Source organism: Alicyclobacillus sendaiensis NBRC 100866 (assembly GCF_001552675.1).
Lineage (GTDB): Bacteria > Bacillota > Bacilli > Alicyclobacillales > Alicyclobacillaceae > Alicyclobacillus > Alicyclobacillus sendaiensis.
Window position 1 is genome coordinate 1 of record NZ_BCRQ01000013.1, and the last position, 48,857, is coordinate 48,857.

Below are 48,857 nucleotides of genomic sequence, written 5' to 3' on the forward strand. Positions count from 1 at the left end.
CGGAGGCTTGAAGCGATTCGGCAGAAGCGCCACAATGGATGGCGATCATCGACGCGACGCGGAGCGCCGCAGCCTCTTTGGGCTCGGCGCTCCCGCGCTGAACGGGGGGTTGTCGGTGGAAGCATCGGGTGCAGAGCGCGCCTTGGATCACCTTGGACGTCCGGTGTCGTGGAGGCGGACGCTTTGGACGATGTGCGCCGTGCAAGCCATCATGATGATGGCCTTTTCCAGCATGAACCCGTTTCTGGCGCTCTTCATTGGCCAGCTCGGCGTCCAGAACCCGCACGCCGTCGATCTCTGGGCCGGCGTCGTGGCGAGCGCCAACTTCTTGATGTCCGCCATCATGTCCCCGGTGTGGGGAGCTGTCGCGGATAAGCGCGGCAAAAAGCTGATGGTGATGCGCACCACGCTCGCCATCGCGCTTGCCACCAGCCTGATGGGATTGTCTCGCAACGTGTACGAGTTGCTTGGCATCCGCATGTTGCAAGGCGCGTTCAGTGGATTTTCGGCTTCGGCCAACGCGCTCGTCGCGAGCACCATTCCAGAGGAGCGGCTCGGCTTCGCCCTCGGATGGCTTTCGACGTTTGCCATGGTCGGAAGTCTCGTCGGACCTCTGTTGGGCGGCGTGCTCGTGGACGCCTTTCATCACAACTATCGCATCGTCTTCTATCTCACGGCGGCCTTCGCCACGACTGCGTTCTTCTTGACTTGGACAATGATTCGAGAACCGAAAGCATCGAGTCACGAACCGAAGGGCGCGACTCGCCGCATGGGGCTCATCGGTCAGTTCAAAGCCGTACGCGACCTCCGCTCCGTTCAGGTGATGTTCTTCGTCCTCTTCGCCGCCCAGTTTTCGGTCATGAGCGTGCAGCCGGTGCTTCCGCTCTACATCCGCCAACTCGTCGGCAGGGACCCGCAGTTGCTCGGCGTGATCGGCACGCTCTCCGGCGCCTGCTTCGCCGTCACGGGGATTGCGGATCTAATCTTTTCTCCGTTCCTCGGCAAGCGAAGCGATCGAATCGGCTACCGCAAGGTGCTGTCGATCTCGCTCGTCGGCGCCGCCCTGTGCTACATTCCGCAGGCGCTCGCGCCTAACGTCTGGGTGTTCATGCTTGGGCGGTTCCTGCTCGGCGCGTTCATCGGCGGTATTCTCCCCACCGCCAATGCGCTCGTCGGCCGCATGACGCCGAAGGAGGTGCGGGGACGCGTATACGGACTGACGGCGAGCTCCACCTTTCTCGGCAGCTTTGCCGGTCCGCTCATCGGAGGCGCCGTGTCCGCCGGGTTTGGCATTCGCGTCATGCTCGCGGCCGTCATCCTGCTCTACCTCGCCAACTTCGCCTGGGTGCGCTGGAAGGTCCCCGAATGGCAAGAGGGCCAGAACGGGCATGCGGCGCATACGGGCGCGTGAAGGCGGGCATCATGGAAAATAAATGCATACGACGGACCGTCGTCGATGGCGGGATGAGGAGGGTGGCAGTGGATCAAGCGAACGGTGAGCCGAAGGCGCTCCGCCTTCCCGAAGATGCAGCTTCCCGCCGCGCGCTGGAGAGATCCTACGAGGCGGAGAGCCCCTTCGAGCTGCGGAACGAGCTCCTGGCACTCGCGGGGCGCCACGAGGAGAAACGGGCTCGCGCCATGCTCGACGCGGGCCGCGGTAACCCCAACTGGATTGCGGCAGCTCCGCGCGACGCGTTTTGGTGCCTCGGTCAATTCGCCTTGGAGGAAGCGCGGCGCGTGTGGCAGGAGGGCGATCTCGCCGGCATGCCACACCCGGACGGGATCGGCCGGCGTTTTGACGACTTCGCGCGTCGCCACGCAGACGCCCCGGGTTGCCAAGTGCTCCTCGAATGCCTGGATGCGGCCGTGCAGCGCGGCCTGGACCGGGATGCCTTCCTGTTTGAATTGGTGGACGGCGTGACGGGCGACAACTATCCCACGCCTGACCGCATTCTTCCTGGGGTGGAACGCGTCCTCGCCCACTACCTGAGCGAGGAGATCTGTGGAGGGCGCGTCCATCCGGGCGAGTGGCAGCTTTTCGCGACAGAGGGCGCGACAGCCGCGATGTGCTACGTGTTCGACTCGCTCGCGGCCAACGAGCTCGTGCCTCCAGGCGCGAAGATTGCCGTGATGGTGCCCATTTTCCCTCCCTACGTTGAGATCCCTGCGCTCGATAGGTATCGGTTTCAGGTGGTGGAAATTCGGGCCACAGGCCGAAATGCGTCGGGTGAACCTACGTGGCAGTATCCGCCGGAGGAACTCCGCAAGCTCGCCGATCCGTCCGTGCGGGCGCTGTTTCTCGTCCATCCGTCCAATCCTCCGTCCGTCGCGCTCTGCCAAACGACGCGCGAGACCTTGGTCGATCTCGTCCGCCGCCACAACCCCGAGCTCTTGATCATCACCGACGACGTGTACGGCACATTCGTCGAAGGCTTCCGGTCGCTCGCCGCCGACCTCCCGGAAAACACGCTGCTCGTGTATTCTCTGTCGAAGCACTTTGGCGTCACGGGGTGGCGACTCGGCGTCGTCGCGATCTGCCGTCAAAACGCCTTTGACAAGCGCCTGCAGCGCTTGCCCGCTGAGGCCCGCGCACGCCTCGGCGCGCGGTATCGGATCCTCTCGCGCGAGCCGGAGAAGCTCCCTTTCATCGACCGGATGGTAGCCGACAGCCGCCAAGTCGCGCTCAACCACACCGCCGGGCTCTCGACCCCCCAGCAGGTGCAGATGGCGCTCTTCGCGTTGTACGCCTTGACGGACCGCGGCAGGCGATACAAGGCACAGGTGCGCGCCATCTGCCACAGGCGCATGGCGCGCCTTTACCACGCCCTCGGCCTTGAGATGCCTCGCCTTCCGCTCTGGGCCGAGTACTACACCGAGATCGATCTGATGGCGCTCGCGCGGGCGCGGCACGGAGATGCGTTTGTCGAGTACCTCCAAGCTGAGTACGAACCCGTGGACATCCTCTTTCGCCTCGCCGAGGCGTCCGGCATTGTGCTGCTAAACGGGGGCGGTTTTCACGCGCCTCCGTGGTCCGTGCGCGTCTCGCTTGCCAATCTGCCGGACGACGCCTATGACACCCTTGGGCGCGAGCTGGTCTCGGCCCTCGACGTGTACGCGGAGGAATGGAGGCTCGCCCGGGGCGAGGCATGACGCTGCTCGGCCTTCGCAGACAGGCGATCCGCCCGTGGGCGTCGAATCCGCGAAAAAATTTTTATGATCAAACTCTTGCGGTTAGGTGCGTCTAACTTGTAGAATACCTCCTAGAAAGTTGACTCCGGAAGTCAAGTATGCGGCGCCGCGGATCTTGGAGGTTGTGGAGATGTCCATCGCCATTCGCAATCTCGGTTGGAAGAGAGCGCTCGTGTGGGCATGTGCCGTGGTCGTCATTGTCGTTCTGATTTGGCAGGGCGTGACGGCCGGCGGCAACCCGGATCCCACGAGCCACAACATCGGGCGCGGAGCGGCCATCGTCGATACAGGCATCCTCGTCTTTCGCGAGGGGCTCGAGACCATTCTGGTACTCTCCGCCATCACGGCGAGCCTGATGCGGACCGGTCAGGGGTACTGGCGCCCCATCTCGGTAGGCGCGGGGCTCGCGTTCGCAGCGACCCTTCTCACATGGTTTGTCGTCGTCGGCATTATTGCGCTGGTGGGTCAGACGGCGCCCGAGCTGTCCATTCAGGCAGCCACCGGCCTCCTGGCCATCATCGTTCTCCTCATCGTGATGAACTGGTTTTTCCATCGAATCTATTGGACCGGGTGGATCAGCTTCCACAACCGCAAAAAGAAGGAGATCATCGATCAAGCGGAGCGAGGCGCCCAGGCCAAATCGCTCGCGTATCGAGGCCTCGTGGTGCTCGGCTTCACCTCGGTGTATCGCGAAGGATTCGAGGTCGTGTTGTTCCTGCAGAACACGCGCATGCAACTGGGCTCGGGTGTGGTGGTGATTGGCGCGGCCATTGGCCTCGCACTGACCCTCATGGTGGCCGTGCTCACGTTCTTTGCTCATCGAAAGCTGCCGTACAAGCGCATGTTGGTGTTGACGGGCGTCATGCTCGGGGTAGTATTGCTCGTGATGGTCGGCGAGCAGGTGCAGGAGATGCAGCAAGCGGGCTGGCTGCCGTCCACGCCTCTGAACCTCGGCTTGCCAGACTGGGCGGGGCTCTGGTTCTCCTTGTTCAACAATTTGCAGAGCATCGTCGCGCAGGCCCTCGCGGCGGTCATCGTCCTTGGCTCCTACTTCGGCGCGCAGTACCTGCGCGTCTGGCGCCCGCGCCGGGAGGCTGCCCGCGAGGACCAGGCCGTCTCCGAATGAGGCCCGTGTGAAGATCTTCATCCATCGCCTTGCAAGCACCCGCGTGGCACGCGCGGGTGCTTTTTGCGCGCTTCCGTTCGCGAACAACGCCCGCTAGGCTCGTTATGTTAGCATGAGGTCAGAGAGAGCTAGGAGGGAGAGGCCATGTCCATTCGCTTTGCGTTTTTTGATATCGACGGCACCCTCATCGATGATCGGCGCGAGCTTTCGCCGCGCGTCGAGGAGGCGCTCGCGGCGCTGAGGCGCCGGGGCATCGAGACGGTGATAGCCACGGGGCGGGCGCCAGACCAGCTTCGGCCAATCGCCAACCGCCTCGGATTCGATTCGTACGTCTGCTGCAACGGCGCTCTCGCTGTGTATCGCGGCGACAAGGTGCGCGCGGTCGCCGTGCCGCGGGACGTGATCGCCTCGTTCGTCCATCTCGCCGACTCGAAAGGCTATCCCGTCGTGGTTGCCGGGGAGAAGGCTTGCTACGCCAACCGCCGCGAGCACCCCGAAATCCGCGAGGCATACCGGTTCTTGGGCTTGCCGACTGAGCCCGTGTTCGATCCGGACGCGTGGAAGCGGGAAGACGTGTATCAACTGTACCTCTTCTGCAAGCCGGGACAGGAAGATCCGTTTCTCGAAACGTATCGCGGCGAGCTTCGCTTCATCCGGCCCCATCGCTTTTACCTCGACGTGTTTCCCGCGGGCGTGTCGAAAGCCACGGGTATCGACGCTATCCTGCGCCACGCAGGCTGCAGCAAGGAGGCGGCCGTGGCGTTTGGCGACAGTGAGAACGATGTCGAGATGCTCGCCTATGTGGGGATGGGCGTCGCCATGGGAAATGCCGCCGAAGCGGCCAAGCGCGCGGCGAAGCGCATCACGGCCCCCGTGGATGAGGGCGGCATCTATGCCGCGCTCGTCGATCTCGGCCTCATCGAAGGGCAGCCCGTGCCGTGATGCGCGCCGTTTCACCGCTCGACGACCACGATGGCCGTGGCGAGCGCGCGCTTGGGCGGCGTGAGGTAATGCCCCTCATACCACAGTCCCACCGATGAACCGCCGTCCAAGTTCATCGCGTCCCACAGGCCGAGCGCCTTGGCGATGGACGCCTCCTGCCACACATTCGCCTGGTGGATCGTCAAAAAGACGAGGTGGCCTGCGCGATCCGTCCCGACGACGGATCGCAGGGTCTCAGCGTCGAGAATCTCGGGATCATTGAGGCCTTCAAGCGACGGCTCGACGTCGATCCGCCCGTTCTGCACGAGCATCGGCCCGGCGCCGATGGCGTTTGGATACGCGGCAAACGGGACCGGCTTGTGGCTCGGCAGGGCCAGCACGGTGTCGGTTAGCGTGGCCGGATCGCCCACGTGAACGCGCGCGGCGATGGGCGTTTGAGCCTCGCTCGCGCCGAGTTCGATGTCGTACCCGTCGGAAGGAATGGGGGTGATGCCTCGGTGAAGGGCCGTCACTTTCCCTCCGACGACCTGCGCCACGAGGGCGCTCGGATCGCGCGTGGCCGGGCCAAAGTACGGCGTCAGCACATCTACCCGCATGGGATTCGCGCTCATCCGGTTCAGGTACCAGGGCCACATGGCGGAGGTGGAACTGGTCGGATCGTCCACGTCGAGGGACAGGGCTTCGGCCGCGCGCAACATCGTGGTCGCACCGTTCGGTCCGAAACCGAGCAGCGTGCCGCGCGCGTTGAAGACAAACGAGCCGTCCAATTCGAGGGCCCCGGCGGGGAAGTTGTCGCCGCCCGCGTCGAAAAAGGTGCCGTTGATGGCGGCAACGGCGTGATTTTGCGCGGCGATCTCGGCGAGCGACGCGGTGGTGCCCAGCCGATGGTTGGCGATGGCGGGCTTCGCCTGTACGCCCGGCGCCCGGAGGTCAATCACCAGCTCCTGCACGGCCTGACCGTCCACCGTCAGCGAACGGGCCGTGATGGGGTTCCGCAAAGCGGCGACCTGGGCGCGCGCGGGAGAGGCCACCGCGACGGTGGCAGGCGGCATGGCATCGATGTGCAGGGGAATCAACTGTTATTCTCCTTTCGCGCGTCCTGGCGGAGGATACTTAACTGCTCAACGTTTGGCGCATCTTGACCGCAAAGGGGCGCCCCGCCAAGCGGCGGCCTTCGACGCGCATCTGCGCGACGACCCGCGGGCCGATACGACGTGTGCGTCGTCGACGCCGGCGAGATCGACTCGTACTGGTTCGAGGCCGGACACTTGCAGATCATGCGCCAGCCGCGGGCTTGACGGCCTCCGCGGCTGGTCACCGCTGCAGGCGCTGGTTCGCCAATTGCAGGAACTCGTCGAGATCGCGCAGGGCGAAATCGATAGCGGTCTGCCAGAAATCAGGTTTCGTCAAGTCGGCTCCCATGTGCTTTTGCGCCAGATCTTCGACGCGCATCCGCCCCGTGTCGCGGAGCAGGTCGACGTAACGGCGGGAGAACGCCTTCCCCTCTGCGGCCGCCATAGCGTGAATGCCGGACGAGAACAGATAGCCAAACGTATACGGGAAGTTGTAGAAGGGCGTGCCGGTGATGTAGAAGTGGAGCTTCGACGCCCAGAAATGCGGGTGATACCGCCGAAGCGATCCGCGGTACGCCTCCATTTGTGCGTCGACCATCAGCTGGTTCAACCGTTCGGCGGGCACGTAACCGCGCTTGCGCTCGTCGTAAAACCGCGTCTCGAACAAAAAGCGGGCGTGGATGTTCATCATCATCGCGACGGCGCGCTGCAGCTTCTCGCTCAGTAGTTCAAGCCGTTCGCCATCGCTCGAGGCGGCGCGAATCGCGGCGTCGGAGACGATGGCCTCCGCGAACGTCGACGCCGTTTCGGCGACGTTCATGGCGTATTGCGTCGCGAGGTAGGGGAGATCGCACAGCACGTGCTGGTGGTACGCATGGCCAATCTCGTGCGCGAGCGTGGCGACATTGCCAGGTGTGCCCGAGAAGGTGACGAAGATCCGCGACACCTGGTGCACCGGAAAGCTCGTGCAGAATCCGCCCGGGCGTTTTCCCGGACGGTCTTCTGCCTCAATCCACCGGCGCTCAAAACAAGCGTCGGCGAACGCGGCCATGTCCGGGCTGAACGCGGCAAACTGCTCTGCGATGAATTGCCGGGCCTCTTCGTACGTGATGGCTCGCTGCTTGGCGCCGGATTGGAGCGGGGCGTCCACGTCGTAGAAGGACAGCTTTTCCACCCCCATCAGCCGGGCCTTCGCGTTCAAGTAGGGGAGGAGTCGCTCTTGGTTGCGCACGACCGCATCCCACATCGCCTCAAGCGTCTCTCGGGACATTCGGTTCATCTCGAGCGGCTCTTCCAACACGGAGTGCCAGCCGCGCGCCTCGTACACCTGAAGCCGAAAGCCGGCCAGGTGGTTCAGCGCCTCGGCGCAGAGGTCGGCCTCATGAGCCCAGCACGATTCCCACACGTCGAACATCCGGTCGCGATCGCGCTGGGCCGCTTGGGTCATCCGATTGGCGAGTTGGCCCATCGAAACGATCTCCCGGCGTCCCTCCGACTCGATTTCCGCGGTCATGCGGCCGACGATGGTGTCGTACAGCTCTCCCCACGCGATGTACCCGTCGGACGAGAGCCGCGCAATCAGCCGCTCCTGTTCCGCCGGCAATCGCCGCCTGGACCGCGCGATGCGCTCCTCAATCGCGAACGCGAGCGGCGCAAGCTCTGGGTCCCCCAGCAGGGCACGGATGCTGTCTTCTCCGGCCTGCTGGAGGCGCTCATCCAAAAGTGCGAGCGCGCTGGTGAGCGTGGCGCGAATCCGGTTGACCCGGGTCTGTAGCGCTTTCGCTTCGGTGTCACGCACGTCCTGCGCCGTGAGGCAGGACACAAACGCGCTCGCTTCGCGCAGGCGCATGCTGAGGTCCTGCATGGTGAGGATCACGGCCTTCAGTCCCATGTCGGGGCTCTGCATGGCGCCCGGCGTGTTCTGAAGCACCGTCGAAAACGAGGTCGCGTTGGCCTCCAAGTCGTCGAGAAAGTTTCGGAACTGAGGAGAATGGCTTCCTCCTGGGTAGAGGGACTCCAGGTCCCACCGCTGTTGTTCGCTCACGCGATCGCCTCCCATGACGGATTATACCGCTCAAGCCACTCTGCGATCTTGCTTCCAAAGGTTCTCCTCTTGTATGCGCGCATCTCCCTTGCGACATGGACGATCGCGCCAGGTTGCACCACAATGAACAAGAGGCGGATCGAACGGGGGGAAGCGTGGAGATGCGGCGCTGCAAGTGGGCGGGATCGAGAGACCTGTACGTGCGCTACCACGATGAAGAGTGGGGCGTGCCCCAGTTTGACGATGGCGTCCTGTTTGAGTTTTTGACGCTCGAGGCCGCGCAGGCGGGCCTGCAGTGGTACCTGATCTTGTCGCGCAGGGAGGCGTACCGGCGGGCGTTCGCGGATTTTCAGCCCGAGGTTGTGGCACGCTACAGTGAAGAGGACGTGGCGCGCCTCTTGGCCCCCGATTCCGGCATCATTCGCAATCGGGCGAAGGTCGAAGCGGCGATTCATAACGCGAAGGTGTTTCTGGAGGTGCAGGCTGCGCACGGATCGTTTGCGCGCTGGCTGTGGGGGTTTGTGGACGGCAGGCCGGAAGTGCACGCCTTTGCGCGCGAAGAGGAGGTCCCCGCAACCTCTCCGCTCGCGGAGCGCGTGAGCCGCGAGATGCGTTCCCTTGGTTTTCGTTTCGTGGGACCCGTGATGGTCTACGCGTATCTCCAGGCCGTCGGCGTGGTTCTGGACCACGTGGTGACATGTTTCCGCTATGAGCCACTCCGCGCTCTGGCAGAATCCCTGGGACATCACGCCCCATGACGCGGCGAGGCTCGGGGCTCCTGTGCCCGGCAGCGTTTGACCAGCGGCCCACAAAAATGGTACTATAAAAATGCAAGTAAGTACCTTGGGGGGTATTCCAATGGCCACGATGACGTTGACGGACGCCAATTTCCAACAGGCGATTCAAGGTAATAAACCCGTGCTGGTGGATTTCTGGGCGGCGTGGTGCGGGCCTTGCCGCATGATGGCGCCGGTGCTCGAGGAGTTTGCCGAGGCGCATGCGGACAAGGTGACCGTCGCCAAGCTGAACGTCGACGAGAACCCGCAGACTACCAGCCAGTTCGGCATCATGAGCATTCCGACGCTCATCCTCTTCAAAGGCGGACGCCCGGTCAAGCAGATCATCGGGTATCAGCCGAAGGAACAGCTTGAGGCTCAGCTCGCGGACGTCCTCCAGTGAGAAAGAGGCGACGCACTTGACACCTGAGGCAGAGCAGGATGTCGGCCTTGAACGGGCCACCTTCGCCGGCGGATGCTTCTGGTGCATGGTGAAGCCCTTTGACACGTGGCCGGGGGTCATCTCGGTGGTCTCCGGCTACACCGGGGGGCACGTCCCGAATCCGACTTACGAACAGGTGTGTTCCGGGACCACGGGCCACGTGGAAGCTGTGCAGATCACCTATGATCCTCGGCAAATCACGTATCAGCAGCTGCTCGATATCTTCTGGCGCCAGATCGATCCGACCGATGCCGGCGGCCAGTTTTACGATCGCGGCCCGTCCTACAAGACGGCCATCTTCTATCACACCGAAGAACAGCGGCGCCTCGCCGAGGCATCAAAAGCCGCCCTGGAGGCGTCAGGCCGCTTTCAGAAACCGATTGTGACGGAAATTCGCCCAGCGGGCCCGTTCTACCCGGCGGAGGAGTACCACCAGGACTTCTATCGCAAGCAGCCGCTTCATTACGAGCGGTACCGGCGCGCATCGGGCCGAGACGCGTTCATCGCCGCGCACTGGGGCCGGGAATGACCGCGGCCTCGGCCTTCTCGCCACCCGGGGAAACCACCGTCAAAAAGGCTCGATTGCCCTGCCAGACCGTGCGCACGGGGACGTGAAAGGTGCGGGAAAGCACGTCGTCCGTGAGCACGGCTTTTTTGTCGCCACAGGCCACCACGCGCCCGTCGTCGAGCGCGAGCACGTGCGTGATGGCGGGGATCATCTCTTCAATGTGGTGCGTGACGTACAGGAGAGCGGGGGCGTCGGGTGACATCGCCATGGCATCCAGAGCGGTCAACAGTTGTTCCCGCGCGCGCACGTCGAGCGCCGTGCACGGTTCGTCGAGGATGAGCAGCGAAGGTTTCGGCATCAGCGCTCGCGCGATGAGCACCCGCTGCTTCTCGCCCTGAGAAAGGGCGTGAAACGGGCTGTCGACGAGGTGCTCGATGCCCAGCTGGCGGGCCAATGCGTGCGCGCGCTCCCATTGTTCAGGACGCGGCTTTTCCCACAGGCCGATGGAGGAGAACGCGCCGCTGACGATCACGTCGAGCGCCTTGTCGCCCTCTGCGTCTTGTTCCACGCGCCGCAGCAGGGCGTAGCTGACCCAGCCAATCTGCCGCCGCACTTCGCGGATGTCCACGCGGCCGTACGCGTGCCCCAGCACGGACACCTGTCCGCGCGTGGGCCACTGGTAACCCGCGATGATCTGCAACAGCGAGGTCTTGCCCGAGCCGTTGAGGCCAATCAGTCCCCAGTGTTCGCCCTCGCGAATCTCGAACGACACATCATCTAGAATTTTCCGTTCATTCCGAATCCACGTCACGTTCGAAACGGAGAGAACCGCCACGTCTTCCGCCTCCTTGCTGTCTCTCTATCCTAACACAAAACCGGCCGCAGACCTAGCTGCGACCGGTCTCTTGGTTCTCTCCGCGCTGCGCATTCACTGGGCCTTCGTGGCTTGAATCTCGAGCTCAATCTTCACTTCGTCGCTCACGAGCACGCCGCCCGTCTCGAGCGCGGCGTTCCAGGTGAGACCGAAGTCCTTGCGGTTGATCTTGGCCTGCGCCGTGAAGCCTGCCACCTCTTGTCCCCACGGGTTCTTGCCCATGCCTTCGTACGTCACGTGGAAGGTGACGGGCTTTGTGACATCGCGGATGGTGAGATCGCCGGTCATGTCGTACGTGTTCGGGCCCGTCTTCACGGTCTTCGTGGCTTTGAACGTCATGTGGGGATACTTTTCCACGTCGAAGAAGTCTGCGCCGCGGAGGTGGTTGTCCCGGTTTTCGTCGCGCGTGTCAATGCTTTCGACGTCGACCGTGAAGTCGATCTCGGCCGTCGTCAGGTCCTCCGGATCCGCGATGACCGTCGCGGAGAACTTCTTGAAGTGACCACGCACCGTCGTGAACATCATGTGTTTGACGCTGAAACCAATCGTGCTGTGACTCGGATCCACATTCCAGGCTACCTTTGCCATGAGTCAACCTCCTGACCGATATCGAGATACGCCCAAGCCGAGCGCGCTTGCCTGCTCTTATTATTCATCAGTGATGAAACAATGATAAGTAGGAACATCAAAGTGCTTTGGTATACTTGAGGTAACTGAGTTACAGCGAAAGGCAGGCGTTCGTGTCGATGTCGTCCAGCCATCGCGAAGATTCGCCCTGTTCGGCTGTCTCCACCCTTCAAGTGCTGAGCGGCAAGTGGAAGTGGCTCATCCTGTATCACCTATTCGAACACCCTTCGCTGCGATTTTCCGAACTCATGCGCCGAATTCCCGGCATTACGCAGCGCGTCCTCACGAAGCAGTTGCGCGAACTGGAGGAAGAGGGCATCGTGGAGCGGACGGTGTATCCTGAGGTTCCCCCTCGGGTGGAGTACGCCATCACACCGTACGGCCAATCGCTGCGTCCCATCCTCGACCTCATGCATGCGTGGGGCCTCGAGCACTTGCGCCGCAAGGCCGAACGAGCTCACCAAGAGTCCTAGTCGCAGGGCGACGGGCCGCGGCGCCTACGGTCTACCGGCATGTGATGGCGACTGCTCATGCTTTTTGGCACACGACGAACGGCGGAGGTGGTGAGCGTTGCGCGCAGTCGTCCGAGGGCTCATCGAGGGCCAATGGAAAGACGTGATCGTCGAGGAAGGCTTCATCGCGGATGTCTGTGAAGCGGGCGTGGGCGTCATTACCGGCGCGAGGCTGGTGGACACGGCGGGGCTCTTGCTGCCGGGTTTCGTCGACGTGCACGTGCACGGGGGAGGTGGGGCGGATGTCATGGATGCCTCCATGGAGGCGTTTGAACAGATTGCGGTGACGCACGCCCGCCACGGCACGACGGCGCTCGTGTTGACGACGGTCGCCGCGTCTCGCGAGGCCACCTTGGCCGCCCTGGCCGCCTGGCGAACGCCAGGACCATGGCGAGGTGCGGACGTCTTGGGGTTTCACCTCGAGGGCCCGTTCATCCATCCCGCGAAGCGCGGGGCTCATCCCGCCGAACATCTGCGTGCGCCGTCGCCCGAGGAACTGCGGGCTTACGCCGAGGCTGGTCCGGTTCGCATGGTCACGTTGGCGCCGGAGCTTCCAGGCGCCGACGAGGTCATCCGGACCGCTCGCGAGTTCCGCATCGTCGTGTCGCTCGGCCATTCGGCGTCCACGTACGACGAGGCGATGCGGGCGTTCGATCTCGGCGCGCAAAGCGCCACCCACGTATTCAACGCCATGGACGGACTGCACCACCGGCGCCCCGGACTGGCCGCCGCGGCCCTTGACCGCGCGGACGCGATGGTGGAAATCATTCTCGACGGCGTCCACGTCCATCCCGCCATCGCGCGGCTCGCGGTGCGCGCCAAAGGGCGTCACGGGGTCATGCTCGTGACGGATGCCGTGTCCGTGGTGGACATGCCGGAGGGCCGGTACTGGTTTGCGGGTGACGAGATGGTGTACCGAGCCGGCGAGGTGAGGCGTCCAGACGGCACCCTCGCGGGCAGCGCGCTGACCATGGAACGCGCGGTGCAGGTGGGCCTCGCGCACGGCGTGTTTCTGCTCGACGACGTGCCCGACGTGGCGGCGGCAAATGCCGCGCGCCTCCTGGGCGAGCGGCGCGGGCGCATCGCGCGGGGGTATCGAGCGGACCTCGTGGCCCTCTCTGCGGATGGCGCCGTGACCCACACCCTGGTCGGCGGCCGGCTGGTGCATTGCACGTGACCGCCCTCGACGGTGCACCTCTGCCCGCCATTCGGCGGCGCCCTCGCCAAGACGCGGCCTCGGTGGTACAATGTGTATCATGTTTATCGGTTTACTTACATTATGGCGATCCGACCGAGATCGCGTGGGTTGGGAGGAGTTAGCGTGTCAGTGACGGAACGCGAACGCGGGGCGGTGCTGGAGCATCTGGTGCCGGCGCCTGAGGCGGCAGATGCGCGGCGGGCTTGGTCTGAGCTCAAGGCCGTTTCGCTTGACGAGATCGCCGTGTCCGATTTGTATCAACTCGGGATTGGCGCCTTCTCGCCGCTCGATGGGTTTGTGTCGGAGGACGATTATCACGCCGTCGTCGAGACCATGCGCCTCACGACGGGACACATCTGGTCCATTCCGGTGACGTTGCCCGTCTCGGAGGACGTGGCGCGCACGCTGCGGCTCGATGAGACGGTCGCGCTCGTCCGGCCGGACGGGGTGGTCTGCGGGCGCATGACCATCCGCCACATGTATCGGCCCAATCTGGACCACGAAGCGGAACAAGTGTACCGAACCAAGGACGTGGAGCATCCCGGCGTGCGGAGGCTGTACGAGCGCGGAGGCGTGTACCTGGGCGGTCCCGTCGAGGTCCTGCCGGACGAGCGTGAGGATGAGTTCACGCCGTACGCGTACACGCCCCGGCAGACGCGCGCCGCATTCCAGGAGCGCGGGTGGAGGACGGTGGTCGGGTTTCAGACTCGAAATCCGGTGCACCGCGCGCACGAGTATATTCAGAAGGTCGCGCTCGAGATGGTGGATGGGCTGTTTTTGAACCCGCTCGTGGGGCCCACCAAGGCGGACGACGTGCCGGCCGACGTACGCCTGCGCGCGTATCAGGTCATCCTTGAGCACTACTACCCGCGGGATCGCGTGTTTTTCGGTGTATACAAGGCCGCCATGCGGTATGCTGGCCCCCGCGAGGCGGTCATGCACGCGCTGGTCCGGCGGAATTTCGGCTGCACGCACTTCATCGTCGGGCGCGATCACGCCGGCGTGGGCAATTACTATGGCCCCTTCGACGCGCAGCGCATCTTTGACGCCTTCGATGTGGCGGAGCTCGGCATCACGCCGCTGTTTTTCGACAACGCGTTCTACTGCCGCAAATGTCAGGGCATGGCGACGGCGAAGACGTGCCCGCACGGCGACGACGATCACGTCATGCTGTCCGGCACTAAGGTGCGCCAGATGCTGCGCGAGGGCATCGCGCCGCCGCCGGAGTTCAGCCGGCCGGAGGTCGTCCAAGTTCTGATGGAGTATTACGCGAAACAGCCTTAAACTAGACGGTAGGCCCGTGAGGGCCGAGTCAAGCGAGCTTGGAGGCTTGTCGTGATGACGGATCGACCGCTCCTCAGTCTGGACGAACATTTGTGCTTCGCCGTGTACGCGTGCGCCCGTGAAACGATGCGGCTCTATCGCTCGTTTTTAGAGCCGCATGGACTCACGTTTCCCCAATACATGGTGCTGGTCGCGCTGTACGAGCTCGGCGCGTGCACGGTCAAGGCGCTTGGGGAGCGGCTTTATTTGGATTCTGGCACGCTGACTCCCTTGTTGAAGCGAATGCAGGAGAGCGGGCTTGTCGACAGGCGGCGGGACGCCGACGACGAGCGCAAGATGTGCGTATCGCTCACGGAGAAGGGGCGGGCGCTGCGCGAAGAGCTGCGCGCCGTCCCCGACTGTGTCAAGGATCAGATAGACGGCTTTCGGGACGAGGAGATTGTGGACCTGCGTGCGCGCGTGCGCACCCTGCTCGAGCGCATTCACCGGGCCAACGAACAGCTGGCGGGCGAATGAGACAGGCGGCGCACGGGCCTCGGGCAACCGATGCGGGCCGTGCGCGCCTCCGCCGAGTGGGCCATCGCCGGTTGGCCGTCGCACCCGTAAAGGCGAAGGAGGGACGCTTCTCCCGTTCGGGCCACAGCCGGCTGGATGATCCATGGCCGGTGCACCACACGGGTCTCGAACACGGCGCCCAGGGCGCGCGCGTAGAGCACATCGCGGTTGAGAAGCCAGGCCTCCACGGAATGAGGCGCGGGCTCGTACCACGGCATGTGCCCTCCGGCTCGCTGAAAGCCGAGGGACAGGGCCGGTCCGCCGCCGGCTTGGCTCACCACGCCGATGGCTAGGCGCTCCCCGTTTTCCATTGCGGCGATGTCCGCCAGCTCGAACGGCAGCGCGTAGGCGAGTTTGCCGAGCCGCGCGGGCCACACCCGGTCGGTTTCCAGGCGAAGAAACCACACCCCCGGCTTCTCACCCCTGCGGACGTACGTGCGGAGGTTCATCTGCCAGAACCGGCGCATGCCGGGGATGGGCGGCAAACCCCGCAACCGGAATGGGTCCACCGAAAACACCACCACGCTGACGTAGGCGCAGCCGTCGAACAGATCCAACTCCAAACCGGGCGGGATGTGGCGCATCACGGCGCCAGGATCGGCGCGCCAGTGCGCCATGGCTAGATTCCGCCACGTCTGCTCCACACACCATGTCTCTCGCATCGTCGCTTCTCCCTCCTTCGGTATCGTGCGCGCCGTCTCGCGGGACATCACCAGCAAGTTTTGTTAACATGGAAGGCGAAGAGAGGTGTGCCGATTGACGCCCTCGTACAAAGGTCGATTTGCGCCCAGTCCCACCGGCGATTTGCACGTGGGCAACGCCTGGGTGGCCGTGCTCGCCTGGCTCGACGCGCGCCGAAACGGCGGCGCGTTCGTTCTGCGCGTCGAAGACCTGGACGAGGCGAGATGCCGCGACGCGTACCGCCAGGCGATGATCGACGACCTCCGCTGGCTTGGCATCGATTGGGACGAAGGCCCAGACGTGGGCGGGCCCGCCGCGCCCTACGAGCAACGCCTTCGGCGCGAGAGCTACGAGCGGGCGCTCGAACATCTGCGCAGCGCGCGCGAACTGTACCCGTGTTTCTGCCCGCGATCGCGGCTTTTGTCCATCGCGTCGGCGCCACAGGGGCTGTTCGGGGATGAGCCGCGCTACGACCGCCGTTGCCTTCGACTCTCGGACGCAAGGCGCTCGGAGCTCGCCGCGAGCAAGCCACCATCGCTGCGCCTTCACGTTCGGGACGATGCGCTCATCACGGTGGACGATCGCTTGCTCGGCCGCACGACGGCTCGGCCGGCGGAAGGCGGCGACTTCGTCGTCCGGAGGGCGGACGGCGTGATCGCGTACCACCTGGCCGTCGTCGTCGACGATCACGCCATGGGCGTCACCGACGTGATCCGCGGATCCGATTTGTTTCCGTCCGCGTTTCGCCAGGTCTATCTCGCCGAGCGCCTGGGCTATGCCCCGCCGCGCTACGCGCACGTGCCGCTCGTGGTGGATGGCGACGGACGCAGGCTCGCGAAGCGGCACGGGGACCTGTCTCTCCGCGCGCTGCGCGACGCGGGCGTGCGGCCGCAGCGGCTCGTGGGGTTGCTTCTCTGGCTCGCCGGGCAAGCGGATCGCCCCGAGGACATTTCGCTCCGCGAGGCGGTGGGCGCGTTCGATCTCGCCCGAGTGCCCCGCCATCCCATCGTGTGGCGGACCGCGTATACGGCGTGGCTTCGGGGGAATGGCGACTTGTAGGAGAGGAAACGCTGTGCAGAGAACACGACGCGGGAGGATGAAACCGTGAGCAAAGCGATTGAAGTGGGGAAGACCCATCTCTTCATCGACGGCGACTGGGAGGAGGCGGCGCGACACGTCGAGTTGCGCAGCCCGTACAGCGGGGAGCCGCTGGCCATGATCGGCTACGCGTCGCCGGAACAGGCGGCCCGCGCCATCGAGGTGGCCGCGAGGGCGCAAAAGTCGTTTCGGAAGGTGCCCGCCTGGCAGCGGGCGCAGATCCTGAGCAAGGCGGCGGATATCATCGCGGATCGCAGAGCGGAACTCGCGGAGACCATCGCGCGCGAGGCGGCCAAGCCCATCCGGGCCGCGCGCCAGGAGATTGACCGGACCATCGAGACGTACCGCTTTTCGGCTGAGGCGGCCAAGTCCATCCGGGGTGAGACGGTGCCCATGGACGCGGCGCCGCGCGGGGAACACCACGTGGCGTTCACGCTCTGGGAGCCGTTGGGCGTCGTGACGGCCATCACGCCGTTCAACTTTCCAATGAACCTGGTGGCGCACAAGGTCGGTCCGGCTATCGCCGCGGGCAACGCCATCGTTTTGAAGCCCGCCGAGCAGACCCCGCTTTCGGCGCTGGTCCTCGGGCACATCTTCCAGGACGCAGGGCTCCCGCCTGGGGTATTGAACATCATCCCGGGCGACGGCAAGGAGCTGAGCGAGGTGCTGACGACGCACCCGGACGTCGCGTTTGTGACCTTCACAGGCAGCCCGACCGTGGGCAAGATCATTCGCCAGCAGGCGGGGCTGCGGCGCGTGACGCTGGAGCTCGGCTCGAATTCGCCACTCGTGGTGGATGAAGGCTTCACCGCGCACGAGCTCGACAAGCTGGCGGCCGAGATCGTCCAGGGCGGATTCTCCTATAACGGACAGGTGTGCATTTCCATCCAGCGCGTGTACATCCACGACGCGGTGTACGACGAGTTGGTGAAGCGGATTGTGGCGGGCGCGAAGGCGCTCAAGGTGGGCGATCCGCTCGACGAGGCGACAGACGTGTCGGCGCTCATCAACGAGCAGGCGGGTGCCCGCCTCAAGGCCTGGCTCGAAGAGGCCGTGGATCGCGGTGCCGAGGTGCTCGTCGGGGGCAAGATCGAGGGCAACCGCATGGAGCCGACGGTGGTGACGGGCGTGCCGCTCGATGCGAAGCTGTGCACGGAGGAAGCGTTTGGCCCCATCCTGCTGGTGGAGCGGGTGTCGAGCTTCGAGAAGGGGCTCGAACTCGCGAATCGAAGCAAGTTTGGGCTGAACGCGGGGGTCTTCACCAAGCGGATGGATCACGCCATGCTCGCCATCGAGACCGTGCAGGCGGGCGCGGTTCTCATCAACCAGGTGCCGACGTACCGGGTGGATCACATGCCGTATGGCGGGGTGAAGGAGAGCGGCGTCGGGCGTGAAGGCGTGCTGTATGCGATGTACGACATGATGGAGCGGAAGCTCGCCGCCATTCGGACGAACTTCTGAGCCGGCCGGCACGGCGGGCCCACGGGAACCTCCATCTCGTGGGCCCGGCGCACGGTCCCAGGCGCGTCAGTAGGCGCCGCGGATATGGGGAAGCACCTCATCTTCGTAAAAGCGGCGCAGCCGTGCGCGCTCCTCAGGGGAGAACGGCCGGACGTCAAGCGCGGCGAGGTTGTCTTGCACTTGCTGTCGGTTTTTAAAGCCGGGGATGGCGCAGGTCACCTCGTCGTGATCCAGGATAAAGCGGAGCGCCGCTCGCGTCATATTGCCACGGCCTTCGCCAATCCAGCGCAATCGCTCGGCCAGCTCGACACCCTTGGCAAAGCCGAGGCCTGCGAACGTTTCCCCGACGTTGAACTGCTCGCCGTTCTCGTTGAACGAACGGTGGTCGTCGGGATCGAAGCGGTGATCGGGCTTGAACTTGCCGGTCAACAGGCCGCTCGCGAGCGGCAGTCGGGCCAGGATGCCGACGCCCTGCGCCTTGGCCCGCGGCAACAGCTCTTCCGCCGGCTTCTGTCGGAAAATGTTGAAAATGACCTGCAGGGCGCGGACGCCCGGGACCTGAAGGCACAGAAGCCCCTCCTCGACCGTCTCCACGCTCACGCCGTAATACCGGATTTTCCCTTCGGCCTGCAGCTTGTCCAAAACCTCGAACACCGCGCCGTCGCGGAGGATCGCCGTCGGCGGACAATGGATCTGGTACAAGTCGACGACATCGCGCCGCAGCCTGCGCAGGCTGCCTTCGAGAAAGCGGCGAACAGAGGGCTCGCTGTAGGTGGCCGGATCGTGAATGTTCCCTGCGCGGCAGAATTTGGTGGCGATATAGATCTCGTGCTCGCGCCCCTTCGTGGCCTTTGCCAGAAGCTCTTCGCTTCGGCCGTCGCCATACACATCCGCTGTATCAAAGAAGTTCACGCCTGCGTCGATCGCGGCGGCCAGCCCGTCGAGGGCATCTCGCTCGTCCACGCGGCCCCATGCGCCTCCGATGGCCCACGTGCCAAAGCTCAGTTCGCTCACCTGCAGTTCGCCAAGTGGCCGGTACTTCACGTGCTCGCCTCCCCACGAATGCGCTTTCGGCAGGGGCCTCATCCGCCGGCGCGAGCGCCCGGCCTCAACGAGCCGGGCGTGCGCGCAGATAGAAGATGGGTTGTCCCAGCTGTCGGAATCTCATCTCGTATTCGGTCTGCACGTATTTGCCCGAGAGCGTGCCGTCGGGATCGCCCGGCGGAAGGCCTCGTTCGACCTCGGCGATTTCCCACCCGCTCGCCTGGAACGACGCGAGCGACCACTCGAAGAACTCGGGGTTGTCCGTTTTTTGCTCCAGCCAGGCTTCCGGCCGCATCCACTTGGCATACCACGACAGCTTGTCGGGCGCCGTCAAGCGGCGCTTGTGATGCCGCTTTTTGGGCCAAGGATCGGAGAAATTCAGGTACAGCCATGCGACTCTGGGTTCAGTCCACAGGGGGCCAAACCGCTCGACGTCTCCGACGAAAAACGAGAGGTTGTCGAGCCCGTCGAGGGCAGCCCCATAGGCCGCCTTTGCGGCGACGGCCAAGACCCGGTCTACGCCGACGAAGCGCGTGTTGGGGTGCAAACGCGCCATTTGCCGCATGAATGCGCCGCGCCCAGAGCCCAGTTCGAGTGCGACGGGCTCGGTCAAGGACTGATACCAAGCGGCGGGATCGCCCTGATAGCCGTCGAACAGATGTGCGCGACCGACTTCCAACCACTTCTCGAGGCGGTGCCCCGTGCGAAAACGCATCTTGTCTCCCTCGCTTCTCGCTCGATGGTACAAAAGACCTGCCGTCCATTGCAAGCGAGGTGACGCGCTCTCTGGCAACGGGTACAATGAGGGCGAAAGGGGGGCTATCGCATGCGCGAAGCGCTCTTGATTGTCGACATGTCCAATGATTTCGTCCACGACGAGGGCGCCTTAACGGTCGGCAAGCCCGGCCAGGCCATCGTTCCCTACATCCTCGCCCTTGCGGATCGGATGCTCGGAACGGGCGTCGTGGCGATTTGCATGGACGAGCACGATCCGGACGACCGCCACTTTCTCGACTGGCCGCCGCACAACGTGCGGGGCACGTGGGGGCAAAAGCTGTACGGCGATCTCGCCGCGTGGTACGAGCGGCACAAGGGGCACCCGGACGTGTGGTATCTCCCGAAGCGAGCTACAACGCGTTTTACAACACGGGACTTGGGGAACGCCTGCGCGAGCGCAACGTGGAGCGGGTCCACGTGTGCGGCGTGTGCACGGACATCTGCGACTTTCTCACCGTCGCGGGGGCGTACGACGAGGGGTTTCGCGCTGTGGTGCACCGCCAGGGATGCGCCACCTTCACGGATCTCGGGGACATCTTCCTGGAACACATGCGCCGGCTGTTTCACGCCGAGATCGCCTGAGCCTAGCCGAGGGGCTGCCACGTGTCGCCCCCGTCCGACGATGCGTACAGGCTTGCGGCCAGGCGAGCGTCGAGCGCGACAAGGAAAAACGCGCTGGGGGAAGGCGCCGACACGCTCACGGACGCGGCATCGGCGAGGCTCGCGGGCAGGCCCTGAGCGGGCTGTGTGTACCAGGTCTGGCCGCCATCGGGGCTCACCATCCACGTCTGTTGACCGGACTTGTCTTCCAGTGCGGCGAGATCGCCTGCGGGCGAGGCGCACATCGCTTCCAGATGGGTGACGCCAATCTCGGCCACGTCCCAACTGGACCCGTAGGACGAATTCATCACCAAGAGCTCGGACGCGGAGCCCACCTGCACCTCGATGGCGAGTTGGAGCGCCTCTCCGGGCCCGGCGAGCGCGAGTTCGATCGAAGGGGGCGCCACGATGCCGCTCGGCAGACTGATGCTCGTGGGCTGCCAATGGAGGCCGCCGTCGTTGGTCTCCACGACCAGCACCGTCTTTTCCAAGTCGTCCACGACAGCCAAGAGGCCGGTCTTGCCGTTTGGAGCAAACGCCATGGCGGTGCGGACCCCGTTGTGCGGAAGGCCACCCGTGGACGTAGCCACGAGCTGCCAAGAACCCCCGCCGTTCTCCGTTCGATACAAGTACTTGGCTGCCACGCCGTTGTACCCGTCGCTTTCGAAGAGCATGAAGCCCAGCCTTCCGGCCATCCATTGGCCGGCCGCAAACTGAACCGTCCCTGCCGGCAGAGGCAAGGTGGTCTCCCGCCAGTGCCGACCCGCGTCCTTTGTCGTCCAAATGTGCGCCTGATCATGGCTCACGCTCACAAGCGACCACATTGCGGACGAGTCGATCACGGCCGTGACCTCGTGCGCGCCGCCCGGCCCGTACGCGGACATGTCGTCCGTGGGAAGCGCCGGGAGGGGCACCGGTTTCCACGTGTGTCCGCCGTCGATGGTCTCGTACATCGCGAAGTGGTTGCCGCGATAGCCCCACAGCATTCCCGTGTGAGCGGTCAGCATGCGCATGTGCGCATCCGCGACGCGCAGGCTCGACGCCAACGTCGCGACCTCGGCGGTGGCGCGCGAAGCGAGGCGGACGTCCGCCGAGACGGACGCTTGGCCGGCTGACGCGGCGCGCGGTGCGGCGGACGTGTGCGCGTGAGAGGGCGTGTCGGCGCCGCATCCCGACAGGGTCACCACGACAGCCGCCATTCCGAAGCCGAAAAGCGTGGACGGACGCATGCCGATCCTCCTCTGGCGAGAGCGCCTTGCGGCCGAGCATCTCGACCGATTGTGATCTATCATGAACAATAGGCGCTTTGCAGCCGGAACTCAAGCGAAGCCATCGAACCCACTGTACGGAGAGGGAGCAAGGCCATGTCGGCACTCGGACCGTGGTTGACGGCGTTTGGCGCCATGTTTTTCCTTCTGCACGCCATCGGACAGCCTGACGTGCTTGCGCCACCCCAGGGCGCTGCGGACGTCCATGTGGCCAGCGCGGCTCGCGCGGCGCAGGCTCCCGACGAGACGCACGTGCTCGTGGCGCTCGGCGACTCCATCACGTTCGGGTACCATCTCGGCAATCATCACGAGCCGTCGCCGCTCGCGTTTCCGTATCTTTTAGCGAAGAAGGAAGGTTGGCGCGCCGTCGATCTCGGCGTGCCCGGTTGGACGTCAGGGGATCTCCTGCGGGCGCTTCGGACAAATGCCGCGATGCGCGCCGATGTGGCTGCCGCACAGGTCATCACGGTGGACATTGGCAGCAACGACCTGTTGCTGCCCGCGCTCGCCATGCTGCCAAAGGGGGCGGACTGGGCGCGGGTCACGCCGACGTCGTCGCAGGCGGCCACGTTGGCGTCCAAGTTGGCCCAAGGCATCCAGGACATCCGGAGCAACCTGGCCTCCATTCTCAGGTTGCTGCATCAGGACAATCCGCGGGCGACCGTCGTCGTCTACGACCTGTACAACCCGTTTCCCGCGTCAGACAAGTGGCTTCATCAGACGGCGGAGTCCGCGATTGTCGCGGCGAACGTCGCCATCGCCGCCGACGCCGTCGCCGTGGGCGATCCCGTCGCGGACGCGTACGACACCCTGACGGATCCTTCCGCCGATATTCTGCCGCACGACGTGCATCCGACCGCACTCGGGCAACGCCTTCTGGCCGAGGCCGGGGAGCAGGCGCTCGCCCTGGCGCCCATGTTTCAAGCCGCGGCCACGCCGCAGGGACAAAACGCCATCTTGCAGTGGCTCGGCGACGGGCTCGCGGACGGCGCCTGGTGACATCGCTCAGCGAGGAGGCCGCGCTCACCGCCCGGCGTGAGCCGCCCTGTTTGTGAAATCCTGGGCCATCGAACGGCCGAGCTGGCGAGATGAGTGAGATAGATAGGAGACACGTGGAGGGGGGAGATTCTGTGAAGTCGGAAGTGGAGATGACCGCACACACCCTGGCCGAGGCGCCCACCTCGTTCGGCGCCCGCTTTCGCCTGGCCGCGCTTCTCGGCAGCTTGACCGCCATTGCGCCGCTCTCCATCGACATGTATCTGCCGGCATTGCCCTCGATGGCGAGAGACTTGCACGCCGCCACGTCGGTCGCCCAGCTGAGTCTTACGGCGTGCCTGATGGGCTTGGCCGTCGGCCAGCTGTTCGCCGGTCCGCTGAGCGACGCGCTCGGCCGCAAGCGACCGCTCCTCGTGGGGCTCGGCCTGTATCTGTTAGCGTCCTTCGCCTGCGGCCTCATGCCGGACGCGTGGGGGCTCGTCGTCGTGCGGGTGATCCAGGGGCTGTGTGGCTCCGCGGCCATCGTCATCGCTCGAGCCATCGCCCGGGACCTGTTTAGCGGCGTGGAACTGACGCGGTTCTTTTCGCTTCTGATGTTGGTCAACGGTGTGGCGCCGATTCTCGCACCGGTCATCGGCGGCCAGTTGCTTCGCTTCACCAATTGGCGCGGCGTGTTTGTCATCTTGGGATGTGTCGGCGTCGCGCTGTGGCTGTGGTCGCTTGTGGCGCTGCGGGAGACGCTCGAAGTGAAGCGGCGCAACCGGGCCGGGCTCGGCGGCGCCTTGCGCGCGTTTGGCGCGTTATTTCGCGATCCCGTCTTTGTCACTTACGCGTTTTCCCAAGGGCTGGTGTCGGCTGCGATGTTCGCCTATATCTCGGGATCTCCTTTTGTGCTGCAGGACATCTACGGTCTCTCACCGCAGGCGTTCAGCGCGTGCTTTGCGGCTAATGGCATGGGAATCGTGATAGCCTCTCAGGTCTCGGGGCATTTGGCCCGGCGCATCGAGGGGCGGAAGATCTTCCGCTTCGGCGTGAGCCTCGCGGCTCTCGGGGGGCTCGGGCTGTTTGCGAGCGTCCTTTTCGGGTTTGGACTCGCGGGCATTCTGCCTTCGCTGTTTGTGCTCGTGTCGTGCGTGGGCGTCGTCAGCACGCTGGGCTCGTCGCTCGCCATGCAGCGCCATGCGAAACAGGCCGGGAGCGCGGCAGGGCTCATCGGCGTGTCGCAGCTGTTGCTCGGCGCGGCCGCCACGCCGCTCGTGGGCCTTGGCGGATCGCATGACAGCCTGCCGATGGGCGCGGTGATTGCGGTGGCGGACGTGGCGGCCCTCTTGTGGTACGCGCTCGGGTCGCGAGTCATCGCGCGCGCACAGAGGGAGGTGGTTTCATGAGCGAGACCGGGACGCCGCCTCGCCCGGCGCTTGATCCATACGAGGAGGAAAAGGAACACCTACAGCGCGTGCTCGACCTCATTCGAGGGGCGCTCGAGTCGGGGCCAAGGATGCCCGTGCGCGACGAGGACGACGAGGATGCGGACGAGGCGCTGACCGCCGATGTCGTCGCCGATGTCGCCGTTGCCGAGATGGCGGAGGAGCGGCGCCATCAGCTCCGGAGGGCGCTCCGCGATCCGTATTTCGGGCGCATTGACTTTCAGCCCGAGGGGGAGGCCCTGCAGAAGCTGTACATCGGCAAGCAGGGCATCGATCATCCGTCGACGGGCGAGCGCGTCGTCCTCGATTGGCGCGCTCCCGCCGCGAGCGTGTTTTACTCCTTCACCGGTCAGGGCGACGAGGCCCGTTATGAAGCTCCGGGCGGCGAGGTGCGTGGCACCGTGTCGCTCAAGCGAAACATCGTGGTGCGCGAGGGCGATCTCGTCCGCGTCGTCGACAGCTACGTGAAAGGGCAGACGCAGGCCGGCAACGTCGACGAGTTCTTGCTCTACCGCCTCGCGGATTCCAAGGATAGCCGTTTGCACGACATCGTGGCCACGATTCAGGCCGAACAGAACGAGGTCATCCGCGCGGACAAAAACGTGCCCATCCTCATTCAGGGTGTCGCGGGAAGCGGCAAGACGACCGTCGCGCTGCATCGGCTCGCCTACTTGTTGTACCAGCACCCGGAAAAGCTCCGGGCGGATAAGATGGTCATCTTTGCGCCCTCGGCGATGTTTGTGGATTACATTTCCGAGGTGCTCCCCGAGCTCGGCGTCGGGGATGTGCAGCAGACGACGTTTGCGGCCTTTGCGCTGCGCGTGTTGGACCATGTGGTGCTCCTGCCGGATCCGGCAAAGCGGCTGCGCGAGCGGTTCGCGCTTCGTCCGTCGCAGGAGTACGAGTCGATGCGCCGGGAGATCGAGCTGAAGGGGCGCGTGGAGACGCTGGAAGCGCTCCAGGCCTTCTTGCAAGACATGGAAAAGAAGATGGTGCCGCAGGGAGACGTGCCGTCTCCTGTGGGACCGCCCATTTCCGCCGAGACCATCGCCCGCTGGTTCCACATCGAATACGCGCGCTATCCCGTGCGCCAGCGGCGAGACCGCGTGGTGGCGCGCGCCAAGCGGCAGTGGGAGATGCAGGCGAAGGACGCGGGCAAGGTGGAGAAGTCCATCAAGCGAGAGATTGCGGCTGCCGCCCGCGAATTTGAGCGGGCTTGGCCGGATCTCGAGCCCCTGCCCATCTACGAGTCCTTTTTGCGACACCATCCAGGTCTCTCGCTTCGTTCCATCCAGCGCCCTGCCAAATACGGGGCGCGACCGCTCGTGGAGCCAGAAGATCTGCCGCTGCTTCTCGCCATCCACCAGTGGCTTCACGGTGTGGACGCGCGAGATGTCTTCCATCACGTCGTGATCGACGAGGCGCAGGATTTCTCGCCGGCGCACATCCGGGTGCTGCAGGCGTACTGCCCCAGCCTATCCTTCACGATTCTGGGGGATCTTTCGCAGAGCATTCACAGCGAGGCGGGGTTTCGCGACTGGGACGAGGTGCGAGCGCTGTTTCCGGGAGGAAGCCGGTACGTGGAGATGTCGGTGTCGTATCGGTCGACATACGAGATTGTGTCGTTTGCGAACCGGATCCTGGAACCCTTCAAGCCGAAGGTCTTGGCGCGACCTGTGTTCCGCAGCGGCGATCCCGTCGTGGTCGAGCCCGTCTCCTGGGAGGGCCGGTTCGATGCGCTCCTGGAGCGGCTTTCCGCCGAGAGCCGAGGAGCGACGACCGTCGCGGTGTTGACGCGGACGGAAGAAGATGCACACGTGTATCATCAGATGTGCCTGGAGTCAGGGCTCGACGCCCACCTTCTCACGGCGAGCCAGACGCACTACGAAGGCGGCATCAGCATCGTGCCGGTTTATCTGGCCAAAGGGCTCGAGTTCGACAGCGTCATCCTCGTGGACGTGGACGAATCCCATTACCGCGTCGATCCGCGGGATGCCAAGCTGTTATACGTCGGATGCACGCGGGCGTTGCATCGCTTGCGGCTGTTGTACTGCGATCGCCCGTCGCCGCTCATCCAATGGGCTGTCTCCAATTGAATTCTTGTGTTTTGGCGCCGAAACAGGGTGGTTTCGGCGCCTTTCTTTCGCAAACAAGTGCCAAGAAAGACAAGAACGGTGGATTTTACGACTCCCCTGCGCACGAGGATCCTTTTATAATGTTTTGATAGAAACCGTTTTCATTGCTCGTGGGGCGCGAGGGGAGGGCTAACGTGAGCGTGCGCATGCCGAAAAAGACCAATGTTTCATCCTCGCTGCACGCCATCCGGGAAGTTCGCGCCAGTTGGCCGTCTGTCAGTTGGGACGTGTTGCAGCAACATCCCGTGGAACTGGATTTTCGCGAAGTGAAAAGGGCGCTCGACGGCGTGCGCGATCGCCAGGCGTGGCTGGTGGTCGTCGTCCGCAGTTCGCGCGTCGTCCCGATGTATCCGTTTCTGGCTCAGGTTCAGTCGGCAGGGTTCGAATGCGTGCACCTGCTGTCGTGCGATGCGGCCACCTACGTCATGACGCTCGCCGCTCACCACCCGGAGCGGGCAATGGAGGGTTTCGAGTCCGCACTCGCGAGATTGGCCGCGGACCGGACGCTCGTCGGCGTCAGCGCCGCGTGCGACGAGCGGGAGGTCGCGCGTTGGTGGCAGGCGCTGATGGAGGCCACCGCTGCGTCGCACTGGAACGTGTTCGAATCGTCCGCCTACTCGCAGGGCAGGCGCGAGCTGGCGCCGCTTTACGACGAGGACAGAACTCGTTTTATCACGCGGGCCGTGACGCAGCTTGGCGATCGCGGCTATGAAGGCATCGCGTCCGTGGTGGAGGACTTGTTTGCGCAGTTGGCGGAACGGCCGACGAAGCTGGAAGACGTGGCGGAACTCTGCGCGCAGTTCATCATGGCGGCCGTCGGCCAGCGCCAGGCGGACGGGCGGGATCGGATGCTCCAGGTTCCTATCTCCACGCGCCAGTGGCTCCGCTTCGTGGCGGAAGAATGCCCAAAGTGGTGGGACTGGCGCGACAAGCTGAAGCACGCGCTCATGGTGGTGCTCGGGCGTGAAGAGGCGGCGCGCACGGCGCACAGCGCGCAGATCGGCCAGGTCATCGAGATCATCGAGCGCAACTACGATTCGGACCTCGACGTGGCGACGCTCGCGAGCCAGGTGTTCCTGAGTCCGAGTTACCTCTCCAAGCGTTTCAAAAGCGAGACCGGCATGACCATCCGGGAGTTCATCGTGCAGACGCGCCTCAACAAGGCGAAGGATCTGCTGTTGCGCGATTTCCACCTCAAGGCGTATGAGGTGGGTGCGCACGTCGGCTACCCGGATCCCACGTATTTCAACAAGCTGTTCAAGCGGCAGGTGGGGCTGACGCCGAAGGCGTTTCGCGATCGCGCCATGCGGCAAGCTCGAGGGTTCGACAAGGGGGATTCGCGGTCGTCCTGAGGCAAGGCTCATTGAACGGCCGTCCGACGGGGCCATACCGGGCCTCGACGGGCGGCCGTTCGTCGTCTCGTCAGGTTCGGCGGGGCAGGCGGAGGCTCATCGCGAGGACCAATGCTCCGAGGCACGCAAGCACCACGGCGAGGACGTGCAGGGCAGAGGTGGTGAGGTGCGCGCCGAACAAAAGGCCCAGGACGACCGTCGACAGGATGGTCCCCATGTAGCGCGCCATCTGAAAGAGGCCCGATGCGGTGCTGATGACCTCGCGGGGACTCGCTGCAAACAGAGCGGTCTGGAGCCCGACGTTGTTGAAGCCGTTCGACAGCCCGAGGACGGACAACACCACGCACAACCACCAAATGGGCGACGACGTGTGTAAGGTCAGCATGAGCAGGCTGCCGGCTGTCATGAAGAGCGCGGCGAGGATGAGCGGCGGCCGAGAGCCGCTTGCCGCCACCCACCGCCCGGTGATGGGCGCCGTGATGAGGCTGAAGCCCGCCACGGCGAGCATGATGAGCCCCGTCTCCTGCGAATCGAAGCCGCGCACCTCCTGCAGGTAGGTCGGCATGCCAAAGAAGATGGAGTAGAAGATGATGTTCACCGTGGTGAATTGGATGAGCACCCACGTCAGCGACTTGTAGCGCTTGAAAAAGCGCAAGCTCAAGAACGGGCTCGGCGCCACGTGCTCCCGCCACCCGAACGCCGCGAACGCCACGGCGCCTGTGGCGGCCGCCCAAAAGGCAGCTCGCCCGGTCAGCGATAGCAGAAACACGAGCGACGTGACAATGGCGAGGATGAACAGAGCGATGCCGGGCAAATCGATCTCCCGCAACACCTCGCGAACGCGCTGGCGTTCCTCCCGGCGCGGGTTCGGGAGGATGAACACGGCGAGCCCAAAACTCGCGACGACGAACGGAAAGTTGACCAGGAAGATTCCTTGCCAATCCAGATAATTCATGATGAACCCGCCGATGGAAGGTCCAAAGGCGGCGGCTCCCGACGAGAACACTGACAAAAACGCGAGAGCCTGAGCCTGCCTGTCCGTGATGACGTTGCGCACAATCCCCATGCCCGCGGGGTAGATGGCCCCGCTTCCCAACGATTGGATGAGCCGGAAGACGACCAGCCACGTGAAGGATGGTGCGAAAGGAGCCAACGCGCAGGACAGCGTCACAAGCGCCAATCCGATGAGAAACAGGGGCTTTCGCCCGACGAGATCGGCCACCTTGCCCATGATGGGCTGCGCGACGGCGCTCGCGAGGTAGTACGACGAGATGAGCCATGATGCCGTGGTAAAATGGACGTGAAACACGTGTTCGAATTTGGCCATGGCGACGGAGATCATCGACGAGTTGAGCGGGTTCAAAAGGACGCCGAGCGCGATGGTGATCAAGAACAGGGCCCGGCGCCCGCCGCGCGGTTCCCTTCCGGACACGGTCGTGGTGGTAGACATGCGCGTTCCTCCTTGCATACTCGGGTTGAATTATACGCTTCTCGAAAGATGTCTTCCAAATTGTTGGGGGTGTTGGGATGCGCGCGGTAAGGGTTGTGGATGAAGCGCAGTTGCGCGCTTGTCTGTCGATTCGGCGGAAGGTCTTCATCGAGGAGCAGCGGGTTCCGGAAGCTTTGGAAATCGACGAGTTCGACCAGCTGGGTCGCGCGGTTCACGTCTTGCTCTACGACGATGCCGGTGCGCCGGTGGCCACGGCGCGGTTTCGCCCGTACCACCCGGGAGACCGCGACACCGCCAAGGTGCAGCGCGTCGCCGTCCTCGGGCACCTGCGCGGCCAGGGGCTGGGCCGGCGCGTCATGCAGGCTGTGGAGGAACTGGTGCGCGAAGCGGGGTTTCGGGAGATTGTGCTTGACGCACAGCTGCACGCCGAGCAGTTCTACGAAAAGCTGGGATACCGGCGCGCTTCGGACGACGTGTTTGAAGACGCCGGCATCCCTCACGTTCGGATGCGAAAGTCCCTCATGTGAGGCGCGCGATGACGTCCTTCTGAGCCGGGAATCGGGGCGTCACCTCGTCGCGCGATACGAGCTCGAAGTCCTCAAAGTCAAACCCCGGCGTCACCATGCAGCCCACGAGCGCAAACGCGGCGCCGTCTCCCGGCGCGAGCTCAGCCCCAAAGATGGTGCCGGCGGGAACCAAGACTTGGGGTTCTCTGCCGGGCACGTCGGGCAGGCCCAGTTCTCGTGCCTCGTAGCGCCCGTCTGGATGGAACAGGTGCACGACGACCGGCCGGCCGTGGTGAAAGTACCACAGCTCGTCGGAGCGCAAGCGATGCAGCCGAGACACGTCGCCTTCCGGCAGCAGGAAGTAGATGCTCGTCGCCGTGCGGCGCACGCCGCCATACGCCTCCACGGTGGCCGGATCGCGTAGATAGCGCGGGGAGTGGTAAATTTCGCGGTAGTACCCGCCTTCGGGGTGCGGGGTGAGTTGCAGGCGTTCGATCCATCTGCGCGCGTCGGCGTTCATGGGAGACCTCCTTCACTCCACCGCGCCCGGCGCGGGGCCGTTCGGCCATTTGAATCGGCCCCGATGTTTTGGCACGATAGAGGACGTTGATTCACGACGATTATCGCACAGGCGCAAAACTCGGGAGAAGGTCAGGTGCTTTGCTTTGAAACCTATCGATGTACAGGCGGTACAGGCTGCGTTGAACCGCTTCGTCGGGGACGATGTGTATCTGCATCTGGAGACGACCAACGGCGCGTACGCCGCGCACCGCTTTGGCCAACCGATGGCGGTGTGCGCCTACATTCGAAACGGGCGCGTTCGCTTTGAGCGAGCGGCCATCGCGGGGAATCGGCCGTACCGCGTCGGCCTCAAGATGGAGCAGGGCTGGATTTACGCGGAGGGCCTCACCGATTACGAGGTGGACGAGAAGGGCCGGTTGCTCCTGGCTGGCCACGATGACGAGGGGCGTCTCGCGGTTGCGCTGCAGCTCTCACGCACCCCCTGGCCCATGAGCGCACTTGAGGAGGAGGCGTGATCGATGGCACAAGTGGAAAAGACTCGTCACCTGTTGCTCGTGTATCCTCATCCAGACGACGAGTCGTTCGGCAAGGCTGGGACCGTGATCCTGTTCACCCGCGCGGGCACGCCTGCCACCCTCATCTGTGGCACGCTCGGCGAGTTGGGGCGAAACATGGGCAACCCTCCCATCGCCAACCGGGAGACCCTGCCGAAGATCCGGCGGAAGGAGCTCGAACAGGCGTGCGAGATCCTCGGCATAAGCGATCTGCGGCTCCTCGGCTTGCGCGATAAAACCGTGGAATTTGAGGATCCCGAGCGGGTGGCGGATCGCATCGAAGCGGTCATTCGCGAGGTGAAACCGTCCATTCTGATGACGTACTATCCGGGACTCGGCGTGCACCCCGATCACGACGCCATGTCGAATGCCGCCGTGATCGCCGTGAAGCGGCTGCCGAAGGAAGAGCGGCCGGTCATCTGGGGCTCGGCGGTGGTTCACGAGCCCGAGAAGATCCTCGGCGAACCCGACTTTGTCATCGACGTGTCGAGCGTTCTCGAGGAGAAGCTCGCGGCGATGAAGGCTCACCGCTCGCAGTTCTCGGGCATCTTCGCCCGGGTGGAGGAGGCGCTCGCCGCGGGCGGCCAGGCTCGCGAGGAGGCCCTTCGCCTTTTGGGGACTGAGCGGTACTGGGTGTATCGGATCGACGATTGAGGGGGAGGCCGCATGATCCGCGTCCTGTTTGTGTGTCTCGGCAACATCTGCCGATCGCCGATGGCAGAGGCCGTCTTTCGCGACATGGTGCGCAAAGCCGGCCTCGAGGGTGAGATTGAAGTCGACTCCGCTGGCATCGGCGACTGGCACGCGGGCGATCCGCCTCATCACGGGACGCGCCGCGTGCTGGACCGATACGGCATCGACTACGCGGGCATCGTCAGCCGGCAGATTCGCCCAGAGGACCTCGAGCGGTTCGACTACATCGTGGCGATGGACGAGTCCAACATGCGCGCGCTGGAGCGGCTGGGCGCGAAGCGGTCTGATCACGTCTTCCGGCTGCTCGATCTCGTCCCGGATGAGCCGGACGAGGTGCCGGATCCGTATTACGACGGCCGCTTCGAGGAGGTGTACCGCCTGGTGCGCTTGGGCTGCGAGGCGCTGCTCCGCCGCATCCAGGCCGATCTCGCCACGGCATAAGGCATATCGCGATAGCTTTCTGACCGCGCGGGCCCCGGGACACCGGGGCCCGCCTTTCAGTTGGCACCTGCGCGTGCGCGTCGGCATACACATGGGCGAACGGCTGAATCAGGTGGAGGATGCGATATGACGACCATGCATCGAAACCAGTTGCGGCGCGTGCGCACGGTGTTTCTCCCGGGCGCATTTCCGGATGGTCCGCTCGCCGGGCGCACGCTTGCCGCCGTTCGCGTGCCGCGCGGCGGCATGTATCAGGTCTGGATCGGATGTGGCGACGACGTGGCGGCATGGGCTCGGCGCGCTCGCGGGCGGCTCGGCGGCACCGTAGCCATCGGCGCGTGGGTGGATGAGGGCACCTTTGAGTTGACCGTCGAGCGGTGGCGCCCGCTCCCGGCCCCTGCGGCAAAGGAGGGCGGCAAGCGGATGTTGGGGCTTGCGCGTCCACTCCTGTTTGCCATGGCCGCCGCGGACCGCTACTTCATGGAGGCGCACCGCGGCGCGGCCGATGCCGAGATTGTGGTGCGCGGCCCGAGCGGCGAGCACTGGTCCGCGGGCACGTGGCGCGACTATCTCCCGCAACGAACGCACCGATTGCGTTAAAAAAGATGACGAGATCGCAGAAAAACCTTTAATTTTGTTAGGTAATCTTACAAAATGCGTTGACCCACCTCCTGCGATGCGCTACGCTACAGACAACAGGGCACGCCCTGGTCCGCATTCTCTGGCGGAGGGTCGATCTCGATGGAACCGCCATTCGAAACGGTCATCTTCACGCAGGCCGATGAAGCTCGCAACGAGCTGATGATGCGGGAGCTCAAGGAAGCGGTGGAACGGAGCCAAATCCGCGTCGTCGACATTCGGCGGTATCGGGATCAGTTGATCGTCACCTTTCGCCGGCTCTCGTCCTGAGACGGGCGGGAGCCGCCCGGCTCACGCGCCGGTCGCTTCAGGCTGTCCACGCCACTCCTTCTCTTCTCGGGCGGGTCGTCGATCCGCCCCCCTTTTTTTGGCCCGAACCATCTCGCCGCTCGGTCGAGTGGTTTTGAGCGTGCGGCGCAGTATAATGAAGGCGGAAGGGAGCGAGAGCCGTGGAAGAGATTCGAACGGTCGAAAGGTATCGGGAAGCGGTGCAATCCGGCCGCGTGGTGGTCGAATTCTATGCGACGTGGTGTCCGGACTGCCGTCGCATTGAGCCATATCTAGGGGAATGGGAAGAAAAGTACCGTGATCAATTTTCGATGGTTCGCGTGAACCGGGACGAGGTTCCGGATCTGGCGGAAGAGCTCCAGATCCTCGGGATCCCGACCTTCCTCGTCTACGAACAGGGCCGTGAAGTCAAGCGGCTCTTCAGCCGCGACACGAAGTCCAAGGAGCAGGTGGAGCAGTTCTTGGACCAGGCGTACGCCTGATTTGTGCGATGACGGCCGCGGGCGGCAGTTGCCACTGCGGCCGTTCGCGCCAGGAGAGGGGCAGAGAGCGGTATGACGTCGTTGCACCACTTTTTTCATCCCAAGGTGGTTGCCGTCGTGGGCGCGTCGAGGAACAAGGATCGACTCGGCCACGTCCTGTTTCGACACATCTTGAACAGCGATTTTCGCGGGACGGTCTATCCCGTCAATCCGTCCGCGCAATCGGTGGCCGCAGTCCGCGCCTATCCCAGCCTGCGCGACGTCCCGGAACCCGTCGATCTCGCCGTGCTGGTCGTGCCCGCCTCGCAGGTCCTGTCCGTCATCGACGACGTGATCGCCGCGGGCATCAAGCACGTGATGATCTTGTCGTCGGGTTTTTCTGACATGGATAAGCCAGGGGAGGAGCTGGAGCGCGAGATCTCCGAAAAGCTCCGCGCGGCGGGGTGCCGTCTCATCGGCCCCAATAGCCTCGGCCTCATCCAGATGGACAGCGAGACGCGGCTCAACGCGAGCTTTGCGCCGAAGGTGCCGGAGTACGGGCACGTGGCCATCGCGTCCCACTCCGGGGCGCTCGGCATCACCATCCTGGACTACGCGGCCTATATCGGCCTGGGCGTCGCGAGCTTTGTCAGCCTGGGCAATCGTGCGGACGTCTCCGGCAATGATCTTCTCCAGTACTGGGGCGACGATCCTGCCATCGAGATGATCCTTCTCTACCTCGAGTCGTTCGGGAATCCGAGGAACTTTTCTCGGCTCGCCCGGCGCATCACCCGCCAGAAGCCCATCCTGGCCGTCAAGAGCGCCCGAACGCCCGTGGGGCACGACGTGGCGAACGCGCGGACGGTGTCCGTGGCAGCCGAGGACGCGACGGTGGAGGCGATGTTTCAGCAGGCCGGCGTCATCCGTGTCGATACGCTCCAGGAACTGTTTGACGTCGCCGTTCTGCTCAAGGCGGGGCCGACACGCGGTGGGCGCCGCGTGGCGGTGGTGACGAACACCGCCGGGGGCGCCGTGATGACCGTCGACCGCATTGTCAGGGAAGGTTTAGAATTTGTGGGGCCTGTCATCAACGTCGGTTTTGAGACGCTCGCGGAGAGCTATCGCGAGGTGTTGCCGCAGGTGCTGCGCGACCCAAGCGTGGACTCGGTCATCGTGCTGTTCACGCCCGTGGGTCCGTCGAACGAGGAGGCCGTGCGCGTCGCCATCTCGGCCGCGCTGTGCGAAGTGGCGAACGATCCGCCCGTCCCCGGAGGTCGCCACCCGTACGAAAAGCCCGTGGTGGCCAACTTTCTGACCACGGGCGACTATCGCGTGCGCATGCTCGAGGTGGACTCAGAGCGGCAGATCCCCATTTATCCGTTTCCGGAGCAGGCCGTGCGCGCCCTCGCGAAGGTTGTGGCCTACCACGAGTACCGCGAGAAGGATCCGGGCGTGATTCCCTTTGTCGACGGGATCGACACGGATCTTGCCAGGACCCGCATGTACCAGGAGATTTCCGCGACGTCGTATCGCGGTGAGGAGAACGTCCAGGGCCTCGTGATGCTGGATTGGCCCGCCGTGCGCGAGGTGCTCGCCGCCATCGGGCTCGATACAGCGGATGCGCCGAACGCCCAGGCCGAGGAGCAGGCGAGCTTCAACATCGTGGTGGAGACGGATCCGCTCTTTGGCCCGCTTCTGCGCCTGTACCTTTCCTCGGAGGAACGGGGCGCCGCGGCGCTCCGGCGCTCGGCCAAGACGCTGCCGACGGTGCGCCTCCTGCCGCTGACGGACGCGGACGCCAGAGAACTTTGGAGCGACGCGCTCCTCAACAGCGCTTCGTCGCGGATGAAGCCGCATGAGGACGTCGTGATCGACGCGATGATCCGAATGTCGCAGTGGGTGGAAGACGTGTCAGAGATTGTGGAGGCGGATCTGTACTTCGTCATCGAGGGCCATCGCGCCGTGTGCGTGGCGGGCCGAGTGGAAGTCGCGCGGCGCAACGGGTAACATAACATGAAAGAGGGGAGGACTTTCCATGGAACACAGGAGGCTCATCATCCTGGGAACAGGGCCTGCTGGATACACGGCGGCCATTTACGCGGCGCGAGCCAACTTGGAGCCGCTCGTGTTTGAGGGCGATCAGGCGGGCGGCCAGTTGACGATGACGACGGAAGTGGAAAACTTCCCGGGCTTTCCGGACGGCGTCATGGGTCCGGAGTTGATGGAAGCGATGAAGAAGCAAGCAGAAAAGTTTGGCGCGGTGTTTCGGTCGGGGATGGCGACGGGGGTGGACCTGTCGCAGCGCCCGTTCAAGGTCGTGATCGACAAAGAACACGAATACACGGCGGACGCGCTGATTGTGGCCACGGGCGCTTCGGCCAAGCTGCTCGGGATTGAGGGCGAGAGCGAGATGATTGGCCGGGGCGTGTCGACGTGTGCGACGTGCGACGGGTTCTTCTTCAGGAACAAGCGCGTCATCGTGGTCGGCGGTGGTGACTCCGCGATGGAGGAGGCGACGTTCCTCACGAAATTCGCGTCCGAGGTGACGATTGTCCACCGCCGAGACGAGTTCCGCGCCTCGAAAATCATGCAGGAGCGCGCCAAGGCAAACCCCAAAATCCGGTTTGTGATGAACGTCCGGCCGAAGCGCGTGCTGTCCGACGGCAACAAGGTGACCGGGCTCGAGGTGGTGGACAATCGGACGGGAGAGACGAAGGTGCTCGAGGCCGATGGCGTGTTTGTCGCTATCGGGCACAAGCCGAACACGGACTTCCTGCGCGGTCAGCTCGAATTGGACGACATCGGGTACATCGTGACCAAGGGGAACACGTCGGAGACCAACGTGGAAGGCGTCTTCGCCTGCGGCGACGTGATGGATTCCCGCTATCGGCAGGCCATCACGGCGGCGGGGTCCGGCTGCAAAGCGGCCATGGACGCGGAGAAGTTCCTGGAAGGTCAGGCCGCGCACGACTGGTCGGTGTCGCTCAACGCCTGACGGCTGGACAGGATTTCTGCTTTCGGCACCGTCTGCATGTCGAGGGCGACGTCGGCGCATACTTCAGGCGAAACACCCACTTCAACGAAGGAGTGACGCCTAGATGCAGCCGATGCAGCCGATGCAGCCGATGCAGCCGATGCAGCCGATGCAGCCGATGTACGGTGCCCAGGGACAGGGCCAGGGGATGGGCTACAACGCGCAGGTGTATCAGCAGATGCGCCAGTTTGCGACGCCCGTCGAAACGGTTCATCAGCACATCCAGCAGGACGCGCGCTACGCACAGCCGTCGTACGGCTACGCGCCGGTGGGAACCATGGGCATGGGCCACAGCATGCTGAGCCAGTTTGGGTCCCCTCCGCAGATGGTCCGTCAACATATTCAACAGGACCTACAGGCGTACGACGCGCACCCGATGGGACAAGCCATGGCGGGGATGCACGAAAATGCCGGATACGCCTCGGGCTATGGCTCGTACGGCGGGCCCCAACAGGCGCATCTCATCTCTATGCAGGGGCGCCAGGCGTATCAGCAAGCGGCGGGCCACGGCGGCTACGGCATGTCGCCCATGGGGCCCTCTGGGATGATGGCCGGACAGGGCCAGGCGCAACCGTATTCGCATGCCATGCCGATGCAGCCAGGGCAACAACCGTACGGGTATGGCGCTCCGGGCCATGCCTCGCAAGGCGCGTTTGCACAATACGGGACAGATCCTCGGGTCGTGCGGCAGCATATCCAGCAGGACCTAGGTTATTACGGTGCGATGCAGTGACACGAAGGGCCAGCCGCTCGCCGAGCGGCTGGCCCTGATGCCTTCTCGCGCTGCCGTGGCTTCGGATTGCCCGGCGCGCTCCTCAGTTTTCGACGGCTCCGCGAATGGTATCCACCAGCTGATCCTCATCGACGGCCTCTCGAAGTGCGTTCACAAAGTCGTCGTGCATGAGTTTCCGCGCAAGCTTGGACAGCAATCGGAGGTGATCGTCGTGCGCACCTTCGGGAACCAGAATCAGGAACACCGTGTCGACGGGCTGGCCGTCTAGGCTGTTCCAGTCCACGGGTTTCGCCAATCGTGCGAACAACAGCGCGGGCGCCTGCACCGCGGCGCTCTTGCCGTGCGGAATGGCAATGCCTTTGCCGAATCCAGTTGTGCCTTCCTGCTCCCGTTGCTCCACGGCCTGTACGGCGCGTTCCACATCGGCCACGTGACCCGAGCGGTGAGCCTGTTCCACCATTCGCCGAATGACGTCGGCTCGCGTCGCCACCGATTCGTCCAGAAAGCACACGTGTTCACGCGTCAGCATCGTCATCTTCTTGGACCTTCCCTTCCTCTCGTTTTCCCACCGTTGCGCGACACGCTGGGCGCGGCGGTCTGCCGCAACCAAGCGTTTTCACGCACCATCGACGCTCCGTTGACAATCCCCATGCTACACCATAGAATGATCACAATCAATCATATTTGAGCATAATAAAGCGCTCGTATGTGAACGATGCCTCCGGCCTTCTTCTCGGCAACGGCGAGCCCTGCGGTTGGGCGAGCGTCGCACAGGAGGTGATGCCTGTGTTTGCGGATGAGCGCAAGGCCCGCATCGCTCAGCACGTGCTCGCGCATCAACGCGCGACCGTGAGTGAACTTGCGCAGATGTTTCAAGCCTCCGAATCCACAATTCGGCGAGATCTGCAAGAACTCGAGGAGCAGGGCGTGTTGCGCCGAACGCACGGCGGGGCCGTAGCCAAAGAGATCGCCGCGTTTGAGCCCACGTGGAGCGAGAAGCGCATTCAGAATCAAGAGGCGAAGATGCGCATCGCGGCGCTCGCGCTCGAGCTCGTGCGGCCCGGACAGGTGGTGCTCCTCGACGCGGGGACGACGACCTACGAGCTGGCTCGGCAATGGCGGCACGAGGGCGTGACCGTCGTCACCAACAGCTTGGATATCGCTTCCGAATTGCGTTCGCGCCGTGAACTGGAGCTCGTCCTGTTAGGTGGCCAGTTTCGCGCCAAGACGGGAGCTTTCGTGGGCCCGTTTGCGGAGCGCATGTTGGACGAACTGCACGTCGATATCGCGTTTCTGGGCGCCAACGGCGTCGACTTGCGCGGCTTCACGACGCCTAATCCCCAGGAGGCGGCTGTGAAGCGGGCGATGGTCCGCTGCGCCGATCGCGCCGTGCTCGTGGCGGATCGCACGAAGCTCGATCAGATCGCCTTTGTTCGGGTGGCGACCTGGGACGAGATCGACACGTGGATCTCGGACGGGCCTCTGCCTGACGGCGAGTGGCGCCGCTGGCAAGCGGAAGCCGAGGTGGAGTTCATCTGTGAGCGCGAGGACGGAGGGGTGAGGGAATGACAGCGCAGCCGGACGAGCCAGAAAACCTCCGCCTGCCTGACATCGTGACGGTGACCGTGAATCCAGCGATTGACGTCTACGTGCGCACTGACGCCCTCCAGCCGGGCGAACTGCACCGCGTGGATGAACAGGTGCTGGTGCCGGGTGGGAAGGGCGTGAACGTCTCGCGCGCGCTCGAGGCCATGGGACGGCCGAGCCGCTCGTTTGGCTTTGCAGGCGGTTCGCGCGGGCGATGGCTGGCTTCCTCCCTACCCGCATGGGCGGAATGGGTCTCAATCCCGGGCGAGACGCGGATGAACCTGAAGGTGATGGAGGACAGCGGGCGACTCACGGAGTTCAACGGGCCTTCGCCCGCGATCGATCTCGACAGTTGGATGACCTTGAGTGACCGGGTGCTGGGCGCCTTGCGGCCGGGATCGTGGCTCGTCATTGCCGGGAATCTGCCGGACGGATGTCCGGTCGATGGGTACCGCGCGTGGACCGAGGCGGCCGTGCAGAAGGGGGCGCGCGTCGTCCTCGATTCGAGCGGCAATGCGCTGCGCTTCGCGCTCGAAGCGCGTCCGCACGTCGTCAAGCCCAATCGCCAGGAACTGTCGGAGTGGGCCGGGTGCCCCTTGGCCGACACGGTCGAGGTGATTGGGGCGGCAAGGCGCATGGCGCGATACGCAGCGTGCGTCGTGGTCTCGCTCGGTGCGGAGGGCGCCGTCGCGGTCACCGAGGAAGGCGTTTGGCGCGTTCGCGTACCGCGCGTCAAGGTAGTGTCCCCTGTCGGCGCTGGGGATAGCCTGGTGGCTGGCATGGTGCACGCGCTCTCGAGCGGAGTCTCCGTGCCCGATGCGCTCGCGTTCGCGTCCGCGGTGGCCACGTGCAAGGTGACACTGCCGCCGGGTGCGTTTCCTTCGCTGGCGCAGATTGCGGCGATGAAGTCACAAATCGAAATGGACACATGGAGGGATGTGCTGTGGCCAAGTTCGTAGCGGTGACCGCGTGTCCGACGGGAATCGCGCACACGTTCATGGCGCAGGAGGCGCTGTTGCAAGCCGGGAAGAAGTTGGGTCACGAAGTGCGCGTCGAGACCCAGGGGGCGCTCGGCGCGGAGGACGCTTTGACGGAGGCCGAGATCCGCGAGGCGGACGCCGTGATTGTGGCGGCCGACAAACAGGTCGATCTCGACCGCTTTCGAGGAAAGCGCTTGTTGCAGACCTCTGTGAGCGCCGCTATCAAGGAGCCGGAGAAGTTGCTGGAGGACGCGCTTGCGGCGCCGACCTTTGAGCCTCAGGGATCGCCCGGAGCGCTCGACGAGATCCAGGCCGCGAAGCAGGCGCGCAACCAGGGGACGCCCGCGGTGTACCGTCACCTCATGAACGGCGTGTCGCACATGCTGCCGCTCGTCATCGCGGGGGGCATCTTCATCGCGCTCTCCACGGCCATTGACATCAACGGACAGTCGTCCTTGGCTCAGGCGTTCGACAACATCGGCGGCGGATCGGCCTTCAAGCTGTTTGTGCCCATTCTCGCGGCTTTCATCGCGCAGTCCATCGCGGATCGCGCCGCGTTCGCCGCAGGTCTCGTGGGCGGTTGGATCGGCACGCAGGGGACGATGTATCACGCGGGGCCGAACGCGAGCGCCGGCTATCTGGGAGGCATCATTGCAGGCTTCGTCGCGGGCTATGTCACGCTGGCGTTGAAAAAGTGGATTCGCGTGCCGCGATCGCTCGAGGGCATCAAGACCGTTCTCATCCTTCCGGTTCTATCCGTGGGCATCGTGGGGCTTTTGATGATCTACGTGTTGGGCCATCCGGTGGCCGCGCTGATGGGCGCTCTGTCGAACGGCCTGATGCACATCGGCGCGAGCGCGTCGCTTGGGCTCGGCGCCCTGCTCGGCTTGATGATGGCCTTCGACATGGGCGGTCCGTTCAACAAGGTGGCCTACTTCTTCGCAGTTGGCCTGTTGGCCACCAAGACGCCGGAAGCCGAGATGATCATGGCCGCGGTGATGGGCGCGGGCATGGTCCCGCCGCTGGCGATGGCGATTTCTGCCTTTGTCGCGCCGCGCAAGTACTCGGCGGAGGAGCGGGACGCTGCGAAAGCTGCGGTGATTCTGGGCGCCTGCTTCATCACCGAGGGGGCGATTCCGTTCGCGACGCGAGATCCGCTGCGCGTGATCCCGTCCATCATGGTGGGCTCGGCGGTGACGGGCGCGCTCACCATGTTGTTCCGCGTGACGAATCCGGCCCCGCACGGAGGCATCTTCGTGTTCCCGCTCATCGGGCACTGGTATCTGTTCGTCGTCGCCATCCTCGTTGGAGCAGGCGTGGGCGCGGCCATGGTGACGGCGCTGAAGCGGGAGGCAGAGCCCCAGGCCGCCTGAGGCCGGGGCAAGGCGCTCTTTGTCGCGACAGGACCCACATCGCCCGCGGTGTGGGCCGCATCGAAGCTAGGGACTGGGCGTGGGGAAACGTCACCCACGCCCATCGCCTTTTTTCGAAGCGGTCGAAACTTCTTCACCCAGGCCCTCGACCCCCTCGGCCGAGGATGTCATGGACGCAGGAAAGGTCGATTGCTCAATGTCTGCGTCGAGGGTGATGTTCCTGTGCGAGGGACGCCGTGCGCGGATCTCGTGGCGGGATGGTCAAGACAAGCGTATGCGCGCTGTGGCAAAATAGCCGTGAGACACGAAGAGATGGGGGACGGCCTGATGGATGTCATGAGGGGAACGGTGGCCGAGTGCGCGACGGCCATTCGCCAGGGCGATGTGTCCTCGTTCGACGTCGTGGCGCGGCATCTGGAGCAGATCGCCGCGCACAATGTCGACGGGCTGGGGATTCGCGCCGTGATCGAGGTGAACCCGGAGGCGCTGCTCGAGGCCGAGGCGCGAGACCGGGAGCGGCAAAGCGGATTGTTGCGCGGTCCGCTGCACGGCGTGCCCGTGCTCGTGAAGGATAACCTCGATACGGCGGACGCGATGCAGACGACGGCTGGGTCCCTCGCGCTCGAGGGGCACCGCGCCCGGGAGGACGCCGAGGTGGTGCGCCGGCTGCGCGCGGCGGGTGCCGTGATCGTCGGCAAGGCGAACCTCACCGAGTGGGCGAATTTTCTGAGCGATCACATGCCCAACGGGTATTCCTCGCGCGGCGGCCAGACGTTGAATCCGTACGGACCTGGCCAATTCGACGTCGGCGGATCGAGCTCAGGCTCCGGCGCGGGGGTCGCGGCGGGCTTTGCGCCGGCGGCCATCGGCACGGAGACGAGCGGTTCGATTCTCAGCCCAGCGAGCGCTAACAGCCTCGTGGGCCTGAAGCCGACGCTCGGCATGGTGAGCCGGCGGGGCATCATCCCCATCGCGATGAGCCAGGACACGGCGGGGCCGATGGCGCGGACGGTAGGAGATGCGGCGCTTTTGATGTCGGTCATCGCAGGCCCGGATCCGCGGGACGTGGCGACGCAGGGCGTGCGCTGGCCGGCGCGCGAGGACTGGCTCGCCCTTCGCCGCGGCGCGCTGCAAGGCGCGCGCATCGGCGTGCCACAGGCGTATCTGGAAGGCATTCCGGACGACGAGCGGCGCGTGTTCGATCGCGCCCTGTCCGAGCTGCGCGAGCTCGGCGCGGACGTGATCGCGTGCGATCTGCCCAAGCGCGAATTCGACTTCGACGTGCTCGTGGCCGAGTTTCCGGCCGCGCTGAACGCGTATCTCGCGACCGTCGAGCCGTGGCTCCCCGTTCACTCGCTCAGCGACGTGATGGCGTGGAACGCCCAGCATGCCGATCGCGCCCTGCGCTACGGGCAGGCGGTGTTCGAGCGGGCGCAGGCCCAGAGCCATCATCACCTGGCCGACGGCGCGTACATTCGCGCGCGCCTTCGCGATTTGCGCGAATCGCGGCAGGAGGGCATCGATGCCGTGCTCGCGGCGCACCGCTTGGACGCGCTGGCGTTTGTCAACTACTACGGCTGCGCCATCGCCGCGAAGGCGGGCTATCCGTCCATCACCGTGCCCGCTGGGTACACCGAGGAGGGCAAGCCGGTCGGGCTGACGCTCACGGGCACCGCGTACAGCGACGTCCGGCTGTGCCAGTTGGCATACGATTACGAGCAGGCGACGAACCACCGTCGCCCGCCCGCGATGTGAGGAGGAAGCACGATGGGGTTTGCGATTTGGGGCGGCGTGTTCGCGTTTCTCGCCGTCGCGTTCGGCGCGTTTGGCGCGCACGTGCTCGGGGACAAGCTGTCCAGCGAGATGATGTCCGTCTATCACACGGGTGATCAGTACCAGATGTATCACGCGCTGGCGCTCATCGCGGTCGGCATTCTGCTTCGGCTTCATCCAGATTCTCGCCTTCTGCCCGCGGCCGGGTGGCTGTTCGTGGCGGGCATCGTGCTGTTCTCCGGCAGCCTGTACGCCCTAAGCATCTCCGGCGTCAAGGCGCTCGGCGCCATCACGCCCATCGGCGGGCTGTGCTTTTTGGCGGGGTGGATCTGTTTCATCCTCGCTTTGGCGCGCTGAACGCCAGAGATACGCGCCGACGCCGGCCAGGCACACGGCTCCGCCGACGGCTTCGAGCGGCGAGATAGGCTGATGCAAAAGCGCCATGGCAAGGAGGGATCCGACCACGGGTTCGCCCACGACCGTCATGGCGATGGCGGTCGGCGGCACGCGGTGCAATAGCGCGTTGAAGATGCCATGGCCCAGGATGGTGGACACGACGGCGAGCGCCGCGAACAAGAGCCAGTTGCGGACGCTGTAGCCCCCGAATGGCGCGCCGAGGCACGCGTTGGCGAGCGCGAGCACGGCGCCGCCGACGACGAAAGCCGAGGCGTTGTACGTGCAAGCGGGGATCTCCTTGCGCACCCGCGCGCCGACGAGCACGTAGCCCGAGACGGCGAGGGTGCCGAGGAGGGACATCGCATCGCCCAAGGCGCCTGTGCGCGAGAGCCCTGTGCTTGCCGCCGCGGCGAGGGCGGCGCCCGCGATGGCCACCGCCATGCTGGCGAGATCGAACGGGCGCGCTGGTGCGCCTTGCCACAGCCACTCGCCGGCCCAGACAAAGACGGGTTCGAGCGCCAGGATAATGAGCGACGACGCGACGCTCGTCAGCTTCAGCGACTCAATCCAAAACAGAAAGTGAAGGCCGAGCAGCACGCCGCTCGCCGCAAGCCATCCCGACATCCGCCGCAGGGCGTTCGCCGGCGGCCGTTCGCGCCACACGGCGGGCGCGAGCAGGACGGATGCCATCCACAGCCGGTACATGCCGATCACGCCCGCCGGCGCCGTGGACCACGCGATGAAAATGGCCGAGAACGAGATGGCGACGAGGCCGACGGCGAGGAGCAGCACGGTGCCGGCTCTCACGGCGCCGATTTGCGGCGGTTGCGTTCCAGAAACGCCACGGTCCGCCGGTAGGCCTCAATCTCGTTCTCCAGCTTCATGAAGCCGTGGCCTTCGTCCTCAAACACGATGTACTCCACGTCTCTCCCTCGCTCGCGCAGCGCCTGCACAATCTGGTCCGATTCCGCCTTGACGACGCGCGGATCGTTCGCCCCCTGGATGACGAGCATGGGCTTCGTCATGCCGTCCAGATACGTGATGGGCGAGTCCTTCACCAGCCGTTCAAGATCCGCCGGATCGTCCGGATCACCCAGCCACTGTTTCATGATGGGTTTCCAGAAGTCCGGCACCGATTGCGCGAAGGTGACGAGGTTGCTCGGCCCGAAGATGTCGACGCAGGCGCGGAAGTAGTCCGCATGCCGCCCGTGCAAGAGGAGGGTCATGTAGCCGCCGTAGCTGCCCCCGACCAAGAACAGCTTGTCGCGGTCCGCGAGGCCCTGCGCGAGGAGCCATTCGATGCTCGCCACCATGTCCTTGCGCGGCCCTTCGCCCCAGTCGCGCTCCACCAGCTTCATGAATGTGCTTCCGTACCCCGTGCTGCCGCGGAAATTCGGTGCGAACACCTGGTACCCGAAGCGCAACCAGTACTGGAACAGCTTCCGGAAGCCTTTGCGCTCGGCGGCCTGAGGCCCGCCGTGCGGCCAGACGATGGTGTAGCCGTTCGCCACCTCGGGCTTCGGGCGGAACAAGAGCGCTTCGATGCTCAGGCCGTCGAACGACGGAAAGCGGACCACCTCGGCCTCGACCAGGTCGTCCGGCGCATAGCCCATGGGGCGCACCCTGGTGAGCGGGCGCCAACTGCCGTCCAAATCCAGCATCCACACGTTCGCGGGCTCGTTGTCGCTTGCGCCAAGCAGGTAGAGCCGCCCGCTCGGTCCAACCTCGATTTGCCCGATGACGTCGCAAGGCGCGCCGAGCTTCTCGGCAGCGCCCGTCCGCAGGTGGACTCGGTACAATTCGTCGATCACGCCGCGCATCACGGTGGCGTAAGCGGTCTCGCTCGCCTCGTGCACGGCCACGTGCGTCACGCTGCCCTGTTCGGGCGCAAAGATGCGCTGAAACGAGCCGGTCTGCGGATCGAATGAAGCGAGGTACCGTTCGTCCGCCTGATAGTCCGTGGCGAAGACGACGAGATCGCCCGCAAACTCGATGGCATCGACGACATGCGGCGTTCCGGGGTCCGGGGTGAGGCTCATGCGCTCGCCGCCGCGGTGGAGGTGCGCGATTTGGTAGGTGTTGGCGAAGGCCGTCGCGGTCACAAACGAGGTCTCGTCGTCGCTCACGGCCACCAGCACGGTGGGACCTCCTTCCCCTTCGTAGAGCATCTTCTCTTCGCCGGATTCGAGGTCGAACACGTAGCCGCACAGGTACGTCGGATGGTCCTTGTCCGACGAATAGTAGATGCGGTTTCCGTCCTCGGACGTGGCGCAGAACATGAAGCGGCGCCCGTCGTGGGTGCGAAGCGGCTGCTTTTCACCGCCGCGAGGCGGGACGAGGTAGAGCTGGGCGTTCTCGTCGCCGTCGCGATCGAACGCGACCAGCACGTAGCGGCCCTGGGGGTCGAAGTGCATCGCATGCGGCACCTGGCCCTCGTTCGTGAGCCGGTAGGGGAAGGGGCAGTCGAGATCGATACCCCAGACGTCGTAGCGGCCGGAGAAGTTGGTGGCCACGGCGATCCGGCTCTCGTCCTTGGCGACCGCCAGACCGAGGATGGTGGGCGTGTGGAAGAGGTGTTCGGGATTCGGGTGTGGGAGTTGAACCACGCGTTTCACGCTCCTTCGTAGAGGTAACCTGAGGACCGTTCGTTCGAGGGCCTCTGTTCGACTTTCTGAACGCCTGACATGGATATTGGGCACCCGCGATGAAAATTCCTGCCCTGCCGCAGGGCGATACAAGCGGCGCAGCGGATGGGCCGAGCGCGGCGTCGGTGCGCCTTGGCTCGGTGGTTGTCCTCCTGTGCTATAGTCGAGGGAGAAGCGGAAGACGGGTCGGTGAAGAGACATTGGCGGATCGATGGGCACTTGAGGGCTCCACAGGTTGGAATCCCCATCCGCAGGTGGATTTGTACTTGCAACAGGGGTGCATGCGCTGCCGGTTTGGCGGCACGCCGGACTGCAAGGTCCACCGGTGGGAGGAGGTCTTGAAAGGGCTGCGGGCCATCTTGCTCGCGTCTGGGCTCAAGGAGGAAGTGAAGTGGCGGCAGCCTTGTTACACCTATGAAGGCCGAAATGTGGTCATCCTGAGCGCCTTCAAGGACTACTGCGCGCTCAACTTCCTCAAGGGCGGGATGATCGAGGATCGCCACGGCTTGTTGGAGAAGCCGGGGGAGCACACGCAGGTGGGCCGCCAGATGCGGTTTCGGAGCGCGGATGAGGTCCGAGCGCGCGAGGCGGCCATTCGCGAGTATCTCGAGCAGGCGGTCGAGATCGAGCGCGGGGGCAAAGCGGCGCCACCCCGCGAGGCGCCGGATTTGCCGCTGCCGGACGAGCTCTTGCGCAAGTTCGAGGAGATGCCGGAGTTGCGGCAGGCGTTCGAGTCGCTGACACCTGGCAGGCGGCGGGCGTACCTGATGCACTTTTCGGCGCCCAAGCAGTCGAAAACGCGAGCGGCGCGCGTCGAGAAGTGCATTCCGATGATCCTCGTGGGCAAGGGGCTGCACGACCGCTGAAGGGCCGCGGGCTTGCGCCGCGTCGAGGGGCCTGTGGCAGCTTTGGATCCGGCACTGGGGGTGAGGACGTGCACCACGCGTCGAGCTGGCGCAAAGCGCTGCGAGATCTCACGTCACCCTCTGGGTGGCAGGACGTTCTCCCGGAGTACGTGTTCTATCGCGGGGTGGAATACGCAGACGAGGGGCGCGTGGTCTCCTGGGCGCTGAAAGACGGCGTCATTTGCGGCGTCGTGCGCGGCGCGGCCGACTATCGCGTCCTTCTTAACGTGGACGATGTGGAGAGGAGCCGCTGTTCGTGCCCGTACGGCCGGCCGTGCAAACACGTGGTCGCGGTCGCGGTGCACGTCGCGCGCGAGACGCGACTCGACGGCATCCGACAGGGCCAGCCGCTCGATCTCGACGCGCTCCTCGGCGCCGTCGGCGACGGCGAATGGCCGGCCTATGTCGCCGACGTCATGGCGTCGCGCCCCGACGTGTCGCTTCTCGTTCGCGCCACGCGCTTTGTGCACACGGCGCCCGCCCGATGGGCGGATGGCGTTTCCCTCTCGAAGCTTGAGGAGGAGGCGCGGGCGCTGCTTCTCGCTGCCGACCAGGTCGCGCAAGGCGACACCCTCATCTCCGCTTCGCGCGATGAGCCGCATTCCGTCACGGTCACGTACACCGATGCGGGCTGGGAGAGCGCAAGGCGGCTCGTGCAGGGCTTCGCGGACGCGCTCGCGCGCCATGCGCCCGCGCCGCTCGCGCCCTACGCGGTCTACGAGTACCGTCGGCTCGTCGCGCGCCTCGGCGACGACGTCAGGGCGATGCCGAGCTTCGCCACAGGGCGCTCTTTCGCTCCCTGGGTGTCCCGCTCGCGGCTGCGGTCGAGCGGCTCGGCCGTCTCGGCGGGGAGGCGCTGGCCTCGTGGCGCGCGTGGTCCCTGGCCAAGCTCTCCGAAGCGGCGTGCGCCGAAGAGGCGCTCGTCGCGCTCTCCGCACTGCAGGGCGGATGGTTGGACGCGCACCATCTGCAGGCCGCCTGCGAGCGAATCGTCGCATTCGACGACTTCCCGCGCCCGCCAGGCCTGGACGGCTGCGTGCCCCACGTGCCCTGGATTCCACGGCCGCTCGCCGCGCTCATCGAGGAGAACTGGCGCGAGATGATCGACTTTGCGCTCCAGGTGGGCGATCTCGCTGCGGCGGACGAGATCGCCCGCATGCGCCCGGTGGCCGACCGCGAAACGGACATGCGGCTCGCGCAGGCCGCGATGAACGCGCTCCAGTGGGCGATTGCGGAGTCGAGTTTGAAGCGGATGGCAACCAGGCTGTCGTCGGCGGACGTATGGGCGATGCTCGCGCACGTGATGGACCGTCAGGGTAAGTCGGATGGCGCCACGTCCTGTTTGCGCGAGGCGTTCCTGTGCGATCCGACGGGCGACAGGCGGGATGCCTGGCTCGCGCGCCTGCCGCGCGGTGCGCGGCGCGACGCGGTGGTCCAGTGCGCGCATCTGCTCCTGAACCACCGGCAGATTGCCGCTGCCTGCGACTTGCTGCTTCACGAGGGATGTGTGCACGACGCGTGGCGCGCGCTTGAGGCGGGGCTTCAAGGCGCGGAGATGTGGTCGCCGGGGCCCGGGTTGGAAGGTGTGATGGCCAGGCTGGCCGCCGAAGACGCCGACAGGCTCGTCCAGCTTGTCGCGCGGGTCGCCCTGGAAGCCATCAGCCTTCGAGGCCGGGACGCGTATCGACGGGCGTGCCGGTGGCTTGCGGCGCTGCAGAACGGCCTGACGGCCGCCGGTCGCGGGGCTGCCTGGGACGAGGTGCGAGCGGTCGTGGCCCTCGAGAGCCGCAGACTTCCCGCGCTTCGCGACGAGTTGAGCGCAGCGGGCCTCTTGCCGTGAGAAGCTGTGCCAGGCGCTTCGCTTGCAACACGTGCCGCGCGTCGCGCG

General features: G+C 64.9%; 49 protein-coding genes. 36 read left to right on the top strand and 13 right to left on the bottom strand.

Going from position 1 to position 48,857, the window contains the following annotated elements; translation table 11 throughout:
* The 4 genes from AS26_RS04085 to AS26_RS04100 form a co-directional block, all read left to right on the top strand.
* Window positions 1–1,411: MFS transporter (locus AS26_RS04085; protein WP_306303047.1), on the top strand; the 1,411-nt coding region annotated here is incomplete at its 5' end.
* A 68-nt stretch (window positions 1,412–1,479) separates the two neighbouring features.
* Complete coding sequence (locus AS26_RS04090) at window positions 1,480–3,150, top strand: bifunctional aspartate transaminase/aspartate 4-decarboxylase (protein ID WP_245629602.1); 1,671 nt, start codon at window positions 1,480–1,482, stop codon at window positions 3,148–3,150.
* A 169-nt stretch (window positions 3,151–3,319) separates the two neighbouring features.
* Window positions 3,320–4,315, top strand: a complete 996-nt coding sequence (locus tag AS26_RS04095; protein ID WP_062306397.1) for an FTR1 family iron permease — start codon at window positions 3,320–3,322, stop codon at window positions 4,313–4,315.
* Between the two features lie 144 nt (window positions 4,316–4,459).
* A complete protein-coding gene (locus AS26_RS04100; protein ID WP_062306340.1) occupies window positions 4,460–5,257 on the top strand; it encodes a Cof-type HAD-IIB family hydrolase in 798 nt (265 codons plus the stop codon).
* Window positions 5,258–5,268: 11 nt separating this feature from the next.
* On the opposite strand, the gene AS26_RS04105 is transcribed toward AS26_RS04100, so the two are convergent.
* The gene (locus AS26_RS04105) at window positions 5,269–6,333 is read right to left on the bottom strand and encodes a phosphodiester glycosidase family protein (RefSeq protein ID WP_062306341.1); all 1,065 of its coding nucleotides are present in this window, start codon (window positions 6,331–6,333) and stop codon (window positions 5,269–5,271) included.
* 238 nt (window positions 6,334–6,571) lie between these two features.
* Window positions 6,572–8,389 (bottom strand): M3 family oligoendopeptidase, encoded by a 1,818-nt coding sequence (locus AS26_RS04110; RefSeq protein ID WP_062306343.1) that lies wholly within the window; start codon window positions 8,387–8,389, stop codon window positions 6,572–6,574.
* A gap of 146 nt (window positions 8,390–8,535) precedes the next feature.
* Here AS26_RS04110 and AS26_RS04115 point away from each other — a divergent pair, with 146 nt between their 5' ends.
* The 3 genes from AS26_RS04115 to msrA all read left to right on the top strand — a co-directional run bounded on the left by AS26_RS04115 (window position 8,536) and on the right by msrA (window position 10,121).
* Window positions 8,536–9,132 carry a DNA-3-methyladenine glycosylase I gene (locus tag AS26_RS04115; protein ID WP_062306399.1) on the top strand — a complete coding sequence of 199 codons (597 nt, stop codon included), beginning with the start codon at window positions 8,536–8,538 and terminating at the stop codon, window positions 9,130–9,132.
* Window positions 9,133–9,232: 100 nt separating this feature from the next.
* A complete protein-coding gene (gene trxA, locus AS26_RS04120; protein WP_062306344.1) occupies window positions 9,233–9,553 on the top strand; it encodes a thioredoxin in 321 nt (106 codons plus the stop codon).
* A gap of 16 nt (window positions 9,554–9,569) precedes the next feature.
* Complete coding sequence (gene msrA / locus AS26_RS04125; RefSeq protein ID WP_062306345.1) at window positions 9,570–10,121, top strand: peptide-methionine (S)-S-oxide reductase MsrA; 552 nt, start codon at window positions 9,570–9,572, stop codon at window positions 10,119–10,121.
* Here msrA and AS26_RS04130 read toward each other — a convergent pair.
* Window positions 10,093–10,935: an ABC transporter ATP-binding protein gene (locus AS26_RS04130; protein WP_062306346.1), complete on the bottom strand. Its 843-nt coding sequence runs from the start codon at window positions 10,933–10,935 to the stop codon at window positions 10,093–10,095. The two genes, msrA and AS26_RS04130, sit on opposite strands and share 29 nt — an antisense overlap.
* Before the next feature lie 93 nt (window positions 10,936–11,028).
* Entirely contained in the window at window positions 11,029–11,562 is a 534-nt protein-coding gene (locus AS26_RS04135) for a YceI family protein (protein WP_062306348.1), read from the bottom strand.
* 158 nt (window positions 11,563–11,720) lie between these two features.
* On the opposite strand from AS26_RS04135, the gene AS26_RS04140 reads away from it, so the two are divergent.
* The 4 genes from AS26_RS04140 to AS26_RS04155 all read left to right on the top strand — a co-directional run bounded on the left by AS26_RS04140 (window position 11,721) and on the right by AS26_RS04155 (window position 15,111).
* Window positions 11,721–12,074, top strand: coding sequence for a winged helix-turn-helix transcriptional regulator (locus tag AS26_RS04140; RefSeq protein WP_062306349.1), 354 nt, complete (start codon window positions 11,721–11,723; stop codon window positions 12,072–12,074).
* Window positions 12,075–12,171: 97 nt separating this feature from the next.
* Window positions 12,172–13,290 carry an N-acetylglucosamine-6-phosphate deacetylase gene (gene nagA, locus AS26_RS04145; protein ID WP_062306350.1) on the top strand — a complete coding sequence of 373 codons (1,119 nt, stop codon included), beginning with the start codon at window positions 12,172–12,174 and terminating at the stop codon, window positions 13,288–13,290.
* Between the two features lie 144 nt (window positions 13,291–13,434).
* On the top strand, window positions 13,435–14,595 hold the full coding sequence (gene sat, locus AS26_RS04150; protein WP_062306353.1) for a sulfate adenylyltransferase: 1,161 nt from the start codon (window positions 13,435–13,437) through the stop codon (window positions 14,593–14,595).
* A gap of 54 nt (window positions 14,596–14,649) precedes the next feature.
* A complete protein-coding gene (locus AS26_RS04155) occupies window positions 14,650–15,111 on the top strand; it encodes a MarR family winged helix-turn-helix transcriptional regulator (RefSeq protein ID WP_062306356.1) in 462 nt (153 codons plus the stop codon).
* Here the strand turns inward: AS26_RS04155 and AS26_RS04160 are convergent.
* Window positions 15,078–15,812, bottom strand: coding sequence for a YqjF family protein (locus AS26_RS04160; protein ID WP_062306358.1), 735 nt, complete (start codon window positions 15,810–15,812; stop codon window positions 15,078–15,080). The genes AS26_RS04155 and AS26_RS04160 overlap by 34 nt on opposite strands.
* A gap of 94 nt (window positions 15,813–15,906) precedes the next feature.
* On the opposite strand from AS26_RS04160, the gene gluQRS reads away from it, so the two are divergent.
* A complete protein-coding gene (gluQRS, locus tag AS26_RS04165) occupies window positions 15,907–16,890 on the top strand; it encodes a tRNA glutamyl-Q(34) synthetase GluQRS (RefSeq protein WP_062306359.1) in 984 nt (327 codons plus the stop codon).
* Between the two features lie 45 nt (window positions 16,891–16,935).
* The gene (locus tag AS26_RS04170; protein WP_062306360.1) at window positions 16,936–18,390 is read left to right on the top strand and encodes an aldehyde dehydrogenase family protein; all 1,455 of its coding nucleotides are present in this window, start codon (window positions 16,936–16,938) and stop codon (window positions 18,388–18,390) included.
* Window positions 18,391–18,456: 66 nt separating this feature from the next.
* Here the strand turns inward: AS26_RS04170 and AS26_RS04175 are convergent, their stop codons facing one another.
* Together AS26_RS04175 and trmB are read right to left on the bottom strand one after the other, a co-directional pair.
* A complete protein-coding gene (locus tag AS26_RS04175) occupies window positions 18,457–19,434 on the bottom strand; it encodes an aldo/keto reductase (RefSeq protein ID WP_062306361.1) in 978 nt (325 codons plus the stop codon).
* Window positions 19,435–19,498: 64 nt separating this feature from the next.
* A complete protein-coding gene (gene trmB / locus AS26_RS04180; protein WP_062306363.1) occupies window positions 19,499–20,149 on the bottom strand; it encodes a tRNA (guanosine(46)-N7)-methyltransferase TrmB in 651 nt (216 codons plus the stop codon).
* Between the two features lie 392 nt (window positions 20,150–20,541).
* On the opposite strand from trmB, the gene AS26_RS15015 reads away from it, so the two are divergent.
* Window positions 20,542–20,793 carry a cysteine hydrolase family protein gene (locus AS26_RS15015; protein WP_505592643.1) on the top strand — a complete coding sequence of 84 codons (252 nt, stop codon included), beginning with the start codon at window positions 20,542–20,544 and terminating at the stop codon, window positions 20,791–20,793.
* Between the two features lie 2 nt (window positions 20,794–20,795).
* Here the strand turns inward: AS26_RS15015 and AS26_RS04190 are convergent, their stop codons facing one another.
* Complete coding sequence (locus AS26_RS04190) at window positions 20,796–22,040, bottom strand: WD40/YVTN/BNR-like repeat-containing protein (protein WP_062306364.1); 1,245 nt, start codon at window positions 22,038–22,040, stop codon at window positions 20,796–20,798.
* A 135-nt stretch (window positions 22,041–22,175) separates the two neighbouring features.
* Here AS26_RS04190 and AS26_RS04195 point away from each other — a divergent pair, with 135 nt between their 5' ends.
* The 4 genes from AS26_RS04195 (at window position 22,176) to AS26_RS04210 (ending at window position 27,989) form a co-directional block, all read left to right on the top strand.
* Window positions 22,176–23,078, top strand: coding sequence for an SGNH/GDSL hydrolase family protein (locus AS26_RS04195; protein WP_062306365.1), 903 nt, complete (start codon window positions 22,176–22,178; stop codon window positions 23,076–23,078).
* Window positions 23,079–23,209: 131 nt separating this feature from the next.
* Window positions 23,210–24,463, top strand: a complete 1,254-nt coding sequence (locus AS26_RS04200; RefSeq protein ID WP_157068439.1) for a multidrug effflux MFS transporter — start codon at window positions 23,210–23,212, stop codon at window positions 24,461–24,463.
* Window positions 24,460–26,598, top strand: coding sequence for a HelD family protein (locus AS26_RS04205; RefSeq protein WP_062306368.1), 2,139 nt, complete (start codon window positions 24,460–24,462; stop codon window positions 26,596–26,598). Before AS26_RS04200 ends, AS26_RS04205 begins: the two co-directional genes overlap by 4 nt.
* A 173-nt stretch (window positions 26,599–26,771) precedes the next feature.
* The gene (locus AS26_RS04210; protein ID WP_062306370.1) at window positions 26,772–27,989 is read left to right on the top strand and encodes a helix-turn-helix transcriptional regulator; all 1,218 of its coding nucleotides are present in this window, start codon (window positions 26,772–26,774) and stop codon (window positions 27,987–27,989) included.
* A gap of 70 nt (window positions 27,990–28,059) precedes the next feature.
* Here AS26_RS04210 and AS26_RS04215 read toward each other — a convergent pair whose 3' ends face one another.
* A complete protein-coding gene (locus AS26_RS04215; RefSeq protein WP_062306371.1) occupies window positions 28,060–29,439 on the bottom strand; it encodes an MFS transporter in 1,380 nt (459 codons plus the stop codon).
* Window positions 29,440–29,516: 77 nt separating this feature from the next.
* Here AS26_RS04215 and AS26_RS04220 point away from each other — a divergent pair, with 77 nt between their 5' ends.
* Window positions 29,517–29,966, top strand: coding sequence for a GNAT family N-acetyltransferase (locus AS26_RS04220; RefSeq protein WP_062306373.1), 450 nt, complete (start codon window positions 29,517–29,519; stop codon window positions 29,964–29,966).
* On the opposite strand, the gene AS26_RS04225 is transcribed toward AS26_RS04220, so the two are convergent.
* Window positions 29,959–30,465, bottom strand: a complete 507-nt coding sequence (locus AS26_RS04225; RefSeq protein WP_062306374.1) for a cupin domain-containing protein — start codon at window positions 30,463–30,465, stop codon at window positions 29,959–29,961. The genes AS26_RS04220 and AS26_RS04225 overlap by 8 nt on opposite strands.
* Window positions 30,466–30,610: 145 nt before the next feature.
* Between AS26_RS04225 and AS26_RS04230 the strand changes: the two genes are divergently transcribed.
* The 9 genes from AS26_RS04230 to AS26_RS04265 all read left to right on the top strand — a co-directional run bounded on the left by AS26_RS04230 (window position 30,611) and on the right by AS26_RS04265 (window position 37,310).
* Window positions 30,611–30,982 carry a YojF family protein gene (locus tag AS26_RS04230; RefSeq protein ID WP_062306376.1) on the top strand — a complete coding sequence of 124 codons (372 nt, stop codon included), beginning with the start codon at window positions 30,611–30,613 and terminating at the stop codon, window positions 30,980–30,982.
* Window positions 30,983–30,985: 3 nt separating this feature from the next.
* Window positions 30,986–31,675, top strand: coding sequence for a bacillithiol biosynthesis deacetylase BshB2 (gene bshB2, locus AS26_RS04235; RefSeq protein ID WP_062306377.1), 690 nt, complete (start codon window positions 30,986–30,988; stop codon window positions 31,673–31,675).
* 12 nt (window positions 31,676–31,687) lie between these two features.
* Window positions 31,688–32,155, top strand: a complete 468-nt coding sequence (locus tag AS26_RS04240) for a low molecular weight protein-tyrosine-phosphatase (protein WP_062306379.1) — start codon at window positions 31,688–31,690, stop codon at window positions 32,153–32,155.
* A 126-nt stretch (window positions 32,156–32,281) separates the two neighbouring features.
* On the top strand, window positions 32,282–32,755 hold the full coding sequence (locus AS26_RS04245; protein WP_062306380.1) for a hypothetical protein: 474 nt from the start codon (window positions 32,282–32,284) through the stop codon (window positions 32,753–32,755).
* Between the two features lie 141 nt (window positions 32,756–32,896).
* Entirely contained in the window at window positions 32,897–33,064 is a 168-nt protein-coding gene (locus AS26_RS14395; protein ID WP_014463746.1) for a hypothetical protein, read from the top strand.
* A gap of 179 nt (window positions 33,065–33,243) precedes the next feature.
* Window positions 33,244–33,564, top strand: coding sequence for a thioredoxin family protein (locus AS26_RS04250; RefSeq protein ID WP_062306382.1), 321 nt, complete (start codon window positions 33,244–33,246; stop codon window positions 33,562–33,564).
* Window positions 33,565–33,636: 72 nt separating this feature from the next.
* Window positions 33,637–35,550 carry an acetate--CoA ligase family protein gene (locus tag AS26_RS04255; RefSeq protein ID WP_062306383.1) on the top strand — a complete coding sequence of 638 codons (1,914 nt, stop codon included), beginning with the start codon at window positions 33,637–33,639 and terminating at the stop codon, window positions 35,548–35,550.
* Window positions 35,551–35,578: 28 nt separating this feature from the next.
* A complete protein-coding gene (gene trxB, locus AS26_RS04260; protein ID WP_062306385.1) occupies window positions 35,579–36,538 on the top strand; it encodes a thioredoxin-disulfide reductase in 960 nt (319 codons plus the stop codon).
* Between the two features lie 103 nt (window positions 36,539–36,641).
* Window positions 36,642–37,310 carry a hypothetical protein gene (locus AS26_RS04265; RefSeq protein ID WP_245629603.1) on the top strand — a complete coding sequence of 223 codons (669 nt, stop codon included), beginning with the start codon at window positions 36,642–36,644 and terminating at the stop codon, window positions 37,308–37,310.
* A gap of 82 nt (window positions 37,311–37,392) precedes the next feature.
* Here AS26_RS04265 and AS26_RS04270 read toward each other — a convergent pair whose 3' ends face one another.
* Window positions 37,393–37,845: a PTS sugar transporter subunit IIA gene (locus AS26_RS04270; protein WP_062306402.1), complete on the bottom strand. Its 453-nt coding sequence runs from the start codon at window positions 37,843–37,845 to the stop codon at window positions 37,393–37,395.
* A gap of 245 nt (window positions 37,846–38,090) precedes the next feature.
* On the opposite strand from AS26_RS04270, the gene AS26_RS04275 reads away from it, so the two are divergent.
* The 5 genes from AS26_RS04275 (at window position 38,091) to AS26_RS04295 (ending at window position 43,380) form a co-directional block, all read left to right on the top strand.
* Complete coding sequence (locus AS26_RS04275) at window positions 38,091–38,879, top strand: DeoR/GlpR family DNA-binding transcription regulator (protein WP_245629604.1); 789 nt, start codon at window positions 38,091–38,093, stop codon at window positions 38,877–38,879.
* Window positions 38,876–39,856: a 1-phosphofructokinase family hexose kinase gene (locus tag AS26_RS04280; protein WP_245629605.1), complete on the top strand. Its 981-nt coding sequence runs from the start codon at window positions 38,876–38,878 to the stop codon at window positions 39,854–39,856. Before AS26_RS04275 ends, AS26_RS04280 begins: the two co-directional genes overlap by 4 nt.
* Window positions 39,841–41,250, top strand: a complete 1,410-nt coding sequence (locus AS26_RS04285) for a PTS fructose transporter subunit IIC (protein ID WP_062306386.1) — start codon at window positions 39,841–39,843, stop codon at window positions 41,248–41,250. Before AS26_RS04280 ends, AS26_RS04285 begins: the two co-directional genes overlap by 16 nt.
* A gap of 327 nt (window positions 41,251–41,577) precedes the next feature.
* Entirely contained in the window at window positions 41,578–43,005 is a 1,428-nt protein-coding gene (locus AS26_RS04290; protein ID WP_245629606.1) for an amidase family protein, read from the top strand.
* Window positions 43,006–43,017: 12 nt separating this feature from the next.
* Complete coding sequence (locus AS26_RS04295) at window positions 43,018–43,380, top strand: DUF423 domain-containing protein (protein ID WP_062306389.1); 363 nt, start codon at window positions 43,018–43,020, stop codon at window positions 43,378–43,380.
* Here AS26_RS04295 and AS26_RS04300 read toward each other — a convergent pair.
* Together AS26_RS04300 and AS26_RS04305 are read right to left on the bottom strand one after the other, a co-directional pair.
* Window positions 43,279–44,211, bottom strand: coding sequence for a DMT family transporter (locus tag AS26_RS04300; protein WP_245629607.1), 933 nt, complete (start codon window positions 44,209–44,211; stop codon window positions 43,279–43,281). The genes AS26_RS04295 and AS26_RS04300 overlap by 102 nt on opposite strands.
* An 11-nt stretch (window positions 44,212–44,222) precedes the next feature.
* Window positions 44,223–46,025: an alpha/beta hydrolase family protein gene (locus AS26_RS04305; protein ID WP_062306393.1), complete on the bottom strand. Its 1,803-nt coding sequence runs from the start codon at window positions 46,023–46,025 to the stop codon at window positions 44,223–44,225.
* A 239-nt stretch (window positions 46,026–46,264) separates the two neighbouring features.
* Here AS26_RS04305 and AS26_RS04310 point away from each other — a divergent pair, with 239 nt between their 5' ends.
* The 3 genes from AS26_RS04310 (at window position 46,265) to AS26_RS14625 (ending at window position 48,809) form a co-directional block, all read left to right on the top strand.
* Window positions 46,265–46,930: a YdeI/OmpD-associated family protein gene (locus tag AS26_RS04310; protein ID WP_306303048.1), complete on the top strand. Its 666-nt coding sequence runs from the start codon at window positions 46,265–46,267 to the stop codon at window positions 46,928–46,930.
* A gap of 68 nt (window positions 46,931–46,998) precedes the next feature.
* Window positions 46,999–48,072 (top strand): SWIM zinc finger family protein, encoded by a 1,074-nt coding sequence (locus AS26_RS14620; RefSeq protein WP_245629608.1) that lies wholly within the window; start codon window positions 46,999–47,001, stop codon window positions 48,070–48,072.
* Window positions 48,015–48,809 carry a hypothetical protein gene (locus tag AS26_RS14625; RefSeq protein ID WP_245629609.1) on the top strand — a complete coding sequence of 265 codons (795 nt, stop codon included), beginning with the start codon at window positions 48,015–48,017 and terminating at the stop codon, window positions 48,807–48,809. Before AS26_RS14620 ends, AS26_RS14625 begins: the two co-directional genes overlap by 58 nt.
* Window positions 48,810–48,857 lie beyond the last annotated feature (48 nt).

Coding starts and splice junctions, on each gene's coding strand:
- AS26_RS04275 (WP_245629604.1), top strand. CDS start 38,091: ATGCCTGTGTTTGCGGATGAGCGCAAGGCCCGCATCGCTCAGCACGTG.
- AS26_RS04265 (WP_245629603.1), top strand. CDS start 36,642: ATGCAGCCGATGCAGCCGATGCAGCCGATGCAGCCGATGCAGCCGATG.
- trxA (WP_062306344.1), top strand. CDS start 9,233: ATGGCCACGATGACGTTGACGGACGCCAATTTCCAACAGGCGATTCAA.
- AS26_RS04280 (WP_245629605.1), top strand. CDS start 38,876: ATGACAGCGCAGCCGGACGAGCCAGAAAACCTCCGCCTGCCTGACATC.
- bshB2 (WP_062306377.1), top strand. CDS start 30,986: ATGGCACAAGTGGAAAAGACTCGTCACCTGTTGCTCGTGTATCCTCAT.
- AS26_RS04160 (WP_062306358.1), bottom strand. CDS start 15,812: ATGCGAGAGACATGGTGTGTGGAGCAGACGTGGCGGAATCTAGCCATG.
- AS26_RS04140 (WP_062306349.1), top strand. CDS start 11,721: ATGTCGTCCAGCCATCGCGAAGATTCGCCCTGTTCGGCTGTCTCCACC.
- AS26_RS14395 (WP_014463746.1), top strand. CDS start 32,897: ATGGAACCGCCATTCGAAACGGTCATCTTCACGCAGGCCGATGAAGCT.
- AS26_RS04095 (WP_062306397.1), top strand. CDS start 3,320: ATGTCCATCGCCATTCGCAATCTCGGTTGGAAGAGAGCGCTCGTGTGG.
- AS26_RS04215 (WP_062306371.1), bottom strand. CDS start 29,439: ATGTCTACCACCACGACCGTGTCCGGAAGGGAACCGCGCGGCGGGCGC.
- AS26_RS04240 (WP_062306379.1), top strand. CDS start 31,688: ATGATCCGCGTCCTGTTTGTGTGTCTCGGCAACATCTGCCGATCGCCG.
- AS26_RS04255 (WP_062306383.1), top strand. CDS start 33,637: ATGACGTCGTTGCACCACTTTTTTCATCCCAAGGTGGTTGCCGTCGTG.
- AS26_RS04190 (WP_062306364.1), bottom strand. CDS start 22,040: ATGCGTCCGTCCACGCTTTTCGGCTTCGGAATGGCGGCTGTCGTGGTG.
- AS26_RS04220 (WP_062306373.1), top strand. CDS start 29,517: ATGCGCGCGGTAAGGGTTGTGGATGAAGCGCAGTTGCGCGCTTGTCTG.
- AS26_RS04290 (WP_245629606.1), top strand. CDS start 41,578: ATGGATGTCATGAGGGGAACGGTGGCCGAGTGCGCGACGGCCATTCGC.
- AS26_RS04205 (WP_062306368.1), top strand. CDS start 24,460: ATGAGCGAGACCGGGACGCCGCCTCGCCCGGCGCTTGATCCATACGAG.
- AS26_RS04295 (WP_062306389.1), top strand. CDS start 43,018: ATGGGGTTTGCGATTTGGGGCGGCGTGTTCGCGTTTCTCGCCGTCGCG.
- AS26_RS04225 (WP_062306374.1), bottom strand. CDS start 30,465: ATGAACGCCGACGCGCGCAGATGGATCGAACGCCTGCAACTCACCCCG.
- AS26_RS04110 (WP_062306343.1), bottom strand. CDS start 8,389: ATGGGAGGCGATCGCGTGAGCGAACAACAGCGGTGGGACCTGGAGTCC.
- AS26_RS04135 (WP_062306348.1), bottom strand. CDS start 11,562: ATGGCAAAGGTAGCCTGGAATGTGGATCCGAGTCACAGCACGATTGGT.
- AS26_RS04245 (WP_062306380.1), top strand. CDS start 32,282: ATGACGACCATGCATCGAAACCAGTTGCGGCGCGTGCGCACGGTGTTT.
- AS26_RS04100 (WP_062306340.1), top strand. CDS start 4,460: ATGTCCATTCGCTTTGCGTTTTTTGATATCGACGGCACCCTCATCGAT.
- AS26_RS04195 (WP_062306365.1), top strand. CDS start 22,176: ATGTCGGCACTCGGACCGTGGTTGACGGCGTTTGGCGCCATGTTTTTC.
- trxB (WP_062306385.1), top strand. CDS start 35,579: ATGGAACACAGGAGGCTCATCATCCTGGGAACAGGGCCTGCTGGATAC.
- AS26_RS04155 (WP_062306356.1), top strand. CDS start 14,650: ATGACGGATCGACCGCTCCTCAGTCTGGACGAACATTTGTGCTTCGCC.
- AS26_RS04115 (WP_062306399.1), top strand. CDS start 8,536: ATGCGGCGCTGCAAGTGGGCGGGATCGAGAGACCTGTACGTGCGCTAC.
- AS26_RS04270 (WP_062306402.1), bottom strand. CDS start 37,845: ATGACGATGCTGACGCGTGAACACGTGTGCTTTCTGGACGAATCGGTG.
- trmB (WP_062306363.1), bottom strand. CDS start 20,149: ATGCGTTTTCGCACGGGGCACCGCCTCGAGAAGTGGTTGGAAGTCGGT.